The sequence below is a fragment of the Mesorhizobium sp. B2-6-4 genome (assembly GCF_006441495.1).
In the GTDB taxonomy this organism is placed as follows: Bacteria; Pseudomonadota; Alphaproteobacteria; order Rhizobiales; family Rhizobiaceae; genus Mesorhizobium.
The window spans coordinates 57,011-113,042 of the sequence record NZ_VFUE01000019.1; the positions used below are offsets into that span (position 1 = coordinate 57,011).

Annotated in this window: 55 protein-coding genes (2 of these 55 cut by a window edge); 24 read left to right on the plus strand and 31 right to left on the minus strand. The window is 64.4% G+C overall.

Annotated elements, in window-relative coordinates; genetic code table 11:
* The 3 genes in view from FJ426_RS23805 to FJ426_RS23815 are tightly spaced (at most 6 nt apart) and all read right to left on the minus strand, a layout consistent with a single transcriptional unit that may run on beyond the window.
* Positions 1-932, minus strand: the 5' portion of a protein-coding gene (locus FJ426_RS23805) for an aspartate aminotransferase family protein (RefSeq protein WP_140562024.1). Its footprint begins 379 nt before the window's first position; only the first 932 of its 1,311 coding nucleotides appear in the window; its start codon is at positions 930-932; its stop codon lies beyond the left edge, outside the window.
* Between the two features lie 6 nt (positions 933-938).
* Complete coding sequence (locus FJ426_RS23810) at positions 939-1,997, minus strand: phosphotransferase (RefSeq protein ID WP_140562022.1); 1,059 nt, start codon at positions 1,995-1,997, stop codon at positions 939-941.
* A complete protein-coding gene (locus FJ426_RS23815; protein WP_181172809.1) occupies positions 1,994-3,295 on the minus strand; it encodes an ArgE/DapE family deacylase in 1,302 nt (433 codons plus the stop codon). The genes FJ426_RS23810 and FJ426_RS23815 overlap by 4 nt, the downstream gene beginning before the upstream one ends.
* Before the next feature lie 166 nt (positions 3,296-3,461).
* Between FJ426_RS23815 and FJ426_RS23820 the strand changes: the two genes are divergently transcribed.
* Positions 3,462-4,109: a GNAT family N-acetyltransferase gene (locus FJ426_RS23820; protein ID WP_181171737.1), complete on the plus strand. Its 648-nt coding sequence runs from the start codon at positions 3,462-3,464 to the stop codon at positions 4,107-4,109.
* Between the two features lie 58 nt (positions 4,110-4,167).
* On the opposite strand, the gene FJ426_RS23825 is transcribed toward FJ426_RS23820, so the two are convergent.
* Positions 4,168-5,814, minus strand: a complete 1,647-nt coding sequence (locus tag FJ426_RS23825; protein ID WP_140562021.1) for an acetolactate synthase large subunit — start codon at positions 5,812-5,814, stop codon at positions 4,168-4,170.
* 142 nt (positions 5,815-5,956) lie between these two features.
* A complete protein-coding gene (locus FJ426_RS23830) occupies positions 5,957-6,859 on the minus strand; it encodes a LysR family transcriptional regulator (RefSeq protein ID WP_140514537.1) in 903 nt (300 codons plus the stop codon).
* Between the two features lie 103 nt (positions 6,860-6,962).
* Between FJ426_RS23830 and FJ426_RS23835 the strand changes: the two genes are divergently transcribed.
* The 3 genes from FJ426_RS23835 (at position 6,963) to FJ426_RS23845 (ending at position 9,542) form a co-directional block, all read left to right on the plus strand.
* Positions 6,963-7,931: a zinc-dependent alcohol dehydrogenase family protein gene (locus FJ426_RS23835; protein ID WP_140562019.1), complete on the plus strand. Its 969-nt coding sequence runs from the start codon at positions 6,963-6,965 to the stop codon at positions 7,929-7,931.
* A 254-nt stretch (positions 7,932-8,185) separates the two neighbouring features.
* Positions 8,186-8,482, plus strand: coding sequence for a zf-TFIIB domain-containing protein (locus FJ426_RS23840; RefSeq protein WP_140497640.1), 297 nt, complete (start codon positions 8,186-8,188; stop codon positions 8,480-8,482).
* A 70-nt stretch (positions 8,483-8,552) separates the two neighbouring features.
* On the plus strand, positions 8,553-9,542 hold the full coding sequence (locus tag FJ426_RS23845; protein WP_140562018.1) for a Tim44 domain-containing protein: 990 nt from the start codon (positions 8,553-8,555) through the stop codon (positions 9,540-9,542).
* Between the two features lie 298 nt (positions 9,543-9,840).
* Here FJ426_RS23845 and FJ426_RS23850 read toward each other — a convergent pair whose 3' ends face one another.
* Positions 9,841-10,938 (minus strand): lactonase family protein, encoded by a 1,098-nt coding sequence (locus FJ426_RS23850; RefSeq protein ID WP_140562016.1) that lies wholly within the window; start codon positions 10,936-10,938, stop codon positions 9,841-9,843.
* Between the two features lie 199 nt (positions 10,939-11,137).
* On the opposite strand from FJ426_RS23850, the gene FJ426_RS23855 reads away from it, so the two are divergent.
* From FJ426_RS23855 to FJ426_RS23890, 8 genes are all read left to right on the plus strand, one after another.
* Positions 11,138-11,689 (plus strand): MaoC family dehydratase, encoded by a 552-nt coding sequence (locus FJ426_RS23855; RefSeq protein ID WP_140562015.1) that lies wholly within the window; start codon positions 11,138-11,140, stop codon positions 11,687-11,689.
* A gap of 2 nt (positions 11,690-11,691) precedes the next feature.
* Entirely contained in the window at positions 11,692-12,852 is a 1,161-nt protein-coding gene (locus FJ426_RS23860) for a CaiB/BaiF CoA-transferase family protein (protein WP_140497632.1), read from the plus strand.
* A gap of 32 nt (positions 12,853-12,884) precedes the next feature.
* The gene (locus tag FJ426_RS23865; protein WP_140562076.1) at positions 12,885-14,030 is read left to right on the plus strand and encodes an extracellular solute-binding protein; all 1,146 of its coding nucleotides are present in this window, start codon (positions 12,885-12,887) and stop codon (positions 14,028-14,030) included.
* Positions 14,031-14,052: 22 nt separating this feature from the next.
* Positions 14,053-15,240, plus strand: a complete 1,188-nt coding sequence (locus FJ426_RS23870) for an ABC transporter substrate-binding protein (RefSeq protein WP_140562013.1) — start codon at positions 14,053-14,055, stop codon at positions 15,238-15,240.
* A 72-nt stretch (positions 15,241-15,312) separates the two neighbouring features.
* Entirely contained in the window at positions 15,313-16,050 is a 738-nt protein-coding gene (locus FJ426_RS23875; protein ID WP_140497628.1) for an ATP-binding cassette domain-containing protein, read from the plus strand.
* The gene (locus FJ426_RS23880) at positions 16,043-16,783 is read left to right on the plus strand and encodes an ATP-binding cassette domain-containing protein (protein ID WP_140555583.1); all 741 of its coding nucleotides are present in this window, start codon (positions 16,043-16,045) and stop codon (positions 16,781-16,783) included. Before FJ426_RS23875 ends, FJ426_RS23880 begins: the two co-directional genes overlap by 8 nt.
* On the plus strand, positions 16,780-17,730 hold the full coding sequence (locus tag FJ426_RS23885; RefSeq protein WP_140562012.1) for an ABC transporter permease: 951 nt from the start codon (positions 16,780-16,782) through the stop codon (positions 17,728-17,730). Before FJ426_RS23880 ends, FJ426_RS23885 begins: the two co-directional genes overlap by 4 nt.
* A 1-nt stretch (position 17,731) precedes the next feature.
* Positions 17,732-18,700 (plus strand): ABC transporter permease, encoded by a 969-nt coding sequence (locus FJ426_RS23890; RefSeq protein ID WP_140562010.1) that lies wholly within the window; start codon positions 17,732-17,734, stop codon positions 18,698-18,700.
* Positions 18,701-18,720: 20 nt separating this feature from the next.
* On the opposite strand, the gene FJ426_RS23895 is transcribed toward FJ426_RS23890, so the two are convergent.
* Both FJ426_RS23895 and FJ426_RS23900 read right to left on the minus strand, forming a co-directional pair.
* Complete coding sequence (locus FJ426_RS23895) at positions 18,721-19,557, minus strand: amidohydrolase (RefSeq protein WP_140514526.1); 837 nt, start codon at positions 19,555-19,557, stop codon at positions 18,721-18,723.
* 62 nt (positions 19,558-19,619) lie between these two features.
* Positions 19,620-20,405 (minus strand): IclR family transcriptional regulator, encoded by a 786-nt coding sequence (locus FJ426_RS23900; RefSeq protein WP_140514524.1) that lies wholly within the window; start codon positions 20,403-20,405, stop codon positions 19,620-19,622.
* Between the two features lie 168 nt (positions 20,406-20,573).
* Between FJ426_RS23900 and FJ426_RS23905 the strand changes: the two genes are divergently transcribed.
* The 8 genes from FJ426_RS23905 to FJ426_RS23940 all read left to right on the plus strand — a co-directional run bounded on the left by FJ426_RS23905 (position 20,574) and on the right by FJ426_RS23940 (position 27,884).
* Positions 20,574-21,893 (plus strand): sugar ABC transporter substrate-binding protein, encoded by a 1,320-nt coding sequence (locus FJ426_RS23905; protein ID WP_140562009.1) that lies wholly within the window; start codon positions 20,574-20,576, stop codon positions 21,891-21,893.
* Positions 21,894-22,038: 145 nt separating this feature from the next.
* The gene (locus tag FJ426_RS23910; RefSeq protein WP_140514521.1) at positions 22,039-22,935 is read left to right on the plus strand and encodes a sugar ABC transporter permease; all 897 of its coding nucleotides are present in this window, start codon (positions 22,039-22,041) and stop codon (positions 22,933-22,935) included.
* Positions 22,935-23,801: a carbohydrate ABC transporter permease gene (locus FJ426_RS23915; RefSeq protein ID WP_140497611.1), complete on the plus strand. Its 867-nt coding sequence runs from the start codon at positions 22,935-22,937 to the stop codon at positions 23,799-23,801. Before FJ426_RS23910 ends, FJ426_RS23915 begins: the two co-directional genes overlap by 1 nt.
* Positions 23,802-23,805: 4 nt before the next feature.
* The gene (gene ugpC / locus FJ426_RS23920) at positions 23,806-24,903 is read left to right on the plus strand and encodes a sn-glycerol-3-phosphate ABC transporter ATP-binding protein UgpC (protein ID WP_140562477.1); all 1,098 of its coding nucleotides are present in this window, start codon (positions 23,806-23,808) and stop codon (positions 24,901-24,903) included.
* A 4-nt stretch (positions 24,904-24,907) separates the two neighbouring features.
* Positions 24,908-26,020, plus strand: coding sequence for a mandelate racemase/muconate lactonizing enzyme family protein (locus FJ426_RS23925; RefSeq protein WP_140623726.1), 1,113 nt, complete (start codon positions 24,908-24,910; stop codon positions 26,018-26,020).
* A gap of 10 nt (positions 26,021-26,030) precedes the next feature.
* Positions 26,031-26,360, plus strand: a complete 330-nt coding sequence (locus tag FJ426_RS23930) for an L-rhamnose mutarotase (protein WP_140497605.1) — start codon at positions 26,031-26,033, stop codon at positions 26,358-26,360.
* Positions 26,353-27,429, plus strand: a complete 1,077-nt coding sequence (locus FJ426_RS23935; protein ID WP_140562338.1) for a Gfo/Idh/MocA family oxidoreductase — start codon at positions 26,353-26,355, stop codon at positions 27,427-27,429. Before FJ426_RS23930 ends, FJ426_RS23935 begins: the two co-directional genes overlap by 8 nt.
* A gap of 8 nt (positions 27,430-27,437) precedes the next feature.
* Positions 27,438-27,884, plus strand: a complete 447-nt coding sequence (locus FJ426_RS23940; RefSeq protein ID WP_140562340.1) for a MaoC/PaaZ C-terminal domain-containing protein — start codon at positions 27,438-27,440, stop codon at positions 27,882-27,884.
* 7 nt (positions 27,885-27,891) lie between these two features.
* Here FJ426_RS23940 and FJ426_RS23945 read toward each other — a convergent pair whose 3' ends face one another.
* From FJ426_RS23945 to FJ426_RS23985, 9 genes are all read right to left on the minus strand, one after another.
* Positions 27,892-28,689, minus strand: coding sequence for an ABC transporter permease subunit (locus tag FJ426_RS23945; protein ID WP_140497599.1), 798 nt, complete (start codon positions 28,687-28,689; stop codon positions 27,892-27,894).
* Positions 28,690-28,691: 2 nt separating this feature from the next.
* Entirely contained in the window at positions 28,692-29,549 is an 858-nt protein-coding gene (locus tag FJ426_RS23950) for a 2-aminoethylphosphonate ABC transporter permease subunit (RefSeq protein WP_140497597.1), read from the minus strand.
* Entirely contained in the window at positions 29,542-30,654 is a 1,113-nt protein-coding gene (locus tag FJ426_RS23955) for an ATP-binding cassette domain-containing protein (RefSeq protein WP_246675588.1), read from the minus strand. The genes FJ426_RS23950 and FJ426_RS23955 overlap by 8 nt, the downstream gene beginning before the upstream one ends.
* A gap of 59 nt (positions 30,655-30,713) precedes the next feature.
* A complete protein-coding gene (locus FJ426_RS23960; RefSeq protein WP_140497593.1) occupies positions 30,714-31,742 on the minus strand; it encodes a 2-aminoethylphosphonate ABC transporter substrate-binding protein in 1,029 nt (342 codons plus the stop codon).
* Between the two features lie 261 nt (positions 31,743-32,003).
* Positions 32,004-33,014: an NAD(P)-dependent oxidoreductase gene (locus FJ426_RS23965; RefSeq protein ID WP_140497591.1), complete on the minus strand. Its 1,011-nt coding sequence runs from the start codon at positions 33,012-33,014 to the stop codon at positions 32,004-32,006.
* Positions 33,015-33,016: 2 nt separating this feature from the next.
* Positions 33,017-34,375 carry an aspartate aminotransferase family protein gene (locus tag FJ426_RS23970; RefSeq protein WP_140497589.1) on the minus strand — a complete coding sequence of 453 codons (1,359 nt, stop codon included), beginning with the start codon at positions 34,373-34,375 and terminating at the stop codon, positions 33,017-33,019.
* A gap of 71 nt (positions 34,376-34,446) precedes the next feature.
* Positions 34,447-35,904 carry a phosphonoacetaldehyde dehydrogenase gene (phnY, locus tag FJ426_RS23975; protein WP_140825544.1) on the minus strand — a complete coding sequence of 486 codons (1,458 nt, stop codon included), beginning with the start codon at positions 35,902-35,904 and terminating at the stop codon, positions 34,447-34,449.
* Positions 35,905-36,138: 234 nt separating this feature from the next.
* Positions 36,139-37,395: a phosphonoacetate hydrolase gene (gene phnA / locus FJ426_RS23980; RefSeq protein ID WP_140562341.1), complete on the minus strand. Its 1,257-nt coding sequence runs from the start codon at positions 37,393-37,395 to the stop codon at positions 36,139-36,141.
* Positions 37,396-37,420: 25 nt separating this feature from the next.
* Positions 37,421-38,620, minus strand: coding sequence for a 2-aminoethylphosphonate--pyruvate transaminase (locus FJ426_RS23985; RefSeq protein WP_140497584.1), 1,200 nt, complete (start codon positions 38,618-38,620; stop codon positions 37,421-37,423).
* A 293-nt stretch (positions 38,621-38,913) separates the two neighbouring features.
* On the opposite strand from FJ426_RS23985, the gene FJ426_RS23990 reads away from it, so the two are divergent.
* The gene (locus FJ426_RS23990; protein ID WP_140497582.1) at positions 38,914-39,783 is read left to right on the plus strand and encodes a LysR substrate-binding domain-containing protein; all 870 of its coding nucleotides are present in this window, start codon (positions 38,914-38,916) and stop codon (positions 39,781-39,783) included.
* Here the strand turns inward: FJ426_RS23990 and FJ426_RS23995 are convergent.
* The 9 genes from FJ426_RS23995 to FJ426_RS24035 form a co-directional block, all read right to left on the minus strand.
* Entirely contained in the window at positions 39,780-42,257 is a 2,478-nt protein-coding gene (locus FJ426_RS23995) for an FAD-dependent oxidoreductase (RefSeq protein ID WP_140562343.1), read from the minus strand. The genes FJ426_RS23990 and FJ426_RS23995 overlap by 4 nt on opposite strands.
* A gap of 83 nt (positions 42,258-42,340) precedes the next feature.
* The gene (locus FJ426_RS24000; RefSeq protein WP_140562345.1) at positions 42,341-43,129 is read right to left on the minus strand and encodes a DeoR/GlpR family DNA-binding transcription regulator; all 789 of its coding nucleotides are present in this window, start codon (positions 43,127-43,129) and stop codon (positions 42,341-42,343) included.
* A gap of 126 nt (positions 43,130-43,255) precedes the next feature.
* Complete coding sequence (locus tag FJ426_RS24005; RefSeq protein WP_140497576.1) at positions 43,256-43,537, minus strand: UxaA family hydrolase; 282 nt, start codon at positions 43,535-43,537, stop codon at positions 43,256-43,258.
* Positions 43,534-44,433 carry an NAD(P)-dependent oxidoreductase gene (locus tag FJ426_RS24010; RefSeq protein ID WP_140514491.1) on the minus strand — a complete coding sequence of 300 codons (900 nt, stop codon included), beginning with the start codon at positions 44,431-44,433 and terminating at the stop codon, positions 43,534-43,536. Before FJ426_RS24010 ends, FJ426_RS24005 begins: the two co-directional genes overlap by 4 nt.
* Before the next feature lie 57 nt (positions 44,434-44,490).
* Positions 44,491-45,723 (minus strand): PhnD/SsuA/transferrin family substrate-binding protein, encoded by a 1,233-nt coding sequence (locus FJ426_RS24015; RefSeq protein ID WP_140562346.1) that lies wholly within the window; start codon positions 45,721-45,723, stop codon positions 44,491-44,493.
* Between the two features lie 24 nt (positions 45,724-45,747).
* Positions 45,748-46,554: an ABC transporter ATP-binding protein gene (locus FJ426_RS24020; RefSeq protein WP_140514487.1), complete on the minus strand. Its 807-nt coding sequence runs from the start codon at positions 46,552-46,554 to the stop codon at positions 45,748-45,750.
* A complete protein-coding gene (locus FJ426_RS24025) occupies positions 46,551-47,303 on the minus strand; it encodes an ABC transporter permease (protein ID WP_140562348.1) in 753 nt (250 codons plus the stop codon). The genes FJ426_RS24020 and FJ426_RS24025 overlap by 4 nt, the downstream gene beginning before the upstream one ends.
* Entirely contained in the window at positions 47,300-48,070 is a 771-nt protein-coding gene (locus FJ426_RS24030) for an ABC transporter permease (protein ID WP_140497565.1), read from the minus strand. Before FJ426_RS24030 ends, FJ426_RS24025 begins: the two co-directional genes overlap by 4 nt.
* A 35-nt stretch (positions 48,071-48,105) precedes the next feature.
* Positions 48,106-49,302: a UxaA family hydrolase gene (locus tag FJ426_RS24035; protein ID WP_140525091.1), complete on the minus strand. Its 1,197-nt coding sequence runs from the start codon at positions 49,300-49,302 to the stop codon at positions 48,106-48,108.
* 141 nt (positions 49,303-49,443) lie between these two features.
* On the opposite strand from FJ426_RS24035, the gene FJ426_RS24040 reads away from it, so the two are divergent.
* Positions 49,444-50,103 (plus strand): GntR family transcriptional regulator, encoded by a 660-nt coding sequence (locus tag FJ426_RS24040; RefSeq protein WP_140497561.1) that lies wholly within the window; start codon positions 49,444-49,446, stop codon positions 50,101-50,103.
* Positions 50,100-50,975, plus strand: coding sequence for an SMP-30/gluconolactonase/LRE family protein (locus FJ426_RS24045; RefSeq protein ID WP_140825545.1), 876 nt, complete (start codon positions 50,100-50,102; stop codon positions 50,973-50,975). Before FJ426_RS24040 ends, FJ426_RS24045 begins: the two co-directional genes overlap by 4 nt.
* A gap of 6 nt (positions 50,976-50,981) precedes the next feature.
* Here the strand turns inward: FJ426_RS24045 and FJ426_RS24050 are convergent, their stop codons facing one another.
* A complete protein-coding gene (locus tag FJ426_RS24050) occupies positions 50,982-51,815 on the minus strand; it encodes an SDR family oxidoreductase (protein ID WP_224519090.1) in 834 nt (277 codons plus the stop codon).
* Between the two features lie 197 nt (positions 51,816-52,012).
* A complete protein-coding gene (locus FJ426_RS24055; RefSeq protein WP_246675589.1) occupies positions 52,013-52,693 on the minus strand; it encodes a GntR family transcriptional regulator in 681 nt (226 codons plus the stop codon).
* 251 nt (positions 52,694-52,944) lie between these two features.
* Here FJ426_RS24055 and hutH point away from each other — a divergent pair, with 251 nt between their 5' ends.
* The gene (gene hutH, locus FJ426_RS24060) at positions 52,945-54,441 is read left to right on the plus strand and encodes a histidine ammonia-lyase (RefSeq protein WP_140562352.1); all 1,497 of its coding nucleotides are present in this window, start codon (positions 52,945-52,947) and stop codon (positions 54,439-54,441) included.
* A 43-nt stretch (positions 54,442-54,484) separates the two neighbouring features.
* On the opposite strand, the gene FJ426_RS24065 is transcribed toward hutH, so the two are convergent.
* From FJ426_RS24065 to FJ426_RS24075, 3 genes are all read right to left on the minus strand, one after another.
* Complete coding sequence (locus FJ426_RS24065; RefSeq protein WP_140525094.1) at positions 54,485-55,165, minus strand: aspartyl/asparaginyl beta-hydroxylase domain-containing protein; 681 nt, start codon at positions 55,163-55,165, stop codon at positions 54,485-54,487.
* A 133-nt stretch (positions 55,166-55,298) separates the two neighbouring features.
* Positions 55,299-55,514, minus strand: coding sequence for a KTSC domain-containing protein (locus tag FJ426_RS24070; protein WP_140525095.1), 216 nt, complete (start codon positions 55,512-55,514; stop codon positions 55,299-55,301).
* Positions 55,515-55,679: 165 nt separating this feature from the next.
* Positions 55,680-56,032 carry the final stretch of a sugar ABC transporter substrate-binding protein gene (locus FJ426_RS24075; RefSeq protein ID WP_140514469.1) on the minus strand. Its footprint extends 586 nt past the window's final position, so 353 of the gene's 939 nt are visible here — the last part of the coding sequence; its start codon lies beyond the right edge, outside the window; it ends in the stop codon at positions 55,680-55,682.

Here is a 56,032-nt window from a genome sequence, read left to right on the forward strand (position 1 = left end):
AATGTGTTGAAGTAGCCGGTGTTGGAACCGAAGGAGGCAACAAGCTGCGGCCGCACGATGACCGCGGCCATCGGATGCCCGTCGCCGATCGGCTTGCCCATGGTGACGATGTCAGGTTCGAGGCCGTAATTGGCGAAACCCCACATGCCCTGGCCGAGCCTGCCGAAGCCGGACTGGACTTCGTCGGCAATGACGATGCCGCCCGCCTTCCTGACGTGATCGGCGGCCTCGCGCATCGCCGACGCATCGGGGAAGAAAATTCCGTCGCTGGAAAATGCCGAGTCGATCAGCAGCGCCGCCGGGCGCACGTTCTGTGCGCGCATGTCCTCAATGGCGGCGGCGACATTCCTGGCGAAATCGCGTGCGGCCCGGCCCTGATCGCGAAACGTATCCGGGGCGGCCACGGTCCTGTGCTGCGCGGGCACGCCCTTCGCCCCGACCGCGGCCGGCGACAGCTGCGCGGTGGCGATGGTGGCGCCATGATAGGCGAAATCGGTGATGATCACGCCGGTATTGCCGCTCGAATGCTGGGCGATGCGGATGGCGAGATCGTTGGCCTCGCTGCCGGTGCAGGTGAACATGGCATGGCCGAGATGGGGCGGAAGCGTGCCGAGAAGTCTTTCCGCGTAGTCGAGGATGATTTCGCTGAGGTAACGCGTGTGGGTGTTGAGCGTGGCCGCCTGCCCCGACAGCGCCTCGACGACACGTGGATGGCAATGCCCGACCGAAGCGACGTTGTTGTAGGCATCGAGATACTTGCGACCTTGGGCATCGTAGAGCCAGACGCCGCTGCCACGCACGAGATGGATCGGGTTGCGGTAGAAGGCGCGATAGGTCGGGCCGAGCAGCGTGGCACGGCGCTCCAGCAGCGCGCGCTCGGATGCTGATGCACCGGCATCGGCGGAGGCATTTGCGGGCGAGGATTGGGACACGAGCGTCTACTCCGGATTGGAATGATCGAGGAAATAACGGCGGGCATCGCTGTGTGACAGTCCGTCCAGCCGCTCGAGCGAGGCCCAGACCTCGGTGATGAGGCGCAGCACATAGTCGCGCTTGGCCGGGAAGCGCTCCGCCTGCCAGGTGGCAATGTTGGCGATGAGCGCAAGGCGGGCACGGATCAGGTCGAACAGGATGCCGATCTCCTCGGCCTCGAGCGGCTGCACCGACTGGTAGCCAGCAACGAAGCGCGCGGCGGGCGCCAGCGGGTGGCCGTCGGCCGGCCAGCGGTAGACGGCGCCGATGGCGAGATCGCAGATCAGCGGCGAATGGATCATGTCGCCGAAATCGAGGATGCCGCTGACGATCTCGGGCCGCGATGCGTCCATCAGCACATTGTAGGAATTCATGTCGTTGTGGACGATCTGGGCGCGCAGGCTGGGAATAATGGGTGCGGCATGCTCCTCGAAGGCATCGATGACGCGCTCGACCATGGCCCGGTGCCTGGCATCGGCGATATGCGCCAGCATGGGCCGCGTCTTGGCGACCTTGCGGATATCCCACAAAAGGTCGCTGCCGGCGGCCGGGTGGAAAAAGCCGCGCAGTGCCCGGCCAAGCCGAGCGAGGAAGATGCCGAGATTGCGATCTTGCGCAGCCGACACCGGCGAGCGCGAAAGCAACTGGCCGGGCAGATAGGTGACCAGCCGGACGATACGCGGCTGCGAACCGCCGATGCTGACCGTAAACTGCGCATCGCGATCGAGGCTTTTGCGCACCGAGGGAACCGGCAAGGCAGGATCGACAGCAAGGATGTGGTCCAGCGCCTTGTTCTGGAAATCGGTGAAGCCGGCCTCTTCCGCCGGATGCGAGATTTTCAGGACAAATTCGCCCTCGCCATCGGTGCGGATGTGAAAATTGTGGTCGCGCTCCCCGGGCAAGGGCTGAGCGGTTCCGGCAAGGCCGTAGTGCTGGCGCAGGATGGCAAGCGCATCGGCAATCGGGACATCGGGCGCGTCTTCGGCCAGCGTCTCGCCGAATGCATCGGTCACGGCGCCGGTCATCGTCTTGCCTCGGGGTCGACAGACTCCAGCCCACACCAGTCGGCGATGAACAGCGCGATCGTCTGGGTGACCTTGCGTACTGATTCGAGGTCCACCGCCTCGTCATAGCCATGCGGCATGCGGCAGATCGGACCGTAGACGATGGCCGGCGTGTCAGCGTAGAGGCCGAAGAAGCGCGCATCGGTGGTGGCAGAGGTGACGTGTTCCTGCAGCGGCTCGCCCCAGACGGCGGCATGGCTACGACGCAGCACGGTTTCCATCTCGTCGGCGCCCTCCAGCACATAGCCCTCGGCCATGAAGCCATTGTAGGTGATCCTGGGCGGGCGGTTGGCCATGAACGGATCGGCGCGGGCCGCGTCGGCGATGCAGGCCTCGAGCTCGGCTCTGGCATCCTCCAGCTTCTGGCCGGGATAGGTGGCGACACGCATCTCGAACACGCAGCGCGCGGGGACGCTCGATGTCCATTCGCCGCCTTCGATCTTGCCCAGATTGAAACGGATCGGATGCGGGTGATCGCAGAAATGCCTGTCGTCGACCTTGCGCGCGTTCCAGACGATTTCGAGCTGCTTCAACGCCTGGATGATGAGGAAAGCCTTTTCGATGGCGTTGGCGCCGGCCGAGAAAGCGCCCGACGCATGCTGGGGATCGCCGTCGACCTCGACCCTAAACCAGATCGGGCCGACCTGCGCCCGCATCAGCTTCGGCTCCAGCGGTTCGGGGATGAAGGCTGCGTCGGCGCGGTAACCGCGCTGCAGGCAAGCGAGCGCGCCATTGCCGGTGCACTCTTCCTCGACCACCGATTGCAGGAAGACCTTCGCGGCCGGCTGATAGCCGAGGCGGCGCAGTGCGGCCAGCGCGTAGAGGCAGGCCGAGAGCCCAGCCTTCATGTCGCCGGCGCCGCGACCATGCATCCAGCCGTCCTCGATGACCGGATCATAGGGATCGCGCAGCCAGCGATCGAGCGGGCCCGTCGGCACGACGTCGATGTGGCCGTTGAGGATCAGCGAGCGGCCGGTCGCGTTTCGCGGCATGTGGGTGGCGACGACGTTGAAGGCGTCGTCATAGGAGACGGCCACGGGCGAAAAGCCCGGCAGGTCGCGGATCGCATCGACATCGACACGCCACATGTCCACCGTATAGCCATCTGCTTCATACGCGGCTGCCATGAAGGATTGCGCCGCGTGTTCTTCGGCGCGTTGCGAGGGGAAGCGCACGAGGTTCGCGAGGAATTCCACCTGCCGCGCGAAGCCGTCGTCGACCGCGTTCAAAATGGCCTCGTCGGCAATTCGCTCAGGCATGATATTCCGCTTTCCGTTCGATGGTGTATCATATCTCATATGCCATCTCTGTGAAACGCAAGAGACAGGCGGGCCAAAAATCTTGACCCACCTCGGGAGCCTCTTGGCAGGCGAGCGCAGAGTTGGCATCAGCTTCTTGCGCGCCGGTGGGGAAGGTCGAGGACAGATGTTGGTCACCGAAGGCAGATTGCCTGATGAAATCACCAATCTAACGGTTGGCTATCGGCGGGTGCCGGCCGGCAAGATCGTCAATGCGGTGACATGGATGGAAGCGCGCGCGCCGGTGCCGGGTCTCGCGCGGCCGTTGACCATGACAAGGATCGCGAAACCCGACAGTGCTTCCTACCGTGCAATCTTCCTGGAGATCGGCGCTCCCTGGCTCTGGGATCACGCCGCCGAAATGTCGGATGCCGAGATCGCCGCGCATTTCGCCGATCCGCGCCAGCATCTCTATTACGGCCATGATGAAAGCGGCGCCCATGTCGGCATGGTCGAGTTCTCGGCGGCCGAGGACAACGAGATCGAGATCACCTATTTCGGCCTGTTCCCCTCCCTGACCGGCCGCGGCTTCGGCAAGCGGCTGATGGCCGGCGCGCTCGACCAGGCATGGCGTCTTCGGCCCAGCCGCATTTGGCTGCATACCAGCAGCTTCGACCATCACAGTGTCATCGGTTTCTACAGGGCCTGCGGATTTGAGCCCTTTGCGACCGGCTTTGAAATCGCCGACGACCCCAGGACCAAGGGAACGTTGCCGCGTGATGCGGCGCCGCAGATTCCCTTGATCGAGACGGACTGGTCCCCCGACGCCAGATGAAAACGCCTTCACAACCAGCCAGGCATCTCGGCATCGACGGCCTTGGCGCCGGCCGCCGTCAGGTCGCCTGGACCGCTGGAAGCCGCTTACGCAATTCGTCGACAAGCACCCTGATGTTTTCGGAATAGTCGATGGGCACGACGACGAGATGGACGCCGCCGCCGGTGAAGGCCTGCTCCAGCGCCGGCCGGAATTCGGCGATCGCGCCGACCCTGGTTCCCTTGGCGCCATAAGCCTCGGCGTACTTGACGAAATCGGGATTGCCGAAGGTCATGCCGAAATCCGGAAACTCGTCGACCGCCTGCTTCCAGCGGATCATGCCATAGGCGTGGTCCTCGAGCAGCAGGACGACAAAATTGAGCTTGAGCCGGACGGCGGTCTCCAGTTCCTGGCTGTTCATCATGAAGCCGCCGTCGCCGCAGATGGCCATGACGCGGCGCTGCGGATAGAGCAGTGCCGCCATCATCGCCGACGGCAGCCCCGCGCCCATGGTGGCCAGCGCATTGTCGAGCAGCAGCGTATTCGCCATGCGCGTGCGGTAATTGCGCGCGAACCAGATCTTGTACATGCCGTTGTCGAGGGCAAGGATTCCGTCGGCCGGCATCACGGCGCGCACGTCATGCACGATGCGTTGCGGGGTGAAGCGGTCTTCCGTGCCGCGCGCGGCGATGCGGCTCAGAATGCCTTCGCGCAACGGCAACAGAGCCTGCGCGTTGGGGATCTTGCCCTCGATGCGATCCGCCAGCAGCGCCAGCGAAGGGCCGAGGTCGCCGACGATCTCGGTCTGCGGGAAATAGACCTGCTCGACATCGGCGGTTTGATAGCCGACATGGATGACCTTCGGCCCCTTGACGCCCATGATGAAGGGCGGCTTCTCGACCGTGTCGTGACCGATGGTGATGATCAGGTCGGCCTGTTCGATGGCTTCGTGCACGTAGTCGCGTTCCGAAAGGGCCGCCGTTCCCATGTAGAGTTCGGTGCCGCCGGGCACGGTGCCCTTGCCCATCTGCGTGGTGAAATAGGGAATTTGGGTGCGCAGCACGAACTGGGCGACATCGGGCGTGACGCGCGGCCGCGACGCCGCGGCGCCGAACATCAGCAGCGGACGTTTGGCCTCGATGATCATGCGGGCGGCGCGGTCGAGCGCGCCCGCACCGGCCAGCGGCAGTTCGACCGGATGCGTCGGCACCAGCGGAACCGGATCGCACTCCGCCGCCGCAATGTCTTCCGGCAGTTCCAGATGCACGGGACCCGGCCGCTCTTCCTGCGCGACGCGGAAGGCTTCGCGCACCAGCGAGGGGATCATTTTGGGCGAGACGATCTGGCGCGACAGCTTGGTCAGCGGTTTCATCGCCGCGACGATGTCGACGATCTGGAACCGCGCCTGCCTGGACGACAGGATTCCCTTCTGGCCGGTGATCATGATCATCGGCATGGCGCCGAGCAGCGCATAGGCCGAGCCGGTCGTCAGATTGAGCGCGCCGGGGCCGAGCGTGGTGATGCACACACCTGGCTTGCCGGTGAGCCGGCCATAGGTCGCGGCCATGAAGGCGGCCGCCTGCTCGTGACGGGTCAGGATGAGCTGGATCGAGGAGCGGCGGATGGATTCGACGATGTCGAGATTCTCCTCGCCCGGAATGCCGAATATCCGGTCGACCCCTTCGTTCTCGAGGGCCGCCACGAACAGATCCGAACCTTTGGTCATCAACCGTCTCTCCCGCAATGCGCGTGCATGCCGCCAGCTTTGCCCCATATCGCATTGGAAAGCGATGCCTCAAAGAGCCGGAGGCGCCTCTCCACGGAATGTCCGCGCGATCCAAAACGAGAGTGGCCGCGAGCGCTGGCGATCACGCCATCCGTTTCGGCAAGGCGGCCGCCAGCGCATCGACGGCCAGCCGAACTTTCAGCGGCAAGTGAGGCGTCTGCAGCCAAAGGGCGTGGCAGTCATAAAGATATCGCGGCTGGTCCGGCAAGAGCTCGACCAGCGCGCCTGCCTGAATGCGCTCGCGAACCAGCCACCATGGCAACCAGGCGAGCCCCATGCCCTCGGCCGAAGCATCGGCGATGGCATCGAGATCGTCGAGCCGCAGCCGGCTGCCGGGCATGATCTCCTGTGCTGGTTGTCCTTCGCGCGGGAACAGCCAAGGCTGAACGGCTTGGCCGAGCCGGCGATATACGATGGCATGATGATTGGCGAGATCTTCGATCCGCCGTGGCTCGCCCTGAATTTTCAGATAGGACGGCGCCGCACAGACAATCATGTCCTGGCTCGCGACGCGGCGCGCGATCACGCCTGCCCTGTCCTCCAGATCACCGGTTCGGATGGCAAGATCGTAGCCGTCCTCGGCAAGATCGGCGAAGCGGTCGCTGAGCGACAGATCGAGTTCCAGCATCGGATATTGCCGCGCCAGTTTCAGCAGCACGGGTGTTACGCAGTGGCGGCCGAAATGCGCCGGCATGGTGACGCGCAGCTTGCCCCGCGGCTCCGAGATTTGGCCGGCGGCAAGTTGATCGGCAGCTTCGGCCTCGGCCAGCACCAGCCGACAGCGGTCGTAGTAGGCGCGTCCGAACTCGGTGAGGTTCTGCCGGCGCGTGGTGCGGTTGAGCAGGCGCATGCCGAGACGCTCCTCCAGAAACCGGACGTGTTTGCCGACCATCGGTCCGGACAGATCGAGTGCGGCCGCGGCCGCCGCGAACGAGCCGAGGTCGACCGCCCTGACGAACACGGCCATGCTCTCAAGGCGATCCATATTCGAAACTCCTGGTTTCTACTGTTCTGCTCCCATTGCTATTTATCCAACTTCGCCTTGGCGACATAGCTCCTTTCGGTTCAAACAATTTGGAGTAGACCCAATGGCGCGCGTCGTTCGCTTTCATCGGCATGGTGGCCCCGAGGTCCTGCGGATCGAAAATGTGGATCTTCCCCTACCCGGCCCGGGCGAGGTTCAGATCCGCGTCAAGGCGCTCGGCCTCAATCGCGCCGAGGCGCTACTGCGCGCGGGCACCTATATCGAGACGCCCACCCTGCCCTCCGGGCTTGGCCTGGAGGCCGCAGGCCTCATCGAAGCGGTCGGCGAAGCCGTGACGGGTCTGGCTCCGGGTGATGCCGTCGGCGTCATCCCGCCGCAATCGATGATCCGCTGGCCGGCTTACGGAGAGCTTGTTACCTATCCTGCCGGGCTCGTCGTCAAAAATCCGATATCACTCGACTGGCGGACCGCGGCCGCGATGTGGATGCCGTACCTCACCGCCTATGGCGCGCTGATAGACATCGCCAGGCTACGCAACGAGGACTTCGTCGTCATCACGGCAGCCTCGAGCAGCGTCGGGCTTGCCGCGATCCAGATCGCCAACAGCGTCGGCGCGACGGCGATCGCGGTGACACGGACCTCGACGAAGAAGCAGGCCCTGCTCGACGCCGGCGCGGCTGAAGTCGTGGTCCTGGCCGAGGAGGATCTGGAGGCGCGGCTACGCCGGATCGCCGGGCCGCGAGGCGTGCGCATCGTGTTGGACGCGATCGGCGGCCCGATTTTCGAGCCGCTCGCGGCGGCGATCGAATATGGCGGGTTGAGCTTCGAGCCGACGCCGTTTCCCTTGCCGGCCGTGCTTGGCAAGACATTGACGCTGCGCGGCTACCTCGTCCACGAGATCACCGGCGACCCAGCGAAGCTGGAAGCCGCCAAGGCGTTCATCCTCGAAGGGCTGGAGGCCGGCACGCTGAAGCCGATCATCGACAGGACCTTCCCGTTCGAGCAGATCGTCGAGGCGCATCGCTATCTCGAATCGAACGAGCAGTTCGGCAAGATCGTGGTGACGGTCTGAGCAGGGACGCCGGGGTCGTTGGCGCAGGCGCGGTACCCAACGCTCGAAGCGCAATAACGTCAGCGATGGGGAACAAATTCGATCCTCGCGGACAATGTCGCTCTTGAAGGCGCGGTTCTCCATTCCTAACTCTCGCATGCGGGCCGGGCCCCTCTGACTGTCGCACCTCGCGACCGTGATGTCGGACCGCTTTAACGGGCCTGTTTCCATCCTTTCGGTCAAGCGGGCTCATCTCTTTTGGTTTGGAGCCCCATATGACATCGTCTTCCCTTCTTGGATTGGTTTGCCCCTCCTGCCGCGTCGCGCTCGTGATGAGCGAACGCCAGGGTATCGAGATCGATTATTGCCCGCAGTGCCGTGGCGTCTGGCTTGACCGCGGCGAACTCGACAAGATCATCGAGAGATCGGCCAAGGAGGCCTCGCCCGCGCCACAGCCGGCAGCGTTCTCCCAGCCCCAGCATGGCCGGGACCGCGATGACGACTATGCGCGCTCGCAGGGCCACCGCTATCCGAAACGGAAGAAATCGTTCTTCGAAGAGCTGTTCGATTGACCGCACGCCGGTAGCCGGCCCGACGTCTGTCGAGAATTTCCGAAACCACATCGATAAAAGGTCCGTCCAGATGATTTCCCGCACAAGCCGATTTGCCGCCCTGTTTGCCGGACTGTTCCTGGCATTCTCCATGGTCGCGGTAGACCATGCCGAGGCCCGTCGCGGCGGCAGTTTCGGCAGCCGCGGCATGCGCACGTTCCAATCAGCGCCGCCAACCAGGACGGCCCCGGCGCCGACCGCTCCGGTCGAGCGTTCGATGACGCCCAATACCGGCGTGAATACCGCGGCCCGGCAGCCGCAGGCCGGCCCGCAGAGGCCCGGCTTCATGAGCGGCTTCGGTGGAACGATGATGCGCGGCCTGCTGATCGGCGGCCTGATCGGGCTGCTCCTGGGCCAGGGCTTCGGCGGGCTGGCGGGCATGTTCGGTTTCCTGCTGCAGGCCGTGCTGATCGGTGGCGCCATCATGCTGGCAATCAGGTTCTTCCGGTCGCAATCCGCGCGTGGCCCCGCCCCTGCGCTCGCCGGCGCCGGCAATGCCTCGCGATTTGAAAACCGCGCAGCCGGACAGAGCGATGCCAACAATGCGCGTTCTTTCGCCATTCCCGGCTTTGGCGGCGGTTCAGGCGGAGGCTCCGCGGCGGCCACCGGTTCCGATGAAATCCGGCTCGCCCAGACCGACCTCGACGCATTCCAGCAGCTGTTGAGCGATGTCCAGGAAGCGTTCGGGCGTGAGGATCATGCCGCGTTGCGCAAGACGACGACTCCCGAAATGGTGTCCTATCTCTCTGAAGAGCTGGCCGACAATGCGAAGAAGGGCCTCAGGAACGAGGTATCCGACGTCACCCTCCTGCAGGCCGACATCGCGGAAAGCTGGCGCGAGGATGACCGCGACTATGCCACGGCGGCCCTGCGTTATGAATCGCGCGACGTGATGCGCGAACGGGCCAGCGGCAAGGTCGTCGAGGGCGACAAGGATCATCCCACGGAGACGACGGAGCTGTGGACCTTCACGCGTCAGAATGGCTCGAGCTGGAAGCTCTCGGCAATCCAACAGGCCTGAGCTCCAGCGTGCGAACTCGCGTTGACAAAGGCGGCCTGACGACGGCCGGTCCGGCTGTGTCAGCAGCCTCCATGGCCGGCAGCTCTCAAAATAGGAATTTTTTCTTGACTGGGTGAAGGCAGCTATGGTAGATATTTATCTATGGTGCTGAGTTGCGCCAGGAACCCGCCGCGCAGGCGGGTTTTTTCGTTCAATGCTCCGTCAACAGCTCCGGCGAAGCCACCCGTCAACCCGGATCGCCCGGCCTGAGCTCCGGCCCGTTTCAGTCCGAAGCTTCGATGCCGATGTCGCGCACGGTTCACCGCACGATCTTGACGCACATCGGCGTGCCGATCTCGATGGCACGGCCGGTGTCGGTCAGCCGGCCGCTCTCGGCGTCGCGCGCGAAGATCGATATGCGGTCGGCATTCTGGTTGGCCGAGAACAGGTGGTCGCCCGACGGCGTCAGCGCCAGGTTGCGCGGCGTGGCGCCGCCGCAAGGGACATGGCCGACAAGGCTCAGCGCGCCACTTTGCTGGTCGACGGCCATGATGACCACACTGTCATGGCCTCGGTTGCAGCCGTAGAGGAAGCGGCCGTCGGGCGAGATCTGGATATCGGCGCAGTGATTGGCCTGGCGCGCCTCGGCCGGCACGGCCGCCCTGGCGTCGATGGTCGAGAGCTTGCCGCTTGCCTTGTCCAGCGCCATCGACACGATGGTCGAATCCAGCTCGTTCATGACGAAGGCAAAACGGCCGTTCGGATGCAAGGCGAGATGGCGTGGACCGGCGCCCGGCGGCAAAGCGGATTCGGCCAGTTTGGTCAGATTGCCATCGTGCTCGATCCGGTAGGACACCAGCCGGTCGATGCCGAGATCGGCGACGATGGCCGTTCCGCCGGCGATGGTTTCGGTGACGCTATGGGCATGCGAGCGCTCTTGCCGGATTGCGTTCGGGCCAGTGCCCTTGTGCGAAACGCTGGCCAGAGGAGCCGACAAGGCGCCATCGCTGTCGAAGCCATAGACCGCGACTGCGCGATCCGGACCGCCCTCGCCCATGCCGTAATTGGCGACCAGCAGCTTCGTGCCATCGTGGGTGATGGTGTTATGCGCGGTGATGCTGCCGAGTGACGGCTGCTTGTTCAGGTAAGTGAGCGTGCCCGAGGCGCGGTCGAAGCCGTAGGCCGAAACCGTTCCTTCGCGCCAGGCGAAGACTTCCGAATTGGCGTAGAGGCGCGAACCATCCGGCGTCACCGAAAGGAAGGTCGGATTGTCGATGTCACTGGTCTCGGCCAGCTTTCGTGTTTCCAGCGTCTCCTCGTCGAAGCTGTAGACGCCGAGGCCGACGCCGCGTGCGCCCTGAAAATAGGGCGCCTCCCGGTTCAGGCTGCCGACAAAGACCAGACAGGCATCGCGCATGTTTTCCTCCCTGTTCCGCCGGGCTCGAGCGCAGCGGGAACAGCCAAAATTTCGCCCGTCCTCGCTTGCAACGCAACCCCATATGTGAAAATAGTATTTACAAAAGAAGATTGACGGGAGGAGACGTCGTGCAATCTGGCGCCTTGACGCGTGTTCCGAAACTTGTGCCGTGCCTTGCGCAGTGCCAGCGGAGCCAGCGATGAACGACTTCGCACCGACCGTCGGCGTCGCCTCGACGCATCCGGCCAACATGCCCGCGGAACATGCCGCCTTGCCGGTTTGGAACGCCGAGAACTGGTTCTACGAGGACTGGCCGGTCGGCCAGAAGATCCGCTCGTTGCGCCGCACCATGGCCGAAGGGGACAGCCACCTGTTCAACACGCTGGTGCTCGACATCCATCCTTACGTGCAGGACCAGATGTTTGCCGAGACAGAGGGCATTTTCGGCAAGCGGCTGGTGGCGGGCGCCTTCGTCTTCTCGGCTGGCTTGGGGCTCGTCGCAACCAACTGCGTCAACGCGTTTTCCTATGGCTACGACAAGCTCCGCTTCATAAAGCCCGTCTTCATCGGCGATACGATCTATTCGATCCGGTCCAACCTCGACAAGACGCCGCGCTACAAGGACATGGGGCTGATCCGCGCCAGCTACCAGGTGTTCAAGGGCGAAGGCGAACTCGTTCTCTATTGCGAGCATCTGCAGACGGTGAAGTACCGCAACCCTGCCGATTTCCTCGGCAAGACGGAGAAGTAGAAATGCCGGCAGCAGCCGAATTGCCGCTTGCCGGTCTCGTCGTCGTCGACATGAGCCAGTTCCTGTCCGGGCCCTACTGCTCGCTCAGGCTGCTGGATCTCGGCGCCCGCGTCATCAAGATCGAGCGTCCGGACGGCGGCGACCTGTCGCGCCGGCTCTATCTCAGCGACACCGAGATCGGCGGTGATTCCACCATCTTCCATGCCATCAACCGGGCCAAGGAAAGCCTCGCCATCGACCTGAAGGACGAGGCGGATCTCAAGGCGCTGCGCGGCCTGCTGGCGAAGGCCGACGTGCTGATCCAGAATTTCAGGCCGGGTGTCATCGAACGGCTCGGCCTCGACTACGAGGCGGTCCGCAAGATCAACCCGCGCCTGGTCTATGCCTCGATCAGCGGCTATGGCGAGGACGGCCCATGGGTCAAGCGGCCCGGCCAGGACCTCCTGGCGCAGGCGCGCTCCGGGGTGATGTGGCTGAACGGCGACGAGGACCAGGGGCCGGTGCCGTTCGGGCTTGCTATCGGCGACATGCTGGCGGGCGCGGCATGCGCGCAAGGCATACTGGCCGCCCTTGTGCGGCGCGGCATCACCGGCCAGGGCAGCCATATCGAAACCAGCCTGCTGGAAGCGCTGGTCGACTTCCAGTTCGAGGTACTGACCACGCATCTCAATGACGGCCGGCGTTTGCCGCGCCGCTCCAGCTTCCGCAGCGCGCATGCCTATCTGTCGGCACCTTACGGCGTCTATCCCGCCAAGGATGGTTACCTCGCCATCGCCATGACACCGATCCCGAAACTCGCCGACCTGCTGTCGCTGGAGGAACTGGCGCCCTACCGCGACAAGCCGGCATCCTGGTTCACCGCGCGCGACGACATCAAGGCGATCGTCGCGCAGCGGATCGCGACCAGGACGGTCGACGAGTGGCTTGATGTTCTCGAACCCGCCGACATCTGGTGCGCCAAGGTGCTGACCTGGCCGGAAATGCTGGCAAGCGGGGGCTTCCAGTCGCTCGACATGCTGCAGACGGTGACGCGCGAGGACGATGTCTCGATCCTTACCACCAGTTCGCCGCTCAGGGTCGACGGCATCAGGGCCAAGGTCGACCGGGCAGCACCGCGCATCGGCGAGCATAGCGCCGCGATCCGCGAGGAGTTCGGCCTGTGACCACGCGCTTCCTAAAGCCCACGCTCAGGGGCATGACCTGGAACCATCCGCGCGGCTATGATCCGATGGTCGCCTGCTCGTCGCTGTGGAAGCAGAAAACCGGCATTGCCGTCGAATGGGACAAGCGTTCGCTGCAGGACTTCGAGTCCTTCCCGGTCGAGGAACTGGCGCGCGCCTATGATCTGATCGTCATCGACCATCCGCATGTCGGCCAGATCACCGCCGAACGCTGCCTGGAGCCGCTCGATGTCGCCGGCCGCGAGGCGGAGCGCGCGGCACTTTCCTCCGGCAGCGTCGGCCAGTCCTATCCGAGTTACACATGGCAGGGACGGCAGTGGGCGTTTCCCATCGATGCCGCGACGCAGGTCCAGGCATGGCGGCCCGATGCGCTTGGCGCACCGCCATCGCGATGGAGCGAAGTGCTCGATCTCGCCCGGCAGGCACGCGTGCTGCTGCCGTTGCGGCCACCGCATTCGATGATGGTGTTCTTCACGCTCGCAGGCAATCTCGGGCATGCTTGCGCGACCGACCCGTCCAACGATCTCATCGACGGCGAGGCCGGCAGCGAAGTCTTCGAGACAATGCGCGAGATTGCCGCGCTGGTCGACCCGGCCTGCTTCGAGATGGATCCGATCGCCGTTTCGGAGCGGATGGCGCAGGCCGGATCCCCGATCGTCTGCGCACCGCTGATCTACGGCTATGTTTCCTACGCGATGGCCGGGTTTCGCCCACATCGCCTGGCATTTGGCGACATCCCTGTTGTCGGATCCAGCGGCCCGATTGGCACGGCGCTTGGCGGCACAGGCATAGCGGTGTCGGCCTTCTCGAAGGCGAAAGAGGCGGCAACCGATTTCGCCTACTGGCTCGCCAGCGGCGAGGTCCAGCGTGGCCCCTATGCCGCGGCCGGCGGACAGCCCGGCCATGCCGCGGCCTGGGAGGATCAGGCCGTCAATGCGGCGACCGGCAATTTCTATCGCGATACGCGCGCGACCCTGGAGGGCGCATGGGTGCGGCCTCGCCATGATGGTTACATGGCGTTCCAGCAGGCCGCGTCCGACCGCGTCAATTCCGGCATGACCTCAGGGCATCGTTCCAGCCAGGTCATTGCCGATCTCAATCGCCTGTTTCGGCAGAGCGCCCCGGCGCAGGCGACCGGCACTGCCGGTGGAGGAGCCTGAAAAAATTGAACGGAGGAGACAAATGAAAAGCCTGATCCGCGGCCTTGTGGCCGCAACCGCCTTCGCCTCACTCGCAACGACAGCTTTTGCCGAAGACGTACAAGGCGTCATCAGCGGGCTGCCCGATGAACTCAAGGCGCAATATGACGGCGCGCCGCAGACGGTGCTGCCATCGGCCTGGGACAATTTCAACCCGCCGTCCAAGCCATGGAAATGGTGCCATTCGGAATCCTACCAGGGCAACCCCTGGCGGGTCACCGTCACCAAGGAGCTGAAGCGCCTGGTCGACGGGCTGATCGCCGACGGCACCGTCTCCAGCTTCGAAGTGTCGGATTCCAACAACGACGCCAGCCAGCAGATCAACCAGATCCGCGCCTTCATCGACAAGAAGTGCTCGATCATCACCTCGATCCCGGGCTCGGCAACAGCGCTCGATGACGCCATCGATGCGGCCGCCAAGGCAGGCATCCCGTTCATCACCGCCGCCGGTTCGGTGACCAGCCCGAACGCGATCAATGTCGATTCCAACTATGCGCGCTGGGGCTACGACATGATGACGGCGATCGGCAAGGCCAAGCCTGATGGCGCCAGCATCCTGCTGGTCGAGGGCATCGCCGGCCACCCGATCGTGGTTCAGGAGCGCCAGGGCGCCGACAAGGCGCTGGCGGAAAACCCCAAGCTGAAGATCTCGCGCACGGTCAACGGCAATTGGACGGCCAATGTCACCAAGACGGTGGTGCTGCAGGCGATCGCCACCAACCCGGCGCCGATCGATGCGGTGTGGACGACAGGCAGCGAAAGCCGCGTCGTCGCGGAGGCGTTCGCCGAAGCCGGCCGGCCGGCGCCGCTGATCACCGGTTCTATCACCGGCGATGCCCTGGGCTACTGGAAGGCCAATCCCGACAAGTACCGCTTCGAGGGCCATGCCGTGCTGCCGCACTGGACCGCCGAAACGCTGTTTCGCGTCGGCGAACGCATGCTCGACGGCCAGAAGCCGAAGCTGAACACGCTGCTCATTCCGATTCCGCCGGTCCACAATGCCGATCTCGGCGCCTGGTACAAGGACTGCATGACGACGGATGCCGTATCGATCTTCCCGGTGCCGCCCAAGGATCCGATGCCGGAAGAATGGCTCGACGCCTATTTCTCCAACCCGGCGCCGACCAAGGGATGGGACTATTCGAAGGTGCCAGACGCCTGCGCGAAGTGACGCCTGGGCCAGATAAGACCTCGACAAGCCGGCTCCTTTCGGAGGGCCGGCTTGCCAGCTTCGAAACGCGACATGCTTGAAATCAGAAACATATCCAAACGCTATGGCGAGACGGTCGCGCTTGCGGACGCCTCGATCGCGTTCCGGGCAGGAACCATCCACACCATCCTGGGCGAGAATGGTTCGGGCAAGAGCACCATGGTCAAGCTGCTGTCCGGCATCGTTCAGCCCGACAGCGGCACGGTCCTGCTGCAAGGCAGGCCGTTTTCGGGCGGAACCCCCTCGGCCTTCCAGGCGCAAGGCTTCGCCACGGTCTTCCAGGAAGTGCTGATCGCGCCGGACCGCAGCGTGACCGACAATATCCTGCTTGGCCTCGACGGCCTGGTCCGGCGCGCGGTTCCCCGCAACGAGCGGCGCGACAGGGCAGCCGCCGCCCTCAAACGTTTCGCCGTCACCAACGTTCCGCTCGACATGCCCGCCGGGCAGTTGCCGCTCGCAGCACAGCAACTCGTCGTTCTTGCTCGTGCGGTCGTGCGCGATCCAAAGATCCTGATCCTCGACGAAGTGACCGCAGCACTCGACTTCGCCGACCGCGAGTCCGTTTTTTCGCTGATGCGCACGCTTGCCGGCGAAGGCTGCCTGATCCTGTTCATCACCCACCGCATGGATGAGGTGACGTCGCTTTCGGATCGCATCTCGATCCTGCGCGGCGGCAGCGTGGTGCGCACCGAGGAGCGCGGCGCTTCGACGCCGGCGGAGCTTCTCAAGGCGATGGCGCCACGCACCGCCGCGGAGCTGGCGCATGGCTGATCGCGCCGCCCTCACTATCCGCGACCTCGTCATCGCGCCGGGCGCAAGCCCGATCATGCAGGCGATCGCCGCCGGCGAGATCGTTGGGCTCGCCGGCCTGGATGGCCATGGCCAGGAGCTTTTCCTCGAGATGCTTGCCGGCCTTGTCGCGCCGCTTGGCGGTTCGGTCATCCTTGATCTGCCCGGCGCATCCCGCGCCATCACCGGCTTCCGCAAGGCCGTATCGAGCGGCATCGCCTATCTTCCGCGCGGGCGTGCCAAAGGCATTTTCCCGACGCAGTCGGTGCTCGACAATTTCGCCGTCTCGACGCTGTCTCGCGATACCCGCCTCGGCCTGATCAGCCCGGCGGCGCGCAAGGCGCGCTACGAGGCCTATCGCGAAAGGCTGTCGATATCAGCGCCTCGGCCCGACGCGCCGATCACCACCCTGTCCGGCGGCAACCAGCAGAAGGTGCTGTTGGCGCGGGCCCTGGCGCTGGACCCCGCAATGTTGCTTCTCAACGACCCGACGCGCGGCGTCGACGTGGCGACCCGGCATGTTCTCTACGACGTCTTTCGCGGGCTGGCTTCCGACGGCATGGGGCTCGTCATCCTGTCCAGCGAGATCGAGGAGATCCTTCTTCTCTGCCATCGCGTGCTGGTGTTCCGCGAAAATGAAGTCGCGGCGGAAATCGCCGGCCAGGCGATGACCACCGGGAACGTGATCGCAGCCATGTTCGGACGCGCAGCATGAGACCCTTTGCACGCATCCTGTCCCTCGGGCGAAGCGTCGGCTTCGCCGTCGTGCTGCTGATCGTCCTGCTGGCGATCAATCTGATGCTGAGCCCGGCACGGTTCCAGCCGGGCTCCTGGGGTGCGCTGGTTGGTCTGGCGGCGCCGCTGATCGGTGCGGCCATCGCCTCGACGCCGGTGATCCTCGCCGGGCGCGGCGGCATCGATATTTCGGTCGGGCCGCTGATGGGCTTCGTCAACGCCATCGTGATCCAGGTGCTTTTCCTGCGCGCCGGAATATCCTCGCCGCTGGCGCTTGTTCCGGCGGCGCTGCTCATCGGTGCGCTGGTCGGGGCGGCGAACGGTTTCCTGGCGACCATCGTGCGCATCCAGCCGATCGTGGCCACGCTCGGCACCTATCTGATCCTGACGGGGGTGACGCTGACCATCCTGCCGGCGCCGATCGGCCCGGCGCCGGCCTGGCTGAAATCCCTGGCAGGCCCGTTCTCGCTTCTGCCGCTGGCCTCGATGTTCCTTTTCTGGTGGCTGGTGCGGCGCAGCCCCTATTACGACCAGCTGATGGCGGTCGGCAGCGACGATCGCGCCGCCTATACAGCCGGCGTCGACGTCACGCTCGTGCGCTTCATCGCCTATGTCATGACCGGCATCCTGGGCGGCTGCGCCGGACTGATGCTGACTGCGCTGATCGGGTCGGCCGATCCCAACATCGGCCCGACCTACACGCTGATCGCCATCGCCGCCGTGGCGCTCGGCGGTGTCAGTCTTGCCGGCGGCCGTGGTGGCGTCGCGGGTGCCGCGATCGGCGCTGTCGACATCTTCCTGCTGCAAAGCGTGCTGACGACGTTCAACGTCTCGACCTTCGTGCTGCAGATCGCCTACGGCGCCATACTGGTGCTGGCGGTGATGCTGACCGCGCTGCAGGAACGCTTTGCCATCGGGAGGCGCTGACATGGCTGGCCGAAATCTATTCGCGACAACCAATGCCCGTGTCGTCGGCGCCTTCTGTGTTGCCGCCCTTCTGCATCTTGCCGGCATCATCCTCATTCCGGGCTACTCCAGCCCGTTTGCGGTGCGCGCCATGCTGGTGCTTGCCTCGCTGCTCGCCGTCGCCTCGATCGGGCAGACGCTGGTCGTCATCATGGGCGGCATCGACCTGTCGATCCCGTTCGTCATCGGCTTTGCCAATGTCGTGGCCGCGCAACTCTACGGCGATGGCTGGAATTTTGTCCTGGTCTGCGGCCTCGTCGGCGTGCTGGCGATCCTTATCGGTGGCCTGAACGGGCTCATCGCGCGCAGCCTCGACATCCAGCCGCTTATCGTCACGCTCGGCATCGGCATGGTCGTGCAAGGGCTGGTGCTTTTATGGACCGCGGGCTTCCCTTCAGGCTCCGCGCCGCAAGCGGTTTCGAGCTTCGTGTCGATCGGCGGATCGGCCGGGCCACTGCCGGTTCCATGGCTGGTGCCCTGTCTTGTCGTGCTGGCGGCGCTCGTCGTCCTGGTGCTGGAGCGGACGCCCTATGGGCGCCGGCTCTACGCACTCGGCAGCAATCCGGGTGCCGCGCCTCTGGCGCTGATCGATCCCGTCCGCATGTGGGTGATCACCTATGCGGCAAGCGCCTTCTTCGCCGCGGTGGCGGGCGTTCTGCTGCTCGGCTTCACCGGCTCGGCCTATGGCGATGTCGGGCAGCCCTACCTGTTCCAGACCATCGCGGCCGTGGTCGTCGGCGGCGCGGCGCTGGTCGGCGGGCGCGGCAGCTATCTCGGGACCATTGCCGGCGTGCTGGTGCTGACCGAGATCAACACGCTGCTCATCGGGCTGGGCTTCCAGCCCTCGGCGGTGCAGGCAGCACTCGGCTTCATCATCGTGCTGTTGGTGTCGCTCTACGGCCGCGAACGGCACGTTTCGGCGACGATCTGAAGAGCCCCAAGCAGAGCCGGTTAAAGCCGCCAGAGCTTGCGGGCGTTCACCGAGAGCAGCCTGTCGCGTTCCGCAACACTGCAACCGGCAAGCAGCGCATGGGTCGCCGCCACCCAGGTCGAGAGACCGCCACCCAGCGTGCAGACCGGCCAATCGCTGCCCCAGACAACACGATCCCATCCGAACGAACCGATCGTGTGTTCGACATAGGGCCGCAGCGTCTCGACCGTCCAACTGCCGGGATCCGCATAGGCGACGACGCCGGAAATCTTGGCCACGACGTTGGGACGCCGCGCGATTTCGCTCATGTGTTCGCGCCACGGATGCTCGCCATTGCCCTTGATGTCGGGGACGCCGCAATGGTCGAGCACGAACTGGACGTCGGGCGCCAGATCGGCGAGCGCGATCGCCTTGGGAATCTGATGCGGTAGCACGACGAGATCGAAGGTGAGCCCGGTGCCGCCGAGCCGCCGGATGCTGTCCCGGAATAGCGCGCCTTCCGAGAGTTCATCGGGCATGACGTGGAGGACGCGGCGAAAACCCTTGACGAACGGCTTTGCTCGCTGGCGCTCGAGATAGGCCGCAAAATTGGCCTCTTCCGGACGGCAGGCGGCGATCGCCCCGGCCAGCATGCTGCCGGCCTGTCTCGACAGGCCTTCGACACGTTCGGTCTCGGCCTCGATATCGGCAGGGTCGACATCGACCTCCATATGCAGCACACGCTCGACGCCGACACGTTGAGCTTCCACGCCGTACTCCTCATAGGAGAAGTCGCGGTTGAGAGCGGGCACGCCGGCAAGCCACGGGTAGCGCAAGGCCGAGCGGTCGATGAGGTGCAGGTGGGTGTCGATGATCATGGCAGGGCTCCTCCCGTATCTTTCACATCATCTCACGGAGGAATTCTTCATTCAAATAAGAATTACACCGATGAACCGACGGCCGACCCGGCCAGACGCGACAGCTTTTCACATGTGGCCAGCAGCAGTTCGATGGTGCGGGTCATGTCCGGCGCGGACGGTGCGTTGACGACGGTGATGTAAGGAATCGAAAGCGCCGCGATCGCCTTGCCGTCGGAGCCGCGCACCGGTGCCGACAGATTGTAGACGCCGGCAGTCTGCATCGAGGCCATCATCTCATATCCCCGTTCCCTGATCTGGTCGAGACGGGCAAAGAACTCGGGCGGCTGCGCCGTATTGTCGGTGCTGCGGACATGTTCGGAGATCATCATCTGGCGCTCCTCCTGCGAACGGAAAGCGAGCAGCACATGTCCCGAACCGGTGTCGAACAGGCTGATGTGGGCGCCGACCCGGATCGAGATGCCCCAGTAGTTCGGCGCCTCCTGCTGGCCGATGACCACGGCGGAACCGCGATCAAAAACAACGAGTTGGTTGGCCTGCTGCGACGTCTCCGCCAGCTCCCGCATCAACGGCGTCGCATAGGAAACCAGCCGCCGCACCGGCGCGTGCAGTTGCGCCAGGCCGAACAGCTTGAGCGTCAGTGAATAGCGGTCACCGTCGAGCCGCGTGACATAACCGCGTCGCACCAGCCGGTCCAGCATGCGGTAGAACTCGTTGGGGCTGCGGTCGAGCTTCTTGGCGATTTCCGCCTGCGTCAGGCCGCCGTCGACGCCGGCCAGCAGTTCCAGGATGTCGAGCCCCTTGTCGAGCGCAGGCGCGCGATACCGCTCGTCTTCGCTATCATCCATGGGCTTTCCCTCCAGTGAAATCGATTCTTCATATACGCAGGAATGCTGCCGGCGGAAACAAATTTCGCCTTGACGTATCCATGAATGTTTTGTTTGTATATGAATGTAACACTTCTTGTCATCAGACGAGTTGCGGTCGCCGCCAAGGCGCACCCAGGGAGGATACCAATGAACAGACTGCTTTCCGGCGTGTGCGCCGGCGCATTGTTGCTTGCGTCAGGCGCAGGCGCGGCCCTTGCCGGCGACCTGCCCGGCAAGTTCGAAGGCGTTACCGTCGACGTGAAGCTGATCGGCGGCCAGCAATATGAAAAGCTCTACGAGCGCATCCCCGAATGGGAGAAGGCGACCGGCGCCAAGGTCAACATCCTGACCAAGAAGAACGGCTTCGACATCGACAAGGAGTTGAAGTCCGACATCGCCTCGGGCAGCACCAACTGGTGCGTCGGCTGGAACCATTCCTCCTTCGCGCCGCAGTATACCGGCCTCTATACCGACCTCAGCAAATTGCTGCCCAAGGAAGAGATCGACGCCTTCGTGCCATCGACGATCAAGGCGGCGACCATAGATGGCAAGCTGGAGATGCTGCCGCGCGCGCAGTTCGACGTCTCTGCCCTCTACTACCAGAAGAGCCTCTACAAGAACGCCGACAACAAGGCCAAGTTCAAGGCGAAATACGGCTATGATCTGGTGCCGCCGGACACCTGGAAGGAAGTCACCGACCAGGCCGAGTTCTTCGCCAACCCGCCCAACTTCTACGGCACGCAGTTCGCCGGTAAAGAAGAGGCGATCAACGGCCGCTTCTACGAGATGGTGGTGGCCGAGGGCGGCGAGTATCTCGACAAGGACGGCAAGCCGGTCTTCAACTCCGAAGCCGGCGTGCGGGCGCTCGACTGGTTCGTCAACCTCTACAAGGCCAAGGCCGTGCCGGCCGGAACCACCAACTATCTCTGGGACGATCTGGGCCAGGGTTTTGCCTCGGGCACCGTCGCCATCAACTTGGACTGGCCGGGCTGGGCCGGCTTCTTCAACGATCCGAAGTCGTCGAAGGTCGCCGGCAATGTCGGCGTCAAGGTCGCGCCGAAAGGCTCGTCCGGCAAGCGCACCGGCTGGTCCGGTTTCCATGGCTTCTCGGTGACCGAGAACTGCCCGAACAAGGAGGCCGCGGCATCGCTGGTGTGGTGGCTCACCAATGAGGACAGCCAGAAGCTGGAAGCCGCCGCGGGCCCGCTGCCGACCCGCACCGCGGTCTGGGACTGGGACCTGAAGCAGGCCGAAAACGATCCTTACAAGAAGGAGGTCCTCTCCGCCTTCCAGGAAGAAGCCAAGCACGCCTTCGCGGTGCCGCAGACGCCTGAATGGATCGAGATCTCGAACGCCGTCTATCCCGAATTGCAGGCGGCGATCCTCGGCGACAAGACGTCCAAGCAGGCGCTCGACGAAGCCGCCGCCAAGGCGACGCAAATCCTCGAAGACGCCGGCAAGCTGTAGAACCGCTCCCAAGGCCGCCTCCCCCATCAGTCATGGGGGAGGCGCTCGCGTTTTAGGGCGCGCACTGCCTCGGGTGTTCCACGATGACGATGCCTGCCCCGCCCGGCTCGACAGGCGGCAATCGAATGCAACTCACAGGGTCCCAATGAAGGGCTTCAAGCCATCCGCGCCATTCCTGCTGCTGCTTCCGGCGATGATCGTGCTGGCGGCGGTCGTCGTGGTGCCGTTGCTTTTGTCGCTCTATTCCAGCTTCACGCCGTTCCGCCTGACCAAGCCCGAAACGTTCTTCGTCTTTGTCGGCTTCCGCAATTATCTCTCGATCCTGGCGAACGCCGATTTCTGGTGGGCGTTCGGCCGCACGGTTCTGTTGCTGACCATCGCGCTCAATCTCGAAATGCTGCTGGGCCTCGGCCTCGCCATGCTGGTCGAAAAGGCGACGCGCGGCCAGCGCATCCTGCGCACGCTGATGATGTTTCCGATGATGTTCTCGCCGATCCTCGTCGGCTTCCAGTTCAAGTTCATGTTCAACGACAATATCGGCCTGGTGAACAACGCCCTGCAATCGCTCGGCATCACCAGGGATGCCATTGCGTGGCTGATCGAAGGCCATCTCGCCTTCATCGCCATCTCGATCGCCGAGATCTGGTCGTCGACGGCGATCTTCGCCATCCTGATCCTCGCCGGGCTGCTCGCCATGCCCAAGGAGCCAATCGAGGCGGCGCGCGTCGACGGCTGCACGCCGTGGCAGACGTTCCGCTATGTGACCTGGCCGTTCGTCATGCCTTTCGCCTACATCGCCATGACCATCCGTTCGCTCGACGTGGCGCGCGCCTATGACATCGTCAAGATCATGACCGATGGCGGGCCGGCGGGCCGCACCGAGCTTTTGTGGACGCTGGTGGCGCGCACCGCCTACAGCGACGGGCGCATGGGCATGGCCAACGCCATGGCCTATTTCTCGATCCTGTTGTCGATCGCCTTCACCGTCTACTTCTTCAACAAGCTCGCCGCGGCGCGCACGCAGATCGGTGCGGAGTGGTGATGGACGAGAATTCTTCCGCCCGCCTCAAGCGCCGGCTGCTGGGCATCGCCTATCGCATCGGCCTGTTCCTGGCGATGCTGACCATCTGCCTGCCCGGCCTGTGGATCGTGCTTTCGTCGCTGCGGCCGACTGTGGAGATCATGGCCAAGCCGCCGGTGTGGATCCCGCAGCAGATCTCGTTCGACGCCTATGTCGCGATGTTCTCAGGGATCGGCAAGGGCGGCATCCCGGTCATAGAATATTTCCGCAACTCGCTGATCATCTCGGTGACCTCGACGATGATCGCGGTGGCCATCGGCATGGCCGGCGGCTATGCCTTCGCGCGCTACCGTTTCCGCGGCAAGTCGGGCGTCTTCCTCGGCCTGATGCTGACGCGCACGGTGCCGGGTATCGCGCTCTCGCTGCCGCTGTTCTTCCTTTATGTCAGGCTCGGCATCATCGACACGCATTTCGGACTGATCCTGGCCTATGTCGCGCTCAACGTGCCGTTCACCATCTGGCTGATCGACGGCTTCTTCCGCCAGGTGCCGAAGGACCTCGCGGAAGCCGCCCAGATCGACGGCTGCACCCGCTGGCAGGCCTTCTGGCAGGTCGAGTTCCCGCTTGCCGGGCCCGGCATCGCCTCCGCCGCGATCTTTGCTTTCCTGACCTGCTGGAACGAGTTCGCGCTGGCCTCGCAGCTTACCCGCTCGGTCAGCGCCAAGACCCTGCCGGTCGGCCTGCTCGACTACACGGCCGAATTCACCATCGACTGGCGCGGCATGTGCGCGCTCGCCGTGGTGATGATCATCCCGGCGCTCACCCTCACCTACATCGTCCAGAAACACCTTGTCGGCGGCTTGACCTCCGGCGCGGTGAAAGGCTGATCCCATGGCAACGGTTTCCCTCCAAAAGCTGACCAAGCGCTACGGCAATGTCGGGATCGTGCACGGCATCGACCTCGACATCGCGGACCGCGAATTCATCGCGCTGGTCGGCCCCTCCGGCTGCGGCAAGTCGACGACGCTCAGGATGATCGCAGGGCTGGAAGAGATCAGCGCCGGCTCGATCGAGATCGGCGGCCGCGTCGTCAACGATTTGCCGCCGCGTTCGCGCAACATCTCGATGGTGTTCCAGTCCTACGCGCTTTATCCCCACATGACGGTGCGCGAGAACCTCGGCTTCTCCCTGAAGATTGCCGGGGCCGCCAAGGAGGATATGGAGCGCCGCGTCGCCGAAGCCTCGGCCATCCTCGGCCTCGACACGCTGCTCGACCGTCGCCCGTCGCAACTTTCCGGCGGCCAGCGCCAGCGCGTCGCCATGGGCCGCGCCATCGTACGCGATCCCGACGTGTTCCTGTTCGACGAGCCGCTTTCAAATCTCGACGCCAAACTGCGCACGCAGATGCGGACCGAAATCAAGAAGCTGCACGCCAAGGTGCGGTCGACGGTGATCTATGTCACCCATGACCAGGTCGAGGCGATGACGCTTGCCGACCGCATCGTCATCATGCGCGACGGCCATATCGAACAGGTCGGCACCCCAGACGAGGTGTTCCGACGGCCGGCGACGCGGTTCGTCGCGGGCTTCATCGGCTCGCCGCCGATGAACCTGCACGAGGCGACGATCGATGACGGCCAGCTGGTTTTCGCCAGCGGCGAAAAGCTGCCATTGCCTAGCCAATTCAAAGCCAATGTCGCCAGGGGTAACAAGGTGGTGTTCGGGTTGCGGCCCGACGACATCTACCCGACCGGCCATGGTATCAGTTCCGGTGGTGCCGCAGACGTCCACCAGATCGAATTGCCGATCACGGTCACCGAACCACTCGGCAACGAGACGCTGGTGTTCGTCGAATTCAATGGCGCAGACTGGGTTTCGCGCATGCTGAACCCAAGAGCTTTGAGATCGGGCGAGCGGATGGCCATGAGCCTCGACCTGTCGCAGGCGCACCTGTTTGCCGCCGACACGGGAAAGTCATTGCGGAGCTGACGACATGGCCACGATCGAAAAGATAGAACTGCGGATGGTGGACCTTGTGCCGAAGGTCAAGCGCACGGACGCGATCCAGAGTTTCGTCAGCCAGGAAACGCCTCTCGTCACGATCACCGATTCCGACGGCGCCGTCGGCACCGGCTACAGCTACACGATCGGCACCGGCGGCTCGTCTGTGATGCGGCTCTTGTCCGACCATCTGGCGCCGCGCCTGATCGGCCGCGACCCCGACATGATCGAGGCGATCTGGCACGATCTCGAATTCGCCACACACGCCACCACGATCGGCGCGATCACGGCCATCGCGATCGCGGCGATCGACACCGCGCTTTGGGACCTGCGGGCGAAGAAGCAGGGCCTGCCTCTGTGGAAGCTGGCGGGCGGCGCCAAGGACCGCTGCCCGCTCTACACGACGGAGGGCGGCTGGCTGCACATCGAGACGCAGGCGCTGGTCGATGACGCGCTGGCCGCGAAGGCCAAGGGATTTCGCGGCTCGAAGGTGAAGATCGGCAAACCGCACGGATCGGAAGATCTGGCGCGGCTGGCGGCGGTGCGCAAGGCGGTGGGCGACGGCTACGAGATCATGACCGACGCCAATCAGGGATTCTCCGTCGACGAAGCGATCCGCCGCGCAGCGAGGCTGCGTGAACTCGATCTCGCCTGGATCGAGGAGCCGCTGCCGGCCGACGACATCGATGGCCATGTGCGACTGTCGAATTCGACGCAGACGCCGATTGCCATCGGCGAGTCGCTCTATTCCATCAGGCATTTCCGCGAATACATGCAGAAAGGCGCCTGTTCGATCGTGCAAGTCGACGTCGGCCGCATTGGCGGCATCACGCCCTGGCTAAAGGTGGCGCATGCGGCGGAGGCCTTCGACATCCCGGTCTGCCCGCATTTCCTGATGGAATTGCATGTCAGCCTCACCTGCGCTGTTCAGAACGGCCGGTATGTCGAGTACATTCCGCAGCTTGACCAGTTGACCGGCAAGCGCATGCGCATCGAGGATGGGCACGCGCTGGCACCCGACGAGCCCGGCATCGGCATCGATTGGGACTGGGACGCGGTCAAGGCCATGAGCATCGCCGAATTCACCACGGCGATCACGAAATAGGGGAACGAACATGCAGCGGATGGGAATGGTTCTGGGACTGAAGCCGGAAAAGGTCGAGGAGTATGTGCGCCTCCATGCCGCCGTCTGGCCCGACGTGCTGACCATGATCTCGGCTTGCAACATCGAGAACTATTCGATCTACCTGAAGCGGCCGGAGAACCTGCTGTTTGCCTACTTCGAATACCACGGCACCGACTATGCCGCCGACATGGCCAAGATGGCGGCAGACCCGAAAACACAGGAATGGTGGGCCCTCTGCATGCCTTGCCAGGAGCCGCTGGCGACCCGCAAGGAGGGCGAATGGTGGGCTTCGATGGACGAGGTCTTCCATCATGACTGAAGGCGGTTTCGACCCTGCCTCACTCATCCAGTCCTGGCCTAAGCCTACAAAGCCCCGGCCGATCGTCACCTTCGGCGCAGGTTCGATTGTCGGCGATGCCCATTTTCCCGCCTACCGGAAGGCCGAGTTTCCGGTTGCCGGCCTCTATGATCCGGACCAGGCCAAGGCGCGGACGTTGGCCGAGAAATGGGGTGTCACCGCATTCCGCTCCGTGGAAGAAGCCGCCGGAATCAACGATGCGATCTTTGATCTCGCGACACCGCCCGGTCGGCATGCCGAGATCCTGAAGGCGCTTCCCGAGGGGGCGGTCGCACTGATCCAGAAGCCGATGGGCAACTATCTCGGCGAGGCAACCGAAATCCTCGAGATCTGCCGCGCCAGGAAGCTCAAGGCCGCGGTGAATTTCCAATTGCGTTTCGCGCCGATGATGCTGGCGCTCAAGGATGCCATCGCCAAGGGATGGCTCGGCGAGGTCGTCGACTTCGACGCCTGGCTGGCGCTGGCGACACCTTGGGAGTTGTGGGAATTCCTGCTCAAGGCGCCGCGTGTCGAGATCGCGATGCATTCGATCCACTATCTGGACCTCGTCAGACAATTGCTGGGCGACCCCAAAGGGGTGCACGCCAAGACGCTCGGCCATCCCAACCATACGGTGGCACAGACGCGCACCAGCGCCATCCTCGACTATGGCGACACCGTGCGCTGCGCGCTGTCGATCAACCATGACCACAAGTTCGGGCGCCGGCACCAGGCCTGCGAATTCCGCATCTGCGGCACCGAGGGCGCGGCCTATCTCAAACTCGGCCTCAACCTCGACTATCCCCGCGGCGAACCGGACGTCCTGGAAATATACCCGAAAGGCGGGACGGATTGGATTGCCGTGCCACTCGCCGGCGAATGGTTCCCCGATGCCTTTGTCGGGCGTATGGCCAATGTCCAGCGCTTTGCTTGCGGAGAAGACGACGAGCTGGTCAGCTCGGTCGAGGACGCCTGGAACACGATGGCGCTGGTGGAAGCCGCCTATAAATCGAGCGCGGCGCCGGCGACGCCGCTGGCCGAAAGGCCGTGAGGCAGGACATGGAACAGATCATTTATTTCGAAGACTACGAGATCGGCTCCTCGCGGCTGACCAGCGGCCGCACCATTACCGAGACCGATTTCGTCGTCCATGCCGGCCACACCGGCGATTTCTTCCCGCACCACATGGACGCCGAGTTCATGAAGACGACGCCGTTCGGCCAGCGCATCGCGCACGGCACGCTGGTGTTCTCGGTCGGCATCGGACTGACGGCAAGCGTCGTCAATCCCGTTGCCTTCTCCTATGGCTATGATCGGCTGCGTTTCATCAAGCCGGTGTTCATCGGCGACACGATCCGCACGCGCACCACCATCGCAGCCAAGCAGGACGATCCGAAGCGGCCGGCCGCGGGCCGGGTCATCGAACGCTGCGAGGTGATCAACCAGCGCGACGAAGTTGTGTTGGCCGCGGATCACATCTACATCGTCGAACGCAAACCCGGCTGAGGCAGCGCTACGATCCCGTGGCGCGGGCGGTGATGCGCTCCAGACCGAGCAGCAGCGCCAGGGTCGCCACCACCAGGATCATGGTGAGCGCTGCTCCCGCAAAGATGTCGCCTCGGTCGGTGAGGCTGAAGATCGACACCGGCAGCGTCACCCAACCCGGCGGATAGACCATCACGGTGGCGCCGAGTTCACCCATCGACAGTGCGAAGCTGAGCCCGAACGCTGCGACCAGATAGGGTGCGAGCAGAGGCAAGGTGACGTGCCAGAGGCGGTAGGCCGGCCGCGCGCCGAGGCTCGATGCCACCTGCTCGAAGTCGGGCGAGAGCCGCGCCAGTCCGGCCGACACATTGCCGAAGGTGAAGGCCGATATCAGCACGAAATGCGCGATCATGACGATCGCGATCGTACCGTTGAGCAGCAGCGGCGGATGGCTGAAGGCGACCAGCAGGCCAAGGCCGACGGAGACCGAAGGCACGGCGCTGGGGACGAAGAACAACAGGCCCAGCAGGCGCCGCAGCGCATGCCCCTGGACCCGCAGCGACAGCGCCGCCCAGGTGCCGCTGACCAGCGCCAGCGCGCTGGCTGCAAAACCGGTGAGAAGGCTCGCCTTGACCGCATCGCCGGCCGCGCCATGCAAGACGTCGCTGTAGTGTTCCGTCGTCAGGCTGCTCGGCAGCACCCCGTTCCACTGGCCGGCAAGGCTGGACAGGAGAATGACCGCAAGCGGCGCCAGGAACAGCACACCGAAGATCAGCGCGAAGAGGAGCCACAGAACGAGGCGACCGGAGCGGGACCAAACCAGCATGGCTAGACCCCCAGCCGGCCGGCTGCGAAACGATAGAGCCCGAACAGGCCGAGCGACAGCGCGATGTTGATCAGGGCGATGATGCAGGCGACCTGATAGGCCGATTCCTGGATCGCCTTGCCATAGATCAGCAGCGGCAGCGTGATGACCCCCTTGGCGCCGATGAACAGCACGATGCCGAACTCGTTGACGGTGAGCAGCAGGCAGAGGCTCCCGCCGGCAATGAGTGCCGGAATGGCGGCCGGCAGGATGATTTGGCGCACGATGCGGAACGACCGCGCGCCGAGCACGCTTGCCGCTTCGATCTGGCCGCGGTCCACCAGCGAGAAGGCGGCAAGCAGCGGCCGTAGGATGAACGGCGTGTAGACAGTGACCTCGGCCAGCACCACGCCCCAGCTCGAATAGAGGAAATCGACGGGCGGCGACGGCAGTGAAAAGGTCTCCATCAGCCCTGCGTTGAGCATGCCTGCGGAGCCGTAGAGAAAGGTGAAGGCGAGCGTCACCAGGAAGGTCGGCAATGCGATGAAGGTGTCGATCAGCCTGGCAATGAAGCCGCTGCCGGGGAACGGAACGAAGGCCAGGATCAGTGCCAGCACGAGACCGACGATCAGGCACCCGGCAGTCGCGGTAACCGAAATCGTCACCGTGTTGATCAGCGCGTTGAGGAAGAAGCGCGAATGCAGGACGCGGATCACTTCGGCGACATTGGCAACGCCGCTGTCGTCCAGGAAGGCCTGCCGGGCGATGAGCGCCAGCGGATAGAAGAACAGCAGGGCCAGGAGTGCGGCCGGCGGCACGATCCAGAATCTGCCAGGCTCTCTCCTGACCGCTGGCGAGGCGATAGCGACAGCCTCAGACACCGGCGTCTTCCGGAACGAGCGAGGTGTCGGTGGGCGCGAAGAACAGCGGCACCTTGGCGCCGGGTTCCGGCAGGGCCATCGGCAGTCTCGTCGCCGAGACGCGCACCGTCGTGCCGTCGACATCGAGCACGAGATGGGTGAGTTCGCCTTGCCAGTGCACCTCCAGGAGCGTGCCGACAATGCGATTGGTATGGTCGCCATCGGCCGTCAGGCTGAGGTGCTGGGGCCTGATACAAAGCAGGCTCTTGTCGCCGGCCTTCTCGTCACGGCCGGTGCCCATCAGCACCGCGTCGCCATGCCTTGCCGCGGCAAAACCCTTGGAGCCGGCAGCCTCGGCAATGGTGACCGGCAGTAGATTGGCGCGGCCGAGGAACTCGGCGGTGAAGCGGTTGGGCGGGCGGCGGTAGAGCTCGGTCGTCGGTCCATGCGAACAGACCGAGCCGTCGCGCATGATGGCGATCTTGTCGGCGAGGGTGAGCGCCTCTATCTGGTCGTGAGTGACATAGAGGATCGTCAGGCCCGGCAGGCTGCGGTGCAGCCTGGCGATCTCCTCGACCATATTGCGGCGGATCTGTGCGTCCAGCGCCGAAAGCGGCTCGTCAAGCAGCAGCACGCGGGGCCGCACGGCAAGAGCGCGCGCAATCGCGACACGCTGCTGCTGGCCGCCGGAAAGCTCGCGCGGATAGCGTCCTGCATAGGCAGCCATGCCGACGGTACCGAGTGCATCCTTGACCCGCTCGGCGATCAGCGCCTTGTCGGCTCCCTGAGCCCTGAGGCCGAAGGCGACGTTGTCCTCGACCCGCATATGCGGAAACAGCGCGTAGTTTTGAACCACCATGCCGAGCCCGCGCTCATAGGGCGGCAGATCGGTCACATCCGTCGCGCCAATGCGGATTCGTCCGCTTCTCGGCCGCACGAAGCCGGCCACCGCCCGCAAGGCGGTGGTCTTGCCGGAGCCGGATGGGCCGATCATCGCCAGGATCTCGCCGGGAGCAATATCCAGGGTCAGCGGATGCAAGACGACGTGAGCGCCATAGGCGACAACAACCTTGTCGAAATGGACGTTGGAGCCGGCGCCGCGAACCTTCGCGGCGTCGATGTCCATGACACTGGTCCCAGTAAAAGCGGCGGCCGACATGGCATGGTCCTCCGGATTGGCAGGGATCAACTTCCGGTCGCTTCGTTCCACCGCTTGACGTAGTCAGGCAGCTTGGCCAGAGCGTCATCCCAGTTCGGCGACCAGATGGTCAGGCCCTTCATCGCCTCTTGCGCCTTCGCGAAATTGGCGTCGTTCGGCGTCACATCCTTGCGGGCCGGCAGACCAAGAGCCACGGAACTGACCTTCGACTGAGCTTCCTTTGAGAGCAGGAAGTCGATCAGCTTCTTGCCGTTGTCGGCATTGGGCGCGCCGGTTACCAGGCCGATCTCATAGGGCAGCGCAAAGGTGGAGCGCACGCCGTCAGGCCCCGCCGGCCAGAACACCTTGATGTTGGGATTGTCGGCCATTTGCGACATGTTCATCTGCAAATCGCCGTTGGCGACATGCAGCTCGCCCTTGTTGACCAGCGCCGTCAGCTTGCCGGTCGAAGCGGAGGGGCCGACATTGTTGTCCTGCAATTTCCTCATGAACTCGAAACCTGCATCCTCGCCGCCGAAGGCATGGATGATCTGCAGCATGACAGCGGTGCCGTCGCCGGCCTGGCCGGGCGTCGAGTATTGGATCTTGCCCTTGAATTTCGGGTCCAGCAGATCGTCGTAGCTCTTCGGCGCTTCCGAAAGCACGGCGCTGTTGTAGATGAAGTTCATGTAGTTGTTGACCAGCGGCCGGTATTTGTCGGTGCCGCCGTCGATCTGGTCCGCCCCTTCGGGCTTGTAATCCTGCAGCAGGCCGCCGGCGGCGGCGCGCTGCACGAAGGGCGGCAATGTCACCAGCACGTCCGCTTGCGGGTTCGACTTCTCCTTGGCGACACGCTCAACGACACCGCCCGAACCAGCCTCGATATACTGCACTTTTATGCCGGTGGCCTTGGTGAAGGCGGCGAACTCGGTTTCGAACCAGCTGCCGTTGCCGTCATGCAGGCCATCGGCGGAGTAGATGGTGACGACGCCATCTGCCATCGCCGGTCCGATGAGGGCAGCCGACGCCAGCAACGCGGCGAAAGCCGCGACCGTGGTTGCGTTGCGTGATTTCATGTCCAGTTCCCCTTTTTGATTGATGGCACATTCTGCGATGCACTGTGGCGACGGCGCCGGCTGCTTCTGCTTCTGCTTCGATTAGTACCGGCAGCGTCGTCGTTAGGACAACTCTGGGGATTGGGAATCGATAAGTAAAATCTATTTATTTTATGACAGGCAAACTTCATCTGATAGTTGTCATGGAACCGTCGCAGTCATGTCGCGAACATATTTCGGCCTGCTCAGGGCAGGCCGTCGAAGCGTTTGAGCAGGTGATGATCAGACGAATGAAACGCCAGAAGTCTGCGCCCGCAACCGCGGGTCGGACGAGCGCACGATCACCGGCCGGCCGTCGAGAATCTCAAAGCAGCGCGCGAGCGTGTCGTCCTCGAGCCGGCGCATCGCCTGATGCGTAAAGAAGGTGAGGTGCGGGAACAGGATGACGTCGTCGCGGCCGAAAAGCGCGCCCATCGGATGGCCCGACTTGGCCAGCGGCTCGACCGAATAGACGTCGAGCCCGGCGCCGCCGATGCGCTCGGAAACGATCGCCTCGACAAGGGCCGCCTCGTCGATGAGCGCGCCGCGCGAGACGTTGACGATGATGGCGGAAGGCTTGAGGCAGGCGAGTTCAGCCTTGCCGATCAGGCCGCGCGTGCTGTCGTTCAGCACGCAATGGATTGAGACGAAGTCGCAGGCGCGAAGCATTGCCTGGAGGTCGTCGGCTTTTTCGATGCCGGCGGCGCGCATCGTTTCGGCGTCGACACCGGGATCGAAGCCAAGAAGCCGCGCACGAAATCCCTGGCCGGCCATGCGCGCCATGCTGCGGCCAATTTTGCCACAACCGACGATCCCAAGCGTGGCGCCTGAAATGTCGCGTCCCAGCCAGCGCGGCTCGGGCCAGATCCAGCCATCGCGCGATACCGCCGCGGTGATGGCGGGCAGCCGCTTGGCCAGCGCGACCATCATGGCGAAAGCACCTTCGGCGACGGTTTCCTCGGCATATTCGGGCACGTTGACAACGGGGATACCGCGCCGCATGGCAGCGGGGATATCGATGGCGTCGATACCGACGCCATATTTGACGATGCCCTTCAACCTGGGCGCCGCGTCGATCACCTCCGCAGTGACTGGCGTGTAGCACATCAAGAGCAGATCGGCGTCGGCGACCGCGGCTTTGAGCTCCGCCTCGGAAATGCCGTCCGGCAGCGTCACCAGCTCGACACCCCTTGCCCGCAAGCCGGCATCGATGCCTGGACATTCGAGCTCGCGGTCGGTGCGGACGGCCTTCACGGTCAGGCCGTCAGCACGGCGCGTTCGACGATGTCGAGCGCACGGTCGAGATCGGCTTTCGAAATCACCAGCGGCGGTGACAGCGTCAGCACGTTGCCGTGGCTGACCTTGAAGCTCAGCCCCCGTTCGAGGCAGGCATAGAAGACGCGTTCGGCAAGATCGCGCGCGGGCTGGCGCGAGGTACGGTCCTCGACAAGTTCGACGCCGACCATCAGTCCCCTGCCCCTGACATCGCCGACATGGGGCGAACGCCCCATCAGATCCTGCATGCGTCCCAGCATATGCCGGCCAAGCTCGGCCGCACGCTCGACCAGTCCTTCTTCCAGGATGATATCGATCGTCGTCAGCGCCGCGCGCGTCGTCACCGGGTTCTTCTCGTGGGTGTAGTGACCGATGGCAAAACCGCCGGTGACGTCGAGATCGCGGCGGGCGATGACAGCGGCGATCGGCAGGATGCCGCCGCCGAGCGACTTGCCGAGAACGACGATGTCCGGCGTCACGCCGTCATGCTCATGGGCGAAGAATTTTCCGGTCTTGCCAAGGCCGGTCGGGATCTCGTCGAAGATCAGCAGCGTGCCGTGCCGGTCGCAGGCCTCGCGCACCCGATTCCAGAAACCGGGCGGCGGCGGGTTGGGCGTTGCCCGCATCGGCTCGGCGACGACCGCGGCCACATCCTGTTCGCGACCGAGCACATAGGCGATCATGTTGGCGCAGGCGAGCCCGGAGGCTTCCAGGGTGCCGTGGCCGTAAGGACAGCGGTAGCCGTCCCAGGGCGCGACATGTTCGGTGCCGGTCATCATCGGCCCGGCGATATGGGAACGGAAGGTCGCTTCGCCGCCGACGCTTGCGGCACCGAAGCCAGCGCCATGAAAGGCATCCCAGAACGAAACCGTCTTGAAGCGGCCGGTCGCGGCGCGCGCGATCTTCAGCGCCACCTCGATGGCGTCGGAACCGCCTGTCGTGAACAGCACCTTGCCGAGATCGCCGGGCGCCAACTCGGCCAATTTCTCGGCCAGTTCGACAGCGGGTTCGCAGGTGAAGCGGCGCGGCGCAAAACAGAGATCGTCGAGCTGTTTCTTGATCGCGGCGACCAGCTTCGGATGGCCATAGCCGAGATGGTGCACGCTGTTGCCGTGGAAATCCATGAAACGGCGGCCGGCGGTGTCCTCGATCCAGATGCCTTCGGCCTTAGCGATCGTCGAAAGACAAGGGCTGGACAGGCTCTGGTGCATGAAGGCCGAAGCGTCGCGGTCAAGCAGCCCGCGGATGCGTGGATCGTCCTGGCCGGAATCCCAGCGGCTGCGGGCCGCCGTGGTGTTGGAATCGCCCTCGGTATGCACAAGCTCTTTGATCGCGGCCATAACCATCTCCGAAACGCGAATGAGGGAGCGTGGAACGCTCCCTCGGTTGTTCTGTCAGCCGAGCCGTCCGGTCAGGACCAGGGCAGCGAAAACGTCTTCACATTGGTATAGCTCTTCATTGCCTCGATGACGCCTTCCTTGTAGCCATTGCCACTGTCCTTGATGCCGCCGAACGGCGACATCTCGATGCGGTAGCCCGGCACTTCCCAGATGTTGACGGTGCCGACCTCAAGGCCGGTGATGTATTTCTGCATGCGCGGAAACGAGTTGGTGCAGACGCCCGACGACAGGCCGAAGGCGGTCGAGTTGGAGAGCCTGATCAGCGCCTCGTCATCGTCCGGTGCGCGCACGATCGGGATGATCGGGCCGAAGGTCTCTTCCATCACCAGTTCGGATGTGTGCGGCACGCGATCGACGACGATCGGCGGCAGCAGCGCGCCTTGCCGGCCCGGATTGTAGAGGATTTCGGCGCCCTGCCCGGCGGCCATGTGGACCCGGGCTTCGAAGAGTGCCGCCGCCTTCTCGTGCACGACGGTGCCAAGATCTGTCGTGCGGTCCATGGGGTCGCCGAAGCGGATCTTCCTGGCCCGCTCCAGCACCAGCGGCACGAAGCGGTCGGCGACGCTTTCCTGGACAAGGATGCGCTTGACCGCCGTGCAGCGCTGGCCGGAGTTCTTCGTGGCGCCGGCGACGGCGAGATCCGCGGCCCTGGCCAGATCGTCGTCCGAGAGATCGTTGAGGACGATCAGCGGATCGTTGCCGCCGAGCTCCAGCACCTGGCGCTTGTAGCCGGCTGTGCGGGCGATCATCTTGCCGACCGGCACGCCGCCGGTGAAGGTGATCAGGTCGATGTTGTCGTTGGTGATCATCTCGTTGCCGATGTCGGCCGGCCAGCCGGTCACCACCGACAGCATTTCCGGCGGCAGGCCGGCTTCGTAGAGGATGTCGGCCAAAAGCAGCGCCGTCATCGGCGTCAGTTCGGTCGGTTTGACCACCACGCAATTGTTGGTGGCGATCGCCGGCGCCACCTTGTGCGAGACCATGTTGAGCGGATGGTTGAACGGGGTGATCGCCGAGATCGCCTTCAGCGGCTCGCGCGTGGTGAAGATCTTGCGCGCTTTGCCGTGCGGGGTGAGATCGCAGGAGAAGATCTGGCCGTCATCCTGGATGCACATCTGCGCCGACAATGTGAACACGTCATAGGCGCGGCCGACCTCATAGAGCGAATCCGTCTTGGAGATGCCGAGCTCGAGCGTGATGAGATCAGAGATTTCTTCCCGGCGCGACGCGAGTTTTTCCGCCGTGCGGAACAGGATCTGCTGGCGCTCGTAGCGCGTCAGCTTCGACCTGTAGCCGGCGGCGATCTCGAAGGCCTGGCGGGCATGCTCGGCGCGGCCGGCAGGCACGGTGCCGATAACGGTGTCGTTCCAGGGATAGCGCACCTCGACAACGTCGTCGGCATCAACCTTCTTGCCGGCGATGCGCATCGGCTCGTGGCGAACTTTGATGGCAGGGCAGAGTTGGGTCATGTGCTCTGCTCCAGCAGATTCTTGGGTACGTCGCGGCGAGGGTCGACCCCCACTCCGGCCCTTCGGGCCACCTCTCCCCCGATCGACGGGGGAGAGGAAATCAGGTGAGGTCAGCGCCCCAGGCTTGGCGCCTTTCCTCTCCCCCGTCGATCGGGGAGAGGTGCCGAGCGGAGCGAGGCGGAGTGGGGTCGACCAGCGCCATCTTGGAGGCGACACCGGCACCCGACCCATCCGTCACGCGAGCGCGGCCGCCATCGTCGCGTAGTAGAACGCGTCGAAGTTCCTCAGCACGGGCTCATCAGGCAAATCGGCCAGCACGCGGTTGACGATGAACGGCACCTCCTGCTCGGTCAGCCCGCCATGCGAGCGCAGCGGCTCGTTGAGGGCTGCCAGGTCGTGGCGGTGTTCCGAGGTGCCGATCGTCTTGTTCTGCGTCGAGATCAGCACGATGTCGCCGATGCGGTCGGCCGGCAGTTCGAAACGCTCGCAGGCGGTCGGGCTGTCGACAACCAGCATGATGCCGTCGATCTTCGCCAGCCGCGCCATGATGTCGGCCTGATCGGCGCCGTCAGGAAGGTAGGCGGTGGCGAACGAGCCGAGCGCGCCGTGATGCACGACATAGGGATCTGTGATCGGCAGAATGACGCGCGCGGCATCCTTGCCCAGCCATTCGTCGAGCAGGTCCTGGACATAGACGACGTCAGGCGAACCATCCTGCTTGTGCTTGGGCTTCATGCCATGGTCGGCGGTCACCACGATTGCCGCGCCCAGCGCATCAAGCTCGGCCAGGTACTTGTCGAACATCTCGTAGAAGGCGTTGGCCTGGGGCACGCCGGGCGCGTATTTGTGCTGCACATAGTCGGTGGTGGTCAGATACATGATGTCGGGGCGGAATTCCTTCAGCAGCTGGACGCCGGCGGCGAAGACGAATTCCGACAGTTCGGCCGAATAGACTTCCGGTACCGGCAGTCCAAAATGCTTCGAGGCATTGTTGATGCCGTGCTCGGCCTTGGTGGTGGTGTCGGATTTTTCGGCCGAGAAGCACAGCGCGCGGCCGTCGTCGAAGGCGAGGCCCTTGCCGAGCAGCGCACGCAATTTGTCCTTGGCGGTGACCACCGCGACCTTGGCGCCGGCATCGTAGAAGGCCTGGAAGATGGTGGGCGCGCGCAGGAAGCGCGGGTCGTTCATCATCACTTCCTTGCCGGTTTCGCGCTCGTAGAGGTAGTTGCCGCAAATGCCGTGCACCGAGGGCGGGCGGCCTGTGGCTATCGACAGATTGTTGGGGTTGGTGAAGCTCGGAATGACAGAATGCGCAAAACGCACCGTGCCTTTCTGCTTGATCCTGACCAGCGCCGGCATCAGCCCGGCCTTGATGGCTTCGTCGAGATAGGCCGGCTCGCAGCCGTCGAGGCAGATGGCGATGGCCGGCACACGTGGCCAGGCGTAGGTGCGGCCGTTGACCGCGACGTTGATGGGAGACATCTGGTTCATCGAAATCCTCAAAAATTCTGCCGCTTCAGGCGGCGAGTTTGGCGCGCTCGGCGATTGCCGCGGCGGGAGGAGCGGCGGTGTCGACGTCCATCTCCTTCAGCGACTGCGCCGCCGCCTCTACGACGCGGCGCATGACATGTTCGTCCATCTGGCCGATGCAGCCGATACGGAAGCTATCGACGACGGTCAGCTTGCCCGGATAGATGATGAAGCCCTTGTCCTTCATCAGCTCGTAGAAGCGGTCGAAGGCGAAGTTGGCGTGGGCCGGGTTGAAGAAGGTGACGATGATCGGCGACAGCCAGCGATCCCTGAGCAAAGTCTCGAAGCCGAGCTCGCGCATGCCGGCCACCATCACGTCGCGGTTCCTGGTGTAGCGGGCGCCGCGGCCGGCAACGCCGCCCTCGGCCTCGTGCTGGCGAAGCGCTTCAAGGAAGGCGGCGACGACATGGGTCGGCGGAGTGTAGCGCCACTGCCCGGTCTTGTTCATATGCGCCCACTGCGCATGGACGTCGAGCGACAGCGAATGGCTGCGGCCCTTGGCGGCTTCCAATTCGCTCTTGCGGGCGATGATGAAGCCGAAGCCCGGCACGCCCTCGATGCACTTGTTGGCGGACGAGACCATCGCCTCGTAGCGGATCTCGTTCACGTCGAGCGCGATGGCGCCGAAGGCGCTCATGGAATCGACCAGCAGCTTGCGGCCCTTGGCATGGACGGCTTCGGCAATCTCGGCGACGGGGTTGAGGATGCCGGAACTGGTCTCGCAATGGATGGCGATCACATGCGTGATGGCAGGATCGGCCTCGAGGGCGGCGGCCACCTCGTCGCCGCGCGGCGGCAGGTAGTCGCCCTTGTCGATCAGCGTATAGGCGCGGCCGAGATACTGCATGGTCTGGGCCGCGCGCAGGCCGTAGGCGCCATTGGCCAGGACCAGAACCTTGCCGTCCTTCGGCACGAACGAACCCAGCATCGCCTCGACGCAGAAGGAGCCGCTGCCTTGCATCGGCACACAGTCGAATTCGCCTTTTGCATCGCCGGTCAGCGCCAGCAGGCGGCGGCGCATGTCTGACGTCATGGCGCGGAAATCGCCGTCCCAGGATCCCCAGTCGCGCAGCATCGCCTGCTTGACCGGATAGGAGGTGGTGAGCGGCCCGGGCGTCAGCAGGTATGGCTCGCCCAGCGCCGGACCGGCCAACGGCTCCGCGGCAAATTTCGTCTCGGCGAGCATAGTGTCCTCCGCTGCTTTTTACGTGGGGCCATTCTTGGCTGGAACGACGTATTTGTAAAATCGTTATTTTGTATTGATGTATAAGCTCACCCGATGATCTGGCTTGCAGTCGAATTATTGCCCGGCGGGATAATCGCGCCTCCAGCCGAGCGCAGCCTGCGTGGTATCCATGACGCGTGCGTGACCGTGGGCGATCATCCCCAGATATAAGAAGAATCGTTCCTTCATGCCTTTTTGCCTGCGAGGCTTATGATAGGTTGGCAGCCGGAACTCGGATCTAGAAAGGTGAGAACATGCGCTACGTTCAATTGCGAGCCTTTCACCAGGTGGCGATATCAGGCGGGTTTTCACGTGCCGCGGAAGCGCTGTTCCTGACGCAGCCGGCAATTTCGGACCAGGTGCGCAAGCTCGAGGAAGAATATGACGTGCTGCTGTTCAACCGGAACAAGAAGCAGGTCACGCTGACCCATTCGGGCCAGAAGCTGCTCGAAATAACCCACCGCATGTTCGATACCGAGCAGCAGGCGCTCGAGCTTCTGACGGAATCGCGCGCCCTGCGCTCCGGCACGCTGCGCATCGTCGCCGACGCCGCGCATCATCTGCTTCACATCCTCGGCAGTTTTCGCGCGCGCTATCCCGGCGTCCAGGTTTCGCTGCGCGCCGGCAACACCGAGACGGTAATCAGCAGCCTCTACAGCTATGATGCCGACATCGGCGTGCTGGGCGAGGTGCCGACCGGACGCGACTTCGAGGTGCTGAAACTCAATTCGACGCCGATCATCGCTTTTGCGTCCGTCGATCATCCGCTGTCGGGCAAGAAATCATTGAGCCTCAAGCAACTCGCGCAGGAATCGCTGGTCATGCGGGAGCGCGGCTCCAAGACGCGCCAGAAGCTCGAGGATCTGGCCGCGGCATCGAAGGTCGAACTCAGGCCGGTGATCGAGGCCGAAGGCCGTGAAGCCGTCCGCGAGATCGTCGCCTCGGGTGCCGGCATCGGCTTTGTCTCGGCGGCCGAATTCGGCCAGGATTCGCGGCTGGTAGCGATCGCGCTCGACGCGCCTGAGACGTTGATGGACGAAGCACTGATCTGCCTGCGCGAACGCAGCGGCGGCAAGCTGGTGCGCGCCTTCCTCGACATGGCGCGTTCGATGTCGGCGGATTAGGCGGCGGCCCTGATCTCCTCCACATCCGCTTTCACCCGTTCCGACTTCGGATCGTAAGGGGTGCGCAAATGTGCCTTGGCCGCGTGGCGAACGCCGGCAAGATCGATCTCGAAACGGCCGCTAGCCAGAAACGCAGCGTCGACGCCCGTCTCGTTCTCGATCAGCCCGAGCGCCACCGAGCGGCCAAGCGTGTGACCGTAGGCGGCCGAGCGGACCTCGCCGACGGGCTTGCCGTCGCGCAGGATCAGCTCGCCGCCCCACAGCATCGGCTCGGCATGGTCGAGCGTGAACAGTACGATGCGTTTTGCCGGCGCCGTCGACGGCTTGGCCTCGACCAGCGCGTCACGGCCGATGAAGCCACCCGGTTTGTCCATGGCGACGGCGAAGCCAAGCCCCGCCTGCCAGGGGGTAATGTCAGGCGTCAACTCACGGCCCCAGGCGCGAAAACCCTTTTCGATGCGCAAGGCATCAAGCGCGTAGTAGCCGGCGTCCAGGAGGCCGAATTCGCCGCCAGCCTCGTGCAGCGCCTCGTAGACGCCGACGGCGAATTCCGTCGGCACGATCAGCTCCCAGCCGAGCTCGCCGACATAGGTCATGCGGTTGGCGTAGGCGGTAGCGTAGCCGATATCGATCTCGCGGATGGTGGCGAAGGGGAAGCCGGCGTTGGAAAGATCGGCCGACGACAATTTGCCCAGGAGATCGCGCGAGCGCGGCCCCATCAGCGCCAGCACCGCGTAGGACGAGGTGACGTCGGTCACGATGGCATGTGCGTCCGGTGGGATGTTCCTGGCGATCCAGTCGGCGTCGTGGACCGCTTGCGCCGAACCGGTGACGATGAGGAATTTTTGCGCACCAAGTCGCATTACGGTGAGATCGCTTTCGTACCCGCCGCGCGCGTTGAGCACGCCCGTGTAAACGGATGTACCGACCGGTACATCGACATTGCCGGCGCAGATGCGGTTGAGCAGGGCACAGGCGTCGCGGCCCTGCACGAGAAGCTTGGCGAAAGAGGTCTGGTCGAATACGGCAACAGCCTCGCGCGTCGCCTTCATTTCGCGCTTGACTGCCTCATGCCAGTTCTGGCGGCCGAAGGCATAATCGTTCCCGGCCCTCTCTCCCGGGGCCGCGAACCAGTTGGCGCGCTCCCAGCCCATCTTGGAACCGAAGCAGGCGCCCCTGGCGGCCAGCCGGTCGTAGAGCGGCGAGCGGCGGAAGGGTCGGGCGGTGTCCAGTTCGCGGTTCGGCCACGGCATGGCGTAATGCAAACCGAGCGTCTCCTTGACGCGATCATGCAGCCAGCGCGGATTGTTGTTGAAGGCGGCGAAGCGCCTGATATCGACAGGCCACAAATCCATGGTCGGCGCGCCGTTGACGATCCACTCGGCCAGCGCCTTGCCGGCACCGCCGGCGCTGGCGATGCCCATCGAGTTAAAGCCGGCGCCAACATAGAAATTCTTCAGCTCCGGCGCCTCGCCGAGGAGAAAATTGTTGTCGGGCGTAAAGCTTTCGGGACCGTTGTAGAACTTCTTGACCTCGGCTTGCGCCAGTTGCGGCACGCGCACCAGCGCGTTTTCCATCAGAATCTCGAACTGATCCCAATCGTCCGGCAGCAGCGCGAACTCGAAATTCTCGGGGATGCCGTTCATGCCCCACGGCTTGGCATGCGGTTCGAAGCCGCCCATGACCAGCCCGCCGACCTCTTCCTTGAAATAGACGAAGCCGTCCGGATCGCGCATGACGGGCAGGTCCGGATGCACACCCTCGATCCGGCCCGTGACGATATACATGTGCTCGGCCGAATGCAGCGGCACCGAGACGCCGCACATCAGCCCGACCTTACGCGCCCACTGGCCGGCGCAGTTGACGACGGTCTCGGCGGCGATGTCGCCACGGTCGGTCTCGACACCGCAGGCGACGCCGTTTCTCACCGTGATGCCGGTGACCTTGACGCGCTCGAATATCCTCGCGCCGCGATTGCGCGCGCCCTTGGCGAGCGATTGCGTGAGATCGGTCGGATTGGCCTTGCCGTCGCCAGGCAGCCAGACCGCGCCGACCAGATCGTCCGTCGCCATGACCGGCCACAGATCGCCGGCTTCGCTCGGCGAGATGACGTCGATCTCAACGCCTTGGGCGCGCGCCGACGCAGCCGTACGCTTCAGCACCGTCATGCGGTCGGCGGTGCGCGCCACCGACAGCGAGCCGCAATTCTTCCAGCCGGTCGCGAGACCGGTCTCGGCCTCCAGTTCGCCATAGAGCTGAGTGGAGTACCTGATCAGGCTGGTCATGTTGGAATGGCTGCGCAATTGCCCGACCAGGCCCGCGGCATGCCAGGTGGTGCCGCCGCTGAGCTGCCCCTGTTCGAGCAGGACGACGTCGGCCCAGCCAAGCTTCGTCAGGTGATAAGCGACGGAGCAGCCGATGATGCCGCCGCCGACGATCACGACGCGTGCCTGCGTTGGAAATTCATGTGCCATGAGCGTTCCGCCATCTTGAGGGATGGTCGGCAAGCTAACACAGGAAAGCCAAATATCAAGTCAAAAAGTCACAAAATATCACATCAGGATGCGACGATCAGCTCCGGCCCTTTTTGCAAAAGGACGTCGGCAAGCGCAGGCTGCGGCCGGGCGTCGACGATAACGCCGGCGGCGCGGTCGAAATTCGGAATCCTGAGCGGCGTCAGCTTGCCGAACTTGCTGCTGTCGAGGACGAAATAGGTTTTGCCGGCGAGCGCGATCATTCGGCCGCGCTGCTCGGCACCGGCCCTGGTGAAATCGGTCACCTCGCCATCCGGGGACAACGCGCCGCCGCCGAGAAAAGCGATGTCGACGCGAAAGTGTGCCATTGCATCGAGCGCATCGATGCCGGAAGCGGCCTCCTCGCCCGGGTCGACTTCGCCGCCCAGTATGTGCACACGCATGCCGGGGACATGGCACAGATGCAGTGCAATCTTCAGGCTGGCCGTGCAGATGGTGAGATCGCGCAGGTCGTTCATGGCCTGCGCGACGGCCAAGGTTGTGGTGCCGGAATCGAGAAAGACCACCATACCGCTGCTGACAAGGCCGGCCGCCGCCCTGCCGATCGCCGCCTTGCCGTGCGCATTCTCCCGGCTGCGCAGGCCCATCGCCGGCTCGCTCGGCTCGAAGCGAGCGGCGCCGCCATGCACGATGCCGAGCCGTCCCTGGTCCGAAAGCAGCTTCAGGTCGCGGCGGATGGTCTCGCGCGAGACGTCGAAAAAGCCGGCCAGTTCGGCGACGCTGACCGAGCCCTGGGCACCCAGGCGCCTCAGGATCTCGTCATGACGGCGGGGAGCAAGGGCACGTGCCGGCAGACGGCTGTCGGGGGACATGGAGGGCCTCATATCGAACGAATAATGTTGCGATATGTGGCAGTGAACCGCCCGGGAGGCAACCGCGAGGACGGCGTGGCCATGGTCGATCGATAAGGTCTGGCCTGTTCGGGTGCTGACCCGGCGTCAGCGTCCGCGCAGGCTTTGCAGATTGTGCACGTGGACGTGGTCGCCGGCCGCCACGGCAGCCGTCAGGCGGCCGATCGCCTCGCCGTATTTGCGTATGGTGGAGCCGGCGGCGAGGTCGTGCAACGCCAGCTTGTGACCGGCTTGCAACGCGGCGCCGGCCTTGAGGACAACCCCCTCGCGGGCGCCTCGCGTCGTCACTTCGGCGCCTGCCTCGACCGGTTCCACGAGGACAGCCACGTCGTCGTCAGCGTGCAGCACTATGGCTCCAGGCTTGGTCATGCGCCGGCAAGCCGGACCTGGACGCCGGTCGCGTCTTCGCGCAACTTCAGCACGGCGCCAACATCCTTGCCGGCCATGCCGGCGTCCATCGCCTCCCTGAGCACGGCAAGCGTGGCGCCCCCGACCGGCGTCTCGACGCCGAGCGCATCATTCATCGCCAGGGCAAGCCGGCAATCCTTGTGGGCGAGCTTGACCATGAAGCCGGGCTCGAAGTCGCCCTTGAGCGCGCGGTTGTGCATCGCCACCGCCAATTGCTGGTTCCAGGCCATCGTCGTCTTCAGCACGCTGATCATGGTGTCGAGCGTCAGGCCCGCCTTGGCGCCGGCGACCAGCGCCTCGGAGCTGGCCGTTATCAGCACGCTGGCCAGCAGGTTGTTGGTGAGCTTCATTGCCTGCCCCATGCCGAGCCCGCCGCAATGGATGAGGTCGGCCCCCATGCTCGACAGGATCGGGCGCGCGCGCTCCAGCACGGCGGCATCGCCGCCGATCATCAGCGTCGAGGTTCCGGCGATGGCGTGCTCCACCGTCTTGCCAACAGGGCTGTCGATCATGTCCACGCCGCGTTGCGCCAGCCATGCGCCGATACGCTGGGTGGTCTGCGGGTCGATCGTGCTCATGTCGATATAGAGGCTGCCGGCCCTGAGGCCATGCCCGATGCCGTCGGCACCGAGCACGGCGGCCTCCACATCAGGCGCATCCGGCAGCATGGTGATGACGATTTCCGATTGCTGCGCAACCTCGCGCGGCGACGCCGCCGCCCGGGCGCCGGCGTCGACGAGTTTTTTCACCGCCACGGGGTTGAGGTCGAAGACCGTCAGCGCATGTCCTGCCTTGAGCACGTTGCGGGCCATGGGTGCGCCCATGGTTCCAAGTCCGACAAAACCGACTGACGTCATGGATCAACTTCCTTCCCTGAATGACTCTGCTGCGAATGCGCGTGCCCCCCGAACTCCTCAGGACGGCACTTTCCACTGGTCGAGCTGCCATGCCGGCAGGCCACGCAGATCCTTGGCATTCTTGTCGGTGAAGCCGCTTTCGTCCGGCACCTTGCCCGTGCCCTCATAGGCTTTCTGAAGCAGCGGCGCCGCCTTGCCGAAGGCGGCCTTGACCTGGTCCCAGCTCAGCGCCTCAGGAATCATCTTGCCGGCAACCATGAACTGGGAGATCTGGCTGATCGCCGCCGCATCGCCTTCGGTCGGCCAGATCCAGCCGCGCTGGAAAAGCACCTCGTCGCCGATGACCTTGGCGCCCAGCGCAGGATCGAGCCCCCAATATTTGACTACCGACTGCGAGATCTCCCGCGCGTCGATCTTCTGGAGATCGGCAAGCGCGCGTTGCGCGGCCGTCAGGAAGGCCTGGCCGAGCGCGGCATCGTCGCCGACGATGCGGTCGCTGCAGATCCAGAAGGAACGGTGCAAATAGTAGCCGTCGGGGTAGAATTTCGACTTCTTGACGCCGGGCAGCATGTGGCCTTCGCCCTCGCCCGCGGGTCCGCTGTAGCCGGCCTCGGTATAGCCGAACGAATTCATGATCCCGGTGAGGCCGGTTTCGGCATTCGCCTTCAGGAAGGCCGGGTAGATCACCACCGACGCGTCCATGCCCTCCGGGAGGGACGCGGCAACGGCCTGGGTCGGCGTGTTGACGATGTTGATGCCGAAGGCGCGCGGGTCGGCGTCGCCCAGTTCCTGCAGCAGCATTTGCGAGAGCGCGTTGTAGGGGTCGCCGCCGACAAGCGCGCCGACGGTCTTGCCCTTGAGGTCGCCGATGTTCTTGATAGCGGAGCCCTTGCGGGTCGCCAGCACCATGCGCATGTGGCCCTCGCCGACGGTGAGGATGTTGATCGGCTGCGCCTGCGAAAGCAGCCGCACGATCGGCGTGTTGCCCCACATGCCGACGTCGAGATCGCCGGAGACGAAAGCTTCCACCATCGGCAGCGCGGAGGGATAGTCGCGCCAGTCGACCGTCAGGTCGTAGCCGAGTTCGGCGGCCGCCTTCTCCAGCAGCTTTTCGTTGATCATGCGTTGCGTCAGCGGCGAGTTGCCGGCCGCGTAAGGCTGGCGGCCGATCGAGACCTTGGCCGGCTTGCGGTCCTGCGCCCGCACGATCGATGGCATGGCCAGCGCGGCGGCCGCGGCGCCACTCAGGACTGCGCGTCGGTTGAATGCGGTTTCCAGAAATTTCCTCATGACAATCCTCTCCCTGTTGTCGTTTCAGTTCATCGTTGCGCGGTAAGCCTCTTCGCGGATCAGTTCCCAGATCGATTGGCTGAGCCTGGCGAAATCGCCGGAGCGCCGCGTCTCGTCGCCGCGTGGCCTGGGCAGGTCGATGTCGATGACCTGCTTCAGGCGGCCCGGATGGCTGCTGAGCACCGCGACCCGGTCGGCCAGGAACACCGCCTCGTCTATGGCGTGCGTGATGAAGACGACCGTCCGTCGCTCGGCGGCGGGGCGGTCCTGCCCCCAGATGCGCAGCAATTCGTCTTGCAGGATGACGCGGGTCTGCGCGTCCAGCGCCGCCAGCGGCTCGTCCATCAGCAGGATTTCCGGCTCGTTCGCCATCAGGCGCGCCAGTGCCACGCGCTGGCGCATGCCGCCCGATAGCTGGTGCGGGTACTTGTCCTCGGAGCCGGTCAGGCCGACCATTTCGACGGTACGGCTGACGCGGTCGGCACGCTGCGCGGGCGAAAGCCTCGCCCCGGCCGGCCCATAGATCAATCCGAACTCGACATTGCCGCGCACGGTGCGCCAGGGAAACAGGGCATAGTCCTGGAACATCACGCCGCGTTCGGCCCCCGGTCCTTCGATCGGCCTGCCGTTCAGGCTCATCGTGCCCGACGTCGGCCTGTCGAGGCCGGCGAGCATGTTGAGAACGGTCGTCTTGCCGCATCCGGATGGGCCGACGATAGCCATGAACTCGCCGGCCTTGATGTCCAGCGACAGGCTGTCGACCGCCACCACGGAGGCAGATTCCCCGAAAGATTTGCTGACGCCGTCGAGGCGGATCTTGGCATCGCTCATGGCTGGCTCCACGGCACGGCGAAGGCGAGTGCGGCACGCAGGATGCGGTCGAGCGCGAAGGCCACGATGCCGACCGCGATCATGCAGACCACCATGCCGTTGAGGTTGATCGAATAGGCGTAGAAGACGAACATCATCTGGCCGATGCCGCCGCTGCTGCCGGACTTCGCGCCGACCGCGAGCTCGGCGGCAATGATCGCCGTCCAGGCGATGCCGAGGCCGATGCGCATGCCGACCAGAATGGATGGCAAGGCAGCCGGCAGCAGCACCACCCGCATCCGTGTCAGCGGCGCCAGCCCCATGGTCAGCGCGGCGCGCATCAGACTGGGCTCGATGCGCTTCACGCCCGAGATGGTGTTGATCAGGATCGGGAAGAAAGCGGCATAGGCAACGATGGCAACCGCTGCCCCGGAGCCCGAGCCCAGCCAGAGGATAACCAGGGGCAGGATGGCAAGTGCCGCTATCGGCCGGAAGGTCTCGACCAGCGGATCGAGATTGCGCTCGACGGCCGGCATGCTGCCCATGGCGACGCCAAGCGGTATCGCCAGCAGCGCGGCCGCCGCGAAGCCGGCGAAGACCCGTCCGAGGCTGGTGGCGAGACCGGCCACGAGATCGCCGTCGCGCAGCATGGAAATGGCCGTTTCGGCCACCGTGCTGGGGCGTGGCGCCTGGGCGGAGCCGGACGCGAGAGCTTCCCAGACGACCAGCAGCAGCACGGGAACGATGAGGCGAAGCGCAAACCTGTTCATCGCGCCACCTCCGTCCGCGCCCACGGAGTCAAGACATCAGAGAGCCAGCGCAACCCCTTGTCCGTCAGGAAGCCGAGCAGGCCGATGGCGACGATGAAAGCCATCACCGTCGGCGTCGACAGCATGCTGCGGTAGTATTCGATGGCGTAGCCGAGGCCGTTCGGCGCTCCTACCAGTTCGGCAGCGACGACGGCGGTCCACGAGGCCGCCACCGCAAGCCGTGCCGAGACCAGGATCGCCGGCAGCGCCGCCGGAACGATGACGCGCCGCATGATCGCCCGCCCAGACAGGCCCATCGTGCTGGCCGCCGCGACGAGCCGCCTGTCGACGGCGGCGGCGCCCGCGGCGGTGCCGATCAGCAGCGGGAAGAAGGCGGTATAGAACATGATGAACAGCGGCAGCCGATGGCCGATGCCGAACATGTAGAGCGCAAGCGGTATCCATGCGATGCCGGCTATCGGCCGCAGGATCTCCACCGGCAGTTCGAGCAGATCGTTCCAGAGCCGGCTGCGGCCCATCAGCAGCCCGAGCGGCACCGCCACCGCCGCGGCAGCCGCAACGCTTACCAGCAGACGGGCCAGACTGATCCCTGCATTGCCGAGCAGTTCGCCGTTGAGGGCCGTATCGCGCAGCGCAAGCGCAACCGCGACCGGCGACGGCAAGAGCAGCTTCGAAGGCACGAAGAACGAGCCGACATACCAGGCAAGGACGAACAGGCCCATCGTGCGCAAATACACGAACAGGCTGGTCAGGCGCGCAAAGCGCATTGTCCTTTGGCCGGCATCGTTCGAGGAGATAGCCGTCACAACGAGCCCCGCACGCGGGTCGGAACTTCGAGCCCTTCCCCCAAAATCTCGCCGAAGGTGAGGGTGCCGCCGGCGACATCGAGGATGGTCGCCAGCAGCCGGTTCGCCGCTTCGGCGACGGTTTCGATCCCCTCCGAAACAGGGCTGGCGTCGAAATCGATCTGCTCAGGCAGCCGGCGAGCCGTCTCGCGCCGCGCCGTGATCTTTATCGTCGGCGCGAGCGCGCTCGCGGTGCTGTTGCCTGGCCCGGTTGTGAACAGCATGATCTGGGCACCGGCCGCGGCGAAGCCTGTCATCGATTCCGGCGAGAAGGACGGGCCGTCCATGAGGTAAAGGCCGCCGGCGGTGACCGGCTCGGCCATGCCGAGCACGCCGTCGATGCGGCAAGTTCCCGTCTTGGCCAGGGCGCCGAGCGACTTCTCCTCGATCGTGCTCAATCCGCCGCGTATATTCTCCTCGCCCGGATTGTTGCCGGTCAGGCTGTGGCCGGAAGCGGCGGCGAAGCCTTCCTTGCGCTCCACGGCCTGCAGGATCTGTCGTGCCACCGTTGCATCGCGAGCGCGCGCCGCGAGTATATGTTCTGCCCCCAGCCACTCGACGGTCTCACCGACAATGACGGTGCCGCCATGCGAAACCAGAAGATCGACCGCGGCCCCCACGACCGGATTGCTGACCAGACCCGACGTCGCGTCGGAATGGCCGCATTCGATGCCGACCACCAGCTGCGCGCCGGGCAAGGTCTCGCGCCGGATCCGAGAAGCCTCGCGCAGCAACGCCGCGCCGCGCCTGATGCCCTCGCCCATGACCGACAGCATGTCCTCATGCTGCTCGGCGAAGGAAACGCTGGCGACCGGCTTGCCGCAAGCCGAAATGCGGGCCGCGACCATCTCGGTCGTCGCCGAATCCACTCCGACCACCAGAACGGCGGCGGCGTTCGGATTGCGGCCGAGACCGACAAGTTGATCAAGGTGCAGGCCGAGGTCCGGCTCGATGTGTCCCCTGCCCGCGCTCGTCGCGGCCAGAAGCGCGCCTTCGAGACCCGCCGCGATTCGCTCGCTGACACGCAGCGCCAAACCATTGATGCACAGGATCAGCACATAATTGCGGATTCCGGCGCGGCCATCGACCCGCCTGTAGCCACTGAATGGCGGCAGGCCGTCGATTTTGTCGGCACCGGAGGCAGGCAGTGGCATTGGCGTTTCCAAACGGTCGCGAGCGTGGCAATCTCTTCAAATCTCAATATTTGATCAAATGTCGCCTTGGCAAGGGCAAAATTGACTTCTTTCGATCGCCGTGCGAGCAATATTTGCTCAAATCAGGGTAGGCTTGGATGCATGGCGCGTATTCCCGACGTTCAGAAGCTTCTTCGAGACGACATCGTTTCCGGAGCCATTCCATTCGGGGCAAGGCTGAGGATCGACGATCTCGCCGGCCGCTATGGCGTAAGCCACATGCCGGTCCGCGAGGCCTTGCGCGCCTTGAGCGGCACGGGACTGGTCGTGCTGGAACCCAATCGCGGTGCCAGCGTCAGGACGGTCCACATGTCGTTTGTGATCGACCTGTTCGATATCCGCAGCGCCGTCGAAACGATGCTGGCACGGCGCGCCAGCGAAAGGCGCACCGCCGAGCACCTGCGCGATCTGAAGGCCGCGCAGGACATGCTTGAGCAAAGAGTGGCCAGCGACGACTTCCTTGCCGTCCCACATGCCAACAACATCTTTCACGGCGTCATCAACGAGGCGGCCGGCAATCCGGGCGCGCTGTCGATGGTGGATCGCAACTGGCTGCTGGTGGCGGCGATCTGGCAACGCTACGGCTATGACGAGGGGCGCTTCCATGGCGTCATCGACGATCATCGCCACATCATCCGGGCCATAGAGCGCCAGGATGCCGGCTCGGCGGCGACCTTGATGGGCGCGCATATCGAAAAGGCCAAACACGACCTCCTGGCGCGCATCGCCGTCGATCCCAAACCCGATATCGGCCGGCAATGACGGCCGGGTTCGAGGTCGCGGTGTCGACGGGCGATACGCTGGGCGAATCGCCGACATGGCTGGCGCGGGGCGGAGAGCTGTTCTGGGTCGATCTGCGGCGTCCTTGCCTGCACAGGCTGCGGCCCGAGACAGGAGCGGTGACATCGTGGCCGATGCCTGAGGTCATCGGCTCGGTGGTTCCACGAGCATCGGGCGGTGTCGTCGTGGCCTTGCGGCAAGGTCTCCACGCATTTGATCCCGCCAGCGGCGCACTGAGCCTGCTGGCGCGCGTGGAGGATGGGCCGCCCGAGCATCGGCTGAACGACATGAAGTGCGATCCCGGCGGCGGCATAATCTGCGGCAGCATGTGGGACTATGGGCTGCATGCGTCCGGGGCGCTTTACCGGATCGACGCCGCCGGAAGTTCGAGCCGGATCCGCGACGGGATCGCCGTGCCCAATGCGATCGCCTTTGCCCCGGATGGCCGTACCGTCTACTTCACGGATACGCGGCAAGGCGACATAGAGCGGGCGGATTTCGACCCGGCGAGCGGATTCGTGGGGCCGTGGTCTCTGTTCGCCGACCGGCACGCGGCGCCTGGAAAGCCCGACGGCGCCACCGTCGATGCGGACGGCTTCCTCTGGAATGCGCGCTACCAAGGCGGCTCGCTGGCGCGGTTCGCGCCCGATGGCCGGCTCGACAGGCTGGTCCCTCTGCCAGTCACTCAGCCGACCTCCTGCGCCTTCGGCGGTCCAGGCCTGAAGACACTGTACGTGACGACCGCAACGCAGAAGCTGACGGAGGATCAACTGGCCAACGAGCCCCTGGCGGGTTGCCTGCTTGCACTCGACGTCGGCGTGGCGGGACTGCCGGAGCCGGCTTTTGCCGGTTAATCTCGGCTATTGCCAGCCGAGATGGCGGCCACCCGTCGCCTGCAGGTCCGCCCCGGTGATGAAGCTGCCGGCGTCGGAGCAAAGCAGCAACGCCGCTCCCGCCATCTCGCGCGCCTCGCCGGCCCGCTGCATCGGCGCGGACCCCTTCTGGATCTCCGCCCATTTGGCCGCGTCCTCGCGGCGCCAGCGATTGCGCTCGGTAACGACAAGGCCGGGCGACAGGTTGTTGATCGTCACCCCGTGTGGCGCATAATCCTTGGCAAGGTTGAACGACAGATTGTGCTGCGCGCTCTTCAGCGCGGCATAGACGGCGAGATCGGATTCGGGCCGCGTCTGGTTGATGCTGCCGATCGTCAGCACACGGCCCCAGCCATTGTCCTTCATGCCGGGCAAGGCGGCCTGCAGCAATTCGATCGTCGCCTTGAAGTTGATCTGGATCTGGTGCTCGATCTGCTCGGCGGGTAGATCGAGGAAAGGCGTGCGGTACTGGATCGAGGCGCAGACGACAAGCACGTCGACACCACCCAACGCCTCGATCGCCGCCTGGACACAGCGAGCCGCCTCTCCGGCCCGAGCGAAATCAGCATCGATGGCGACGCCGCGCCTGCCCTTCCCGCGAATTTCACGGACAGCTTCGGCGGCCGCATCTGGCTGCCCGAATGCCACGTCGGCGTCGCGAGCGAAATGGACGGCCACATCGGCGCCCGCCTCGGCAAAAACCCGCACGATCTCACGGCCGATGCTGACGCTGCCGCCGGTCACCAAGGCGCGCCGGCCAGCCATCGTGAAGCGCTCGGCAAGAGCCAGCGCATTCTGGATGTCGATCTCTTCCTTTTGCACCGTCAATAGCCCAGCCTTTCCAATTTGATCACACTTTTCTTTGGAGTGCTCTTCAAAACGCATTTTCAGGGAGAAATCCAGAACCAATTCTTCCATTTGATCAAATCAGGCAAGCTGAAAAGCAGCGTCCTTGGCGGCAGCGGCTAGACGAAGGCGTACAGCCCGTCACGCGCGCCCATCGGAATTGGACAAAGATTCTAAGATTTTCGCGACAGACCGTCGCCTTCTATGGCGTTGACCAGTGTCTCGCTGCCTTGGCGCAGATGCTGCGTCAAAACGCTGACGGCCTCGCCGGCGTCGCGTCGCCGGCAAGCGGCCAAGAGGTCGCGATGCTCCGTCTGCGAGCGGGCGCGGTAGTCGAGGTTCGACAACAGGATACGGACGTAGCGGTCGGCCGCATTATGGTGCGCCTCGATCAGGCCGAGCAATCGGCGATTGCCGCAGGCGTCATAAAGCGCCAGATGAAAGGCCCGGTTCAGCATGCCCCACCTGCCGACATTGCGCTCGGCATCGATCTGATCGAGCACCTGTTCGGCCTCGTCCAGCTTGCCGCCGGGCAGGCCGGGAATGGAGAGCCGCAGTGCCTCGCACTCGAGCAGTTCGCGCACGGCATAGATCTCTCGGATCTCGTCGCCGTCCATTCTGGCGACGTGCGCACCCTTTGTCGGGTGGATGGACACGATGCCTTCGGCCTCGAGCTGACGAAGCGCGTCCCGGATCGGCATCCGGCTGAAGCCAAACTGCTCGGCCAGATCATCCTGGCGCAACGTCGTGCCGGCCTTCAGGGTCCCGCTGGCAATGGCCTCGCGCAAGACATTGGCGACCTGCTCGGCAACCGTTTGCGGCCTCTCGATCAAGCCTTCGCCAAATCCGCGCAATCCATGCTCCCATTTCACGTATCGTCAGCTTAGGGGAAAGCTTCATTCTCGGATATAGGTATCCATGTGTACGAGAAGAGTTGCAAGCCGGCGGCGATGCGCCCGGCATGGACGCGAGATCGCCGCGGCGAAACCTTCGGAACGGGAATGGCTTGCAGTTTGGCCCGCGCGGAAACAGCAAAACTGGCAGCCGCAAGCCGCATGCGGCCAGGCCGGCGCGGCATTGGCGGCAGCGATCATGGGGGCAGGATATGACACTCAGAATGGTAGTGCTTGACGGCAAGCCGCCCAGTGCGGCCGATGTGGCCGAGGTCGCACGACGCAATGCCCGCCTCGAGTTGGGTGGTCAGGCGATGCGCCGCATCCGCGAGAGCCGTGCGCTCATCGAGCATCTCACGCAACTTGGCAGGCCCATGTATGGCGTCACCACCGGTCTCGGTGCGTGCGTGGATACTCCGCTTGCGCAGGCCGACCTGATCGCGTTCCAGCATAGCGTACCGCTCAGCCACAGTATGGGCATCGGCCCCGCCCTTCCGACGGAGGCCGTGCGGGCCCTTATGGCCGCAAGGATTTCAGGCATGGCGGCCGGCGGCACCGGCACCTCCGAACATGCGGTCATGGGCCTTGTGGCGGCACTTAACGCCGGGGTCCATCCGGTGATCCCCAGTTGGGGATCAATCGGGGCGGCGGACCTTGCCGCCCTCGGGCATATGGCAAGGGCGCTGCGCGGCGACGGCGAAGCGGAGTTCCAGGGCAAGATCATGCCGTCCGCCGAGGCGCTGGCTCTCGCCGGGCTCGAACCACTCAACCTGCGCGAAAAGGACGGCCACGCCATCATCGTCGCGAACAGCCTTTCGACTGGAACGGCATGCCTGTGCCTGGAAGACGTCGCCCATCTCATCGACTGGTCGCTGGCTGCCGTGGCCCTCAATTATGAGGCATTCCGCTCATCCGTCAGCGCAATCAGCGAGGAGGCGCTGTCAGCCCGCCCGGCATTCGGCCAGCGCGAGGTCGGCGCGCGTCTGCGGGCGGAACTGGCGGGAAGCGGCCTGTGGGAGGACAACGCCGCGCGGCGTCTCCAGGACCCGCTCAGCTATCGCTGCGTGCCGCAAGTGTGGGGCGGCCTGCTGCATGCGTTCGAACAGGCGAAGCTGGCGACGGAGATCGAACTGGCCCATTCGGGCGACAACCCGGTTATCCTGCCGGAGATCGAGCGGGTCGTCTCGAACGGCAACTTCGACCTGACGGCGATGACGCTGGCCTGGGAACAGCTCGGCCAGGCGCTTGCGCATTGCGCGGTCGGCACCGCCAACCGTTGCATGAAGCTGATGTCGCCGATAACGGCGGAGCTGCCGCGCTTCCTGTCGGCCAGGGGTGGGAGCCGCCAGGGCTACGCGGAGCTGCAGAAACCGCTTGCCGCGCTGGAAGTCGAGATCCGGCACCTCGCCAACCCGATGTCGCTTAGCCCGCTTGCCGTTTCGGACGGCATCGAGGATCAGTCGTCGATGGCCCCGCGCGTGGTGGCCAAGACAGCCGAGATCGTCGAGCGGCTGCGTTATCTCATTGCGATGGAACTGATCTTTGCGGCTACGGGGGTAGAATTGCGCGGTGTCGTCGACGGCATGGGCGACGGACCGCAGCGCACCTTCGCCGCCGTGCGCTCCCTTGTCAGCCCGCTTGACGACGACCGCGAAATGAGCACGGACATGACACGGATCGCACGGATGGTGGCGGGCCCACGCGACTGACGCGTCAAGGCGCTCGGCGAGCCCATGGCCCGCGAGCCTCTCCTCACGCAGAAAAGGACACACCTCTGCGGCGCATGCCTGCCTGCACGCCGTGGACGATCAGGCGTGACAGGATTTCCATGTCGCGCGGCATTCGTGGACGCCAGATATCCAAAAGCAGGGCCACGCGAGGCTTGTCGGCGTTGTTTGTCACTTCGTGAGGGAACGTGTCGTCCCACAACAGACACTCGCCGTCGGCGATCCGCCTCTCCTGATGATTGATCATCATGACCGTCGCCGGACGACCATCTGCCTGTCGAGGGATTACTAGGCCGAGATGGAACCTCATTATGCCTCTGAAAGGGCCGCGATGGCTGGGAATGTGCTTGCCCGGAGCTAGGAAAGAGATCGCCGCCGACTTCACCTCAGGGCATTCTGCAAGCAGCCGGTCGAGGACCGGCATTCGCGCGAGGTTTTGCGGAACCGCGACATCGTAGGCCTTGAGCACGAACATACGCCAGTCGCGACCGTCATTGGCCGAGATGTCGGCCTGTTCAGGCATGATGTCGTGGAAGCGGGGCGCCTTGCCCACGGCAAGCGCTTCGTCGCGGATGGCCTGCCAGGCGGCCGTGAACTTGGTGGCGTTTGGAAATTCGCTGGCGGTATCGAGGATCGCCGGCGCGTCGATGCGCTTTTCGTAGATCCGCCGCACCAGACCGGATGCAAGATCGTAAACTTGAGACATTTCATGGCCTCGAGGACATCATGAAACGAATATCCGGCAATTAAGTTGCTGATCTTGCTAGGCGTATGCCTGTCAGCACGAATTCGTGACCGACGAACAGTCCCGCGATACCGCGCTTTGTTGCTGGCGTGCATCAGCGTTCAGGGGCGCGTTCGACCAGACGAAACCTGTAGCGATCCCGTATGAATTCATTGAAGAAGCGTCCCTTGGAAGAGGCGGCTTTGAAGGCAGCGTAGGTCTCGGGCTCCACGTCTTCGTAGTCATAGCGGTTTCCGCTCGGTACGAACCAGACCGAAAGCACCCTGGTGGCGGGATGGTACTGTGTGCTGCGGATGGCCGTAGAAGGCATTGGCGTTCTCCCGGATGGATAATCCGGGGCGCAAACGGAAGTTCCAACTGTGCCGGGCAGCCCTGGCCGACAGGCCTTTCCATTCGGGAGCAGCGCAGCCGGATCGTCCGTCCGCGCCAGGAGATGAAGGAGCCGGCCCGCTTCTGCCGAGCCGGCCCCAAGGGATCAGAACGCCGGCTCGACCGCGTTGACATTGTCCTTGGTGACGACCGTCAGCGGGATCGGCAAACGGTCCTTGACCTCCTTGCCGTCCATGATCTCCGCCATGGTGTTGATCGCAAGGCGGCCGTCCTCGACCGGCGACTGCACGATGGTGGAGTACATTTCGTTGGTGCGGATCGATTCGAACGCGTCCTTCTGGCCGTTGATGCCGACGATCGGCGGTGCCGCCTTGGACGGATTGGCCTCCTTCCAGGCGTCGATGAAGCCGCGCGCCATGGTGTCGTCATTGGCATAGACGCCGCTGATCTGGTCGCCGAAACGGGTGATCAGGTCGCGGCTGACCACCAGCGCCTTCT

Bases quoted from the DNA above. Each gene is read 5' to 3' on its own strand.
- FJ426_RS23895 (WP_140514526.1), bottom strand. From the start codon at position 19,557: ATGATCATCGACACCCACCTGCACCTCATCGACCGCTCGGCCTTGCGC.
- phnA (WP_140562341.1), bottom strand. From the start codon at position 37,395: ATGAACCAGATGTCTCCCATCAACGTCGCGGTCAACGGCCGCACCTAC.
- FJ426_RS24065 (WP_140525094.1), bottom strand. From the start codon at position 55,165: ATGTCTCAAGTTTACGATCTTGCATCCGGTCTGGTGCGGCGGATCTAC.
- hutH (WP_140562352.1), top strand. From the start codon at position 52,945: ATGACACTCAGAATGGTAGTGCTTGACGGCAAGCCGCCCAGTGCGGCC.
- FJ426_RS23865 (WP_140562076.1), top strand. From the start codon at position 12,885: ATGACCTGGAACCATCCGCGCGGCTATGATCCGATGGTCGCCTGCTCG.
- FJ426_RS23830 (WP_140514537.1), bottom strand. From the start codon at position 6,859: ATGGATCGCCTTGAGAGCATGGCCGTGTTCGTCAGGGCGGTCGACCTC.
- FJ426_RS24000 (WP_140562345.1), bottom strand. From the start codon at position 43,129: ATGTCCCCCGACAGCCGTCTGCCGGCACGTGCCCTTGCTCCCCGCCGT.
- FJ426_RS23820 (WP_181171737.1), top strand. From the start codon at position 3,462: ATGTTGGTCACCGAAGGCAGATTGCCTGATGAAATCACCAATCTAACG.
- FJ426_RS24035 (WP_140525091.1), bottom strand. From the start codon at position 49,302: ATGCCACTGCCTGCCTCCGGTGCCGACAAAATCGACGGCCTGCCGCCA.
- FJ426_RS23855 (WP_140562015.1), top strand. From the start codon at position 11,138: ATGAACGACTTCGCACCGACCGTCGGCGTCGCCTCGACGCATCCGGCC.
- FJ426_RS24030 (WP_140497565.1), bottom strand. From the start codon at position 48,070: ATGCGCTTTGCGCGCCTGACCAGCCTGTTCGTGTATTTGCGCACGATG.
- FJ426_RS23850 (WP_140562016.1), bottom strand. From the start codon at position 10,938: ATGCGCGATGCCTGTCTGGTCTTTGTCGGCAGCCTGAACCGGGAGGCG.
- FJ426_RS23990 (WP_140497582.1), top strand. From the start codon at position 38,914: ATGCGCTACGTTCAATTGCGAGCCTTTCACCAGGTGGCGATATCAGGC.
- FJ426_RS24045 (WP_140825545.1), top strand. From the start codon at position 50,100: ATGACGGCCGGGTTCGAGGTCGCGGTGTCGACGGGCGATACGCTGGGC.
- FJ426_RS23985 (WP_140497584.1), bottom strand. From the start codon at position 38,620: ATGCTCGCCGAGACGAAATTTGCCGCGGAGCCGTTGGCCGGTCCGGCG.
- FJ426_RS24020 (WP_140514487.1), bottom strand. From the start codon at position 46,554: ATGAGCGATGCCAAGATCCGCCTCGACGGCGTCAGCAAATCTTTCGGG.
- FJ426_RS24010 (WP_140514491.1), bottom strand. From the start codon at position 44,433: ATGACGTCAGTCGGTTTTGTCGGACTTGGAACCATGGGCGCACCCATG.
- FJ426_RS24070 (WP_140525095.1), bottom strand. From the start codon at position 55,514: ATGCCTTCTACGGCCATCCGCAGCACACAGTACCATCCCGCCACCAGG.
- FJ426_RS23925 (WP_140623726.1), top strand. From the start codon at position 24,908: ATGGCCACGATCGAAAAGATAGAACTGCGGATGGTGGACCTTGTGCCG.
- FJ426_RS23995 (WP_140562343.1), bottom strand. From the start codon at position 42,257: ATGGCACATGAATTTCCAACGCAGGCACGCGTCGTGATCGTCGGCGGC.
- FJ426_RS23825 (WP_140562021.1), bottom strand. From the start codon at position 5,814: ATGACCAAAGGTTCGGATCTGTTCGTGGCGGCCCTCGAGAACGAAGGG.
- FJ426_RS23970 (WP_140497589.1), bottom strand. From the start codon at position 34,375: ATGGCCGCGATCAAAGAGCTTGTGCATACCGAGGGCGATTCCAACACC.
- FJ426_RS23890 (WP_140562010.1), top strand. From the start codon at position 17,732: ATGGCTGGCCGAAATCTATTCGCGACAACCAATGCCCGTGTCGTCGGC.
- FJ426_RS23905 (WP_140562009.1), top strand. From the start codon at position 20,574: ATGAACAGACTGCTTTCCGGCGTGTGCGCCGGCGCATTGTTGCTTGCG.
- ugpC (WP_140562477.1), top strand. From the start codon at position 23,806: ATGGCAACGGTTTCCCTCCAAAAGCTGACCAAGCGCTACGGCAATGTC.
- FJ426_RS23915 (WP_140497611.1), top strand. From the start codon at position 22,935: ATGGACGAGAATTCTTCCGCCCGCCTCAAGCGCCGGCTGCTGGGCATC.
- FJ426_RS23875 (WP_140497628.1), top strand. From the start codon at position 15,313: ATGCTTGAAATCAGAAACATATCCAAACGCTATGGCGAGACGGTCGCG.
- FJ426_RS23935 (WP_140562338.1), top strand. From the start codon at position 26,353: ATGACTGAAGGCGGTTTCGACCCTGCCTCACTCATCCAGTCCTGGCCT.
- phnY (WP_140825544.1), bottom strand. From the start codon at position 35,904: ATGACCCAACTCTGCCCTGCCATCAAAGTTCGCCACGAGCCGATGCGC.
- FJ426_RS23930 (WP_140497605.1), top strand. From the start codon at position 26,031: ATGCAGCGGATGGGAATGGTTCTGGGACTGAAGCCGGAAAAGGTCGAG.
- FJ426_RS23880 (WP_140555583.1), top strand. From the start codon at position 16,043: ATGGCTGATCGCGCCGCCCTCACTATCCGCGACCTCGTCATCGCGCCG.
- FJ426_RS23835 (WP_140562019.1), top strand. From the start codon at position 6,963: ATGGCGCGCGTCGTTCGCTTTCATCGGCATGGTGGCCCCGAGGTCCTG.
- FJ426_RS23860 (WP_140497632.1), top strand. From the start codon at position 11,692: ATGCCGGCAGCAGCCGAATTGCCGCTTGCCGGTCTCGTCGTCGTCGAC.
- FJ426_RS24025 (WP_140562348.1), bottom strand. From the start codon at position 47,303: ATGAACAGGTTTGCGCTTCGCCTCATCGTTCCCGTGCTGCTGCTGGTC.
- FJ426_RS23885 (WP_140562012.1), top strand. From the start codon at position 16,780: ATGAGACCCTTTGCACGCATCCTGTCCCTCGGGCGAAGCGTCGGCTTC.
- FJ426_RS23945 (WP_140497599.1), bottom strand. From the start codon at position 28,689: ATGCTGGTTTGGTCCCGCTCCGGTCGCCTCGTTCTGTGGCTCCTCTTC.
- FJ426_RS23810 (WP_140562022.1), bottom strand. From the start codon at position 1,997: ATGACCGGCGCCGTGACCGATGCATTCGGCGAGACGCTGGCCGAAGAC.
- FJ426_RS23940 (WP_140562340.1), top strand. From the start codon at position 27,438: ATGGAACAGATCATTTATTTCGAAGACTACGAGATCGGCTCCTCGCGG.
- FJ426_RS24040 (WP_140497561.1), top strand. From the start codon at position 49,444: ATGGCGCGTATTCCCGACGTTCAGAAGCTTCTTCGAGACGACATCGTT.
- FJ426_RS24015 (WP_140562346.1), bottom strand. From the start codon at position 45,723: ATGAGGAAATTTCTGGAAACCGCATTCAACCGACGCGCAGTCCTGAGT.
- FJ426_RS24005 (WP_140497576.1), bottom strand. From the start codon at position 43,537: ATGACCAAGCCTGGAGCCATAGTGCTGCACGCTGACGACGACGTGGCT.
- FJ426_RS23870 (WP_140562013.1), top strand. From the start codon at position 14,053: ATGAAAAGCCTGATCCGCGGCCTTGTGGCCGCAACCGCCTTCGCCTCA.
- FJ426_RS23845 (WP_140562018.1), top strand. From the start codon at position 8,553: ATGATTTCCCGCACAAGCCGATTTGCCGCCCTGTTTGCCGGACTGTTC.
- FJ426_RS23815 (WP_181172809.1), bottom strand. From the start codon at position 3,295: ATGCCTGAGCGAATTGCCGACGAGGCCATTTTGAACGCGGTCGACGAC.
- FJ426_RS23955 (WP_246675588.1), bottom strand. From the start codon at position 30,654: ATGGACATCGACGCCGCGAAGGTTCGCGGCGCCGGCTCCAACGTCCAT.
- FJ426_RS23910 (WP_140514521.1), top strand. From the start codon at position 22,039: ATGAAGGGCTTCAAGCCATCCGCGCCATTCCTGCTGCTGCTTCCGGCG.
- FJ426_RS23840 (WP_140497640.1), top strand. From the start codon at position 8,186: ATGACATCGTCTTCCCTTCTTGGATTGGTTTGCCCCTCCTGCCGCGTC.
- FJ426_RS23900 (WP_140514524.1), bottom strand. From the start codon at position 20,405: ATGGATGATAGCGAAGACGAGCGGTATCGCGCGCCTGCGCTCGACAAG.
- FJ426_RS23960 (WP_140497593.1), bottom strand. From the start codon at position 31,742: ATGAAATCACGCAACGCAACCACGGTCGCGGCTTTCGCCGCGTTGCTG.